The sequence below is a fragment of the Saccharopolyspora sp. NPDC045941 genome, from assembly GCF_056431445.1.
In genome coordinates this window covers 1-46384 of sequence record NZ_JBWKKU010000071.1, presented here as the reverse complement: position 1 = coordinate 46384, position 46384 = coordinate 1, and the positions used below count along the sequence as shown (strand labels likewise).

Sequence of the window (46384 nt, the reverse complement as noted above, 5' to 3'; positions counted from 1 at the left end):
CCACGGCGGCTGCTCACCCTTCCTCACCCAACCATGATCCACGATCAAGGAAACCCAGACACAACCAGTGGTCCTTTTGCTAGGAACTCTAAGGATCGATTCGGCAGCCGACAGGTTACCCAGCGACGCCCACTGGACGACGGTGCCCATTGCAATCAGGCCAAGGATAAGCCAAGGAAGCAGGGCAACCACGCTGATGATGCTCGAGACCAGCTTGAGCTTCGGGCTGTTGTAACGCAGCGCGAGCAGATCGGACTGCGTACGCAGGTCGAACTGCTTGCCCCACTTCCATACCGGTCGAGCGATGAAGTACATCGCCAGTACGCCGAGCACGGAGTACACGAGGAAGTACAGTCCGATGATGCCGCTCGCGACAGCCAGGCCGAACACTGCGGTGAAGGTCGAACCGGGCCACCACGAGTTGGTGTAGGCCATCGAGACGAACCAGCTCGAGAACGAGCGGTCGCCGACGGCGTAGTTGCTGAAGGTAGAAACGTCCTGCCGACTCTTGGCGACGTGCAGCACCACGACGACGAGGGCGAAGAACAAGGCGAGTGCGCCAAACGTGATGAGCATCAGTCCATCGCCCCCTGCCGGCGCTCGACGACCCAGAGGGCGTACGTCAAGGCGATCGCTGCCGCTGACACCAGGAGCATGTACCAGATCGACGCCGGGATCCCGGCGATTGGGTCGTGATTCTGCGTGGCGCCGATGTACACGGTGGGCACGAGGGCCACCGCATAGACCAGAGCGAACAGTATCCCCAGGACCCGCTGTGCTGTGTGCTTTCGATTGTCGTGATTGTCTTGGATGCTCGCCATGGACCTTCACCTCGCCTTCTTCTTCGTAAACGTCGACAGAATGTCGCTCACCGAGAGTAGGAAGCGCCGCAGGACTCGAGATATCCGTCAGCTGACGTATTTCTCCTCGATGATGCGAGGAGGGGTGCCGCAGGATCCGGCCGACTGAGTACAGTCGCCGCGTCGCGTGCCACGTACGCGCGCATCGAAGGAGCTAACGTGCCGTCATCCTTGGGAGTCGAACCGAGCCCGCACCTCCCCGGGTATTTCGCTGAGGCTGATCTTGCTGGCCTCGCCGCCGCGTTGCGGTCCGGACGTCTTTCCGCAGTCGACCTCACGGAAACCGCGATCGGCGAAGCGACGCGTTGGCAGCCGGCGATTAATGCCTTCGTTGCACTCGACGAATCGGGTGCGCGCGCCGCAGCGGTCGTCGCGTCCCGGGAGCTGGCTAACGGCGTGGACCGTGGCCCGCTACACGGCATCCCGATCGCGGTGAAGGACATGATTCACGTGCAGGGTTTGCCGACGACCGCAGGATCCCGGCATCTGACTGCTCACGTCGCTCAGCGCGATGCAGAGTGTGTCCGGCGGTTACGCGCCGCGGGCGCCGTGGTGATCGGCAAGACCACGACGCACGAGTTCGCGAACGGTCCGACAGGCGATCGCTCCGCCACCGGAGCCACCCGCAATCCACACGCCCTGGAACGCATGGCAGGCGGATCGAGTAGCGGCTCCGCCGCCGCGGTGGCGGCCGGCATCGTGCCCCTGGCGCTCGGCACGGATACCGGCGGCTCAGCGCGGATCCCGGCGGCGTTTTGCGGAATTGTCGGGCTAAGGCCGACTTACGGCGCTCTCAGCACCGACGGTGTCCTGCCACTGGCTCCGTCCCTCGACACCGTCGGCCTGCTCGCTAGATTTCCCGAGGCCGTGAGCGCGCTCTGGACAGCGCTGACCGGTGAGGCGCGAACGCCCACACGACGGCCGCACGTCGGCTGGATCCCGCCCGACTCCGTGCATCCGACCGCGCCCGAGATCGCACACGCGGCACGCGAATTCGCTGACGTCCTTGTTGCCGAGGAGGTCGTCGTGCCCGAGGCAGACGAGCTTCGGTCCGCCTACCGTGTCATCCAGGGACGCGAAGCCTTTGCCGAGCACGCGGAGCGGCTAAGTCGCGCGCCCAAGTTGTACCATCCAGAAGTGCACGACCGCCTCCATGCCGGCGGAGCTGTGACCGCGACCGAATACGACGTCGCCCTCTCAATACGCGATCGCGTGCGCGAGCGAGCGCTCGCTCTGCTCCGACGCTTCGATCTGCTCGCTTTGCCGACCGTGCCCCTTCTCCCGCCGCTCATCGACCAGCGTGTAGGCGAGGTGCACGGCGCGCCGGTTGACGTGCGAACGGCGCTTCTCGCACTTACGAGCCCGTGGAGTGTGCTGGGTCTGCCGGCGATCTCAGTTCCCGTGCGCCGCAGCGACGGGATCCCGATGGCGCTACAGCTCGTCGGGCCGCCGGGGGCCGAAGTCGAGTTGATCGGGGCTGCTGCCCGGCTAGTCCCAAGGCCGTAGGCCTTCACCCGGCGGTCACGGGCGATGGCGGTGATCCGGCCCAACCTCGACCCCGCAACAGTCGACGCGGCCGGAGTGTTCCTCCGCTACAAAGGCCAAGAGGTCGTGGAACGCCGTTACAGCACGGTTAAGGCCCACTGGCGGTGGCGCCGATGTTCCTCAAAACCAACCGGCGCATCGCCGCCCTGATCACCGTGACCTGCCTGGCCCTGTTGATCTTCTGCCTGGTCGAACGCACCGTCCGCCGGACTATTGCCCCCGACACGACAATGACCGGCCTGTATACCGGCCAGAAAGCCAAACCCACCGGCCGCCTGATCTTCCAGGCCCTGGCCGGGCTACGACTGATCCCAGCCATCAACGGGCAACCCGCGACCATCCCGCAACCCACCCCGGTCCAAGCCCGCCTACTCGATCTCCTTGCCGTCGACCCAACCCAACCGCCATGATCAACGATGCCCCGAGATCTCGGGAATCACCTACTCACTCCCATGTGCGAAAGACACGGCTAGTGGGGCGCGGGGTCCGACCAGGACGTCACCTCAGCGCGATGTGAGGGCAGATCACAGGGTTGGCTTGAGGCTCGAAGTCCTTCCGCTTGTGAGCAACTACGCGAACCGGCCCTCGTAGAGCTCGCCGATCAGCAGCAGGTCGGCCTCCACCGCGAGCCGTGCAAGCTGTGTGCGCGACTGGCAGCCGAGCTTGTCGAGGATGTGCTCGATGTGCGTGGACACCGTGCGTGGGCTGATGTAAAGGCGTTCACCGATCTCCGGGTTGGAATACCCTTCCGAAACCCAGTGCAGAATCTGCGCCTCGCGGCTACTCAGCCCGAACGGCCAGGGGATCTGCTGTTCGCCGATGATCACCGAACCGCCGCCGCCGGGGATGAGCTCGACGCGATGACATGTGCCTTCAGGTGCGATCCACAGATAGCGTCGACGGCGCAAGGCGGCGGCGTGGCGTGCAACCGCGACCGGGAAAGCCTCGTTCAACAGGTGCGGGCCGGCGACGTGACCAGGCATCTCGGTAATTGCTCCCGCGCGCGAGAGGAGCACAGCGTGCGCGTCTGCACCCAAGCGGTTCACGCGCCGCTGGGCGCTGTCGAGTAGGTCACAGGCGCTCGCCAACACCGGTTGGAATCCCTCGATGAGGCCCCGCGCCGCAGAACTTACAGTCCCCCCCAAATTGGCGGCGGTGGATGGCCAGGGTGTAGTCGAGCATGACGACGATAGCTCGCGGGCGGCGGCGGCGATGAGGGTGCTACGCGAGCTAATCCCGTGGGATGGCTACGCTCTGTCGGCATGGGATGCCGAGTCGGGAACTCATCGTCACGTGACCCTGACGAGTGAGGGCTACTCGGTAGAACTTCAAGAGCATATGAACGACGCCTTCGTGGAGCACAACCCAGGCTTTCACCTGTTGCACACGCGGGTGCCCAGGGCGTTGCGGTGGTCGGATCTCGCTCACGACTGGCAGGTGAAGTTTGATCGCACATACTCTGCCGAGGGTTTCTTGATCCCCGCTGGTTTCCACAACCCTCGCCACCGATGGCCACCCCATCGGCCTGGGCACGCTTGACCAGCTCGGCCACCACCTGCCGGTCCACCACCGGCGAGACCTGCAGCGACGCGTCCTTGCTCTGATCACTCATGGTGCACTATCCTCCACTGTGGACAGTTACACCGTCGCGTGCCACGGGCTAGTTCATCCTGCTCGACAAGGTCCTGTCAATCCCCAGGAATCGTGGAGACGTGTTATGCCACTTCGGTCCTGAGCTGGACGGTTGAGGCTGTCCGTGTTCGTGCCGTGTGATGCTCGTGCGTGGTCGGGGCGCGTCGTTGGTGCTGTGTCGTCTGGTGGTGTTGTAGAAGTCCGTGATCCAGGTCGAAATCTTGATACGGGCCTCGACGTGGGTAGCGACTCATCGCTGGCATTCTTTGCCTTCGCCCAGCTGATATGCAGGGCCCCGGTGTACCGACCGTCCGGCAGGCGGAGGCACATCGTTGCGCCTTCCTTGTAACCGCCCGTTGTCCGGGAGATTCGCCGATGCTTCCTGTGGGAACCGTACCGTGGTGCCGTCACGACCGGCCGGGTCATGCTTGCCGTAACCCAGATGGGCGTCCATCTCGCCCTCCAGCGACGACTCCAGCACGATCTTGGTCAGCTGCTGCATCAGCCCAGGCCAAGGACCTCAGGCCCGTCTACACCGCCCCCAGCGAGCAGGCCGCCCTGGACGCCGCAGAGGAGGCGTTCAACTCCACGCTGAAGGTCGAGTTCGTGCACCGGCACCACGAGCAACGCCGATGCTTCCCCCATCTCCAGGCCATGATCACGCCGCCACGCCGCACACCCCCACACAAAACTGCGAAACCTCAGATAACCGGAGACCGAGATCATTAGCCGGATAAGCGCTCGACATTCCCGTCCACCCCGGAGAGCCTGCGTTGCCGCTTACGCACGATCTTCGGCTCGAACGAGGCATCCCGGTCCCTGGGCACGGTGATCTCGACCGGACCGGCCTCGGTCAGCACCGTCTTCGACCGCGTCCCGTTCCGCGAGTTCCCCGAGTACCCCGTGCGTAACCGACAGATCGACCACAGCAGCGCCGTTCAAAGGACCCGACATGCACATCACAGCCGTGCTCCCCAAATGGGGCTGTCCAGTTTTGGGTGTAATTGGGTTTGATGATCTGGGTTAGTTGCGTGCGGCGGACAGGCGTCCGTCGAAGGCGAGGTCGAAAGCGTTGAGGGCGGCTTTCCAGCGCATGGTCCAGCGTCCGCGGCCTCGTCCGGTGGGGTCCAGGCCCATGAGGGCGAGGTAAAGGCATTTGAGGGCGGCTTGTTCGGTGGGGAAATGCCCTCGGGCGTTGATCGCACGGCGTAGCCGGGAGTTGATGCTCTCGATCGCGTTGGTGGTGCAGATGATCTTGCGGATCTCGACGTCAAACTGCAAGAACGGCACGAACTCCGCCCACGCGGCGGTCCACAACCGCACGATCGCGGGATACTTCTTCTCCCATTTCTCGCAGAACTCGGCGAATCGGTGTTTGCTGTCTGTGCTGGAGGGGTGCGTTCGGTGTTCACCGCGCCGACGTTCGCCAGGTTCGCCTCGTTGGTGACCGGTCTGCTGGCGGCCACGGGTTCCCGAACGGTAACGGGGATGTGGAGCGCGGCGGGTCTGGCGGGACGGTTCCATCACGCTCGGGCGCACCGGTTTTTCTCCCATGCTCGCTGGGATCTGGATTCGCTGGGATTGCTGCTGGCCCGGCTGGTGGTGGCCCGTTTCGTCCCGGCCGCGCAAGCGTTGACGGTGGTGGTCGACGACACGTTGTTTCACCGCTACGGTGCCAAGACCCACGCGGTGTTCTGGCAGCACGACGGCTCAGCGCGGGGCCGCGATGGGATCGGGCGGGGTAACTGCTTCGTGGTCGTCGGACTCATCGTGGCCGTGCCGGTTTTGGCGCGCCCGGTCTGCCTGCCGGTCCTGTTCCGTCTGCATATCCCCAAATCCGGTGTCTCCAAACCGGACGCGGCCCGTGTCCTGGTCGGGTTGCTCGCCCGTGCGTTTCCCGAACGCACCCTCCACGTGGTCGCCGATGCCGCCTACCGGGGACCGGCCTGGCGCACGCTGCCCGGCAACACCACGTTCACCACCCGCCTGGCGGCCAACGCCGTGCTCTACGCTCTGCCGCCGGCACCCACGGGTAAGCGCGGGCATCCGCGGTGGAAGGGCGAGAAACTGGGCACCTGCACCGACCTCGCGGCCACCGCCACGTGGCGGAGCACGAACGTGACTCGTTACGGCACGACCGCGACGGTGGAGGTGGCCGTGATCTGTTGTCTGTGGTGGGGCTCGCTGCACCGCCGGCCGGTCACCGTGGTGCTGGTGCGGGAGACAGACTCGACCCGACCGTATGACATCGCCCTGTTGTCCACCGACACCAGCACAACGGTGGAGACAGTCATCGCCCGTTACGCCGACCGGTGGTCGGTGGAGCAAACGATCAAGGACTCGAAAAACTTGATCGGAGCCGGGGACGCCGCGAACCGGCTTTGCCTCGCGGTCGAGCGCAGCGTGCCCTTTGCGATGCTGGGCCTGACCATCCTCATCCTGTGGTACGCCGCGCACGGCACTACCGAGGCGGACCTGGCCACCGCCCGCGCCCGAGCGCCCTGGAACCGCAAGAAGACCCACGTCAGCATCGACGACATGCTCATCGCCTTCCGCCGAGCCCGAATTACGACCATCACCGCAGGCCAGAACACAACAGATCAATATCCCGACAGGCCCACGACCAGCACCGCAACCGCCGCATAACCGCGAAACCTCAGAACTGCTCCCGACATGCTGGAACCAGCCTTTGCCGGGACCCTGGCTGCTACGAACACAACCCACCGCCCAAGAGTCCTCAATTATTGGGGGTCCCTCACCGAAATCCCTATGCGCAAGAAGTTGGCAACTGTACCCGAAACGTCCACTGGCCCCCTGTGAACAGTGCCCAAAAGTACACAGAGAATGCACTTCCTCACCTTTCTTGAACCGTTGATCGACAGCTATGGACTCGCACACTCCCATCCCGTAATGTTCGGCACAATCACCCAAAACGCGAAAGAGTTGCTCCAGGGCGATCAACCGGGCGTTGACATCGGCGAGCACCAGGGCGCTATTCCCGTACCGCCCGCGAAATTCGATCAATGTGGCAGCGACGCACGGACCAGTTGGTTCGCGCGCGCGGGATAGATTTGAGCGAAGAGCACCCCCCATCTCCCGCTAATCCCGTTCGCAGCACCATGGAGGGCACCGTTGACGCTCCAAATGATCCCGGTTTCGGCGGTCCCAAGTCATACGCTGCTCGTGTTTCTGCTGCAAGTGGGACTTTTGCTGTTGCTGGCTTTGGTATTCGGCAGAGTGGCGATCCGCTGCGGATTGCCCGCTGTAGTGGGCGAATTGGTCGCTGGGTTGCTGTTCGGCCCCTCGCTGCTCGCTCACCTCGTGCCCGGCTTGTCCGCGTGGTTGCTGCCGCAGCAACCTGAACAGTTCCATCTCCTGGACGTGGTAGGGCTTATCGGTGCTCTGTTGCTGGTAGGTCTGACAGGGTGCCGACTAGACTTCGGACTGATGCGGAACCGCAGGAACGCTGCCCTGCAAGTCAGCATCGCCGGACTCGTCATCCCGCTCGCACTCGGTATCGCGGTCGGCTTCGTGCTTCCAGAATCGTTGATCTCGGAGTCGCAAGACCGAACGGTTATCGCGCTGTTCTTCGGAGTGGCCATGGCGGTCAGCGCCATCCCGGTGATGGCGAAAACACTGACCGACATGGGTTTGCTGCATCGCGATATCGGTCAACTGACCCTAGCCGCTGGGACTGTCGATGATGTGGTCGGATGGCTGCTGCTGTCGGTCGTATCCGCGATGGCCACCACCGGCGTTCGGGCGGACGGCGTGCTGCTGTCACTCGCCGGCGTGGCCGCAGTTGTCGTGGTTGCTGTGATCCTGGTTAGGCCACTGGCACGGGTTGCTCTCCGCGTCACCAATCGGTCAGCACACGACACGCCTACGGTCGCCACTGTGGTCGTCATCGTCGTACTGGCTTCCGCAGGCACGCAGGCGATGGGCCTGGAGGCGGTATTCGGCGCGCTGGTAGCCGGAATCACGATCAGTACGACCGGCCAGCTCGACCACGCACGGCTCGCGTCATTGCACACCTCCGTGCTCGCCGTGTTCGCTCCATTGTTCTTCGCCACGGCTGGACTGCGCATGGATCTCACGCTTCTGGCGGTTCCCACGGTTCTGGGCGTGGCAATGCTGGTGCTGACGATAGCGATCGTAGGAAAGTTCGCCGGAGCGTACCTCGGAGCCAGGCTGGCCCGACTTGGGCATTGGGAGGGCATTGCCCTGGGTGCCGGGATGAACGCCCGCGGCGCCATCGAAGTCATCGTCGCGATGACCGGGCTTCGGCTTGGGGTGCTGAACACCGCTACTTACACGGTCGTGATCCTCGTCGCGATCGCGACCTCGGTGATGGCTCCGCCGGTTCTGCGCATCGCCATGCGGCGAGTCGATCAGACCGCGGAGGAGCGGGTTCGCTGGCAGCTGTATGCGCCAACGCCCGGTCCGTCGGCCGATCCCGACAGCCCCAAGGCCCGATAAGCCGGATATACCAACGCCGGAGCCAAACGATGAGGTGACCGATGAGCGTTTCGAGCCAAACACCGTCCACCGTCGACGTACTCACCCAGTTCGCATCGCAGTCGTTCCAGGAAGATCCCTTCCCGCTACTGCGTTGGTTGCGAGAAAACGATCCGGTGCACCGGACGAGGACGGGGATCTACCTGGTAAGCAGACACGCGGACGCGCAACGGGTGTTGCAGGGTAGCGCCAGCGATTTTCCTCGCCCGCAACGCGGTGCGGCGGCAGCGTCTCCGTTGCAGCAGCGACACCGGTCGGCCAACCTGCTGTCCAACACGCTGCTGATGAGAAACCCACCCGAACACACGCGGGTGCGCAAGCAGCTCAACCGGGACTTCACTATGCGACGAGTTGAATCGTTGCGGCCAGGCATCGCCGACTACTGCAATCGTCTTCTGGACGAGCTCGAAGCCCCTCTGCGCGACGGGGAGACCTTGGACATCCACCACGCGATGTCCCTGCCGATGGTCGTTCACGTGCTGTCTGAGCTACTTGGAGTCCCCAAGTCTGATCGCGAATGGCTCCCGGATCTGGTCAACGATGTCCTGGCCGCGCTGATCGGCCAGTCCGAGGAGCTGTTGACTACCGCCGACGCCAACAGCGTGATAATCGAGGACTACTTCCGCCAACTCGTCCGGGAACGACGGCTGCGTCCTCGAGACGACTTGATCTCCGTATTGACCCAGCCACCGGCCAATGATCCTGACCCTCTCACTGACGACGAAGTTGCCGCGCTTCTCTGGGGAATCTGGGCGGCGGGATTCGAAACGGCAGCGGGCGGAGTCGATTTCGGTATCCGAGCGATGCTGCACCATCCGGACCAACGGGTGTGGCTCAGCGGCGGCGAGCGCGCGGTCAACGCGTTCGTCGGCGAGGTCCTGCGCTATGACGCGCCTGTCTTGTTCAGCCCCGGAGCGCGCATTCCCATCCGGGACATCCAGCTCGAGGGCGGGACGGTCCCAGCAGGCTGCGACGTGCGGCCGGTACTGGCCGCGGCCAACCATGATCCGGCCGTGTTCACGAATCCAGAACGGTTCGACCCGAGCCGGGACACCAAAAAGATCCTGACCTTCGGACATGGGATCCACCGCTGCATAGGCGCATACCTCGCCCGTGTCGAGATGGCCGTTTCCCTGCCTCTCATCCACAGACGGTTCCCCACTCTCTGCTCCGCGGGCGAACCCGAATGGAACTGCAACGTTTTCGTCCGCACCGTGAGCACTCTGCCGGTTGCCCTGCAACAGCTTCCAACCCCGCGCACAGCCAGGAGATAGCCGTGGACATCGACCGCGACACGCAAGCAGCAGCGGACATGTTCCGACTGGTCAACAGCGACCTCCTGGCACGCGCGATACACGTGCTCGCGATGCTCGGTATCGCCGATCTTCTCGTTAGCGGGCCACGCACCGCTGACGAGCTCGCCGACGTTGTGGGAGTGCATGGTCCGTCACTGCGGCGCCTACTGCGCGCTACAGCGTGTGTCGGCGTATTCGCGGAACGTCCTGACGGAGCCTTTGAGCTGACAACGCGTGCGCAGTATCTGCGCAGTGACACGCCCGGGACCGCCCGGTATCTGGCAATGTTGCAAGGCGAAGTGGGCAAAGCCAGTGATCATCAGCACTTCCTGCATGCCGTACGCACCGGCGAACCCGCTTTTCCGCACGCTTACGACGGTATGGATTACTTCACCTTCCTCGAAGCCAGCCCCGCAGCAGGTGGGGTTTTCGACAAGGCGATGACCGCGATGAGCGCTGGCCAGAGCACAACGATCGCCGCGGCATACGACTTCGGCAGATTCGATGTGGTAGCCGACATCGGTGGGGGCTCGGGGCACCTGCTGGCGACGATCCTCGAGCGGCATCCCGAGGTCCGGGGCGTTCTCTTCGATCGTCCGGCTACGGTGGCCGATGCCGCGAATCTGCTGGACCAGCACGGGGTCGCCGAACGAACAAATGTCATTAGCGGCGACTTTTTCTACGCGGTGCCGCCGGGGGCGCAGGCGTATGTGCTCAAATCCGTGCTACATGACTGGAATGACGAGGACTGCGTTAGGATTCTGCGCAGCGTCCACGCGGCAATGCGATCGCGGCCGGATTCCCGGCTCATGCTGTGGGAATTCATCGTGCCGCCACTGAACGCACCAGATCCCAGCAAGCTGCTCGATCTGCAGATGATGCTCAAGACCGGTGGCAGGGAACGAACGGAGGACGAGTGGCGGTCGTTGCTGCGATCCGCGGGGTTCGGTGACATCGTCACCTCACAACTCGCCGCACCCTTGTGGCTGATCGAGGCCGCGCCGCTGACATCGGGCCTTCCCGATGCCACCTCGGCGTCTACTGTGGCTGGTGACGCTCGTGGCTGACAGCAACCCCGCTGGCGGAGACTGTGGCTGCGACGTTGATCGAGACCTGGATGTGTGGTTGGCCGAGTGCGAGCAGTTGCTTGGTGTCGAGCGAGTAGAGCGGTGCACTCAGCGGTCACTCGCGGAACGCCAACGTCCGAGCAATATTGGTTTCTTCCGTGCCCGGCACATCCCCGCCGTGATGCGTCCCCGGGACGTAAGCGATGTCCAGTCACTCGTTCGCTCACTGCATCACCGGGAGACCAAGGCGGCGCTCTATCCCGTTAGCCAGGGTCGCAACTGGGGCTTCGGCTCGAAAGACCCAGTCCGGGACGACAACGTCGTGCTTGATCTGGGCGACCTGCGGCGGATACGAGAGCTGGACCTCGACAGCGGTAGTGCGATCGTCGAAACGGGAGTGACGCAAGGTGAGTTGGCACGGTGCGTGGCGGGAACCCCGTTCATGCTCAACGTGACCAGTTCGTCCCAGCACAGCAGCGTGATCGGCAATGCTCTCGAACGAGGCGTGGGAACACGCCGGCAGCGGTGCGACGACATCGCCGGTCTGGAAATCGTCCTCGCTTCTGGCCAGGCGTTGAGAATCGGGAGTTGGCCGCGTGATGGCCAGGACATCACAGCGTATCGGCACGAACTGGGCCCGGGTCTGATGCCGCTGTTCTTCCAATCCAACTTCGGAATCGTCACCGCCGCCGTCGTTCGGCTGCTCCCGCGACCGGACTCGATCCGCGTGCTGCGCCTAGGTTTCGGATACCGGAGTCTCCCCGAAGTGGTAGGCGTACTCCGGGGTTACCACCACCAGGGATTGATCCCGCAGTATCTGAAGATCTTCCTCGACTCGGCCGACGGGCCAGCCGCGGAGCCCAAGTGCCATGCGTTCACCTGTATCGACGGCGACAGCGAACTGGTAAGCGCGGTGACTGAGATCCTGGCGCGGCGGGTCCATGCCAGCGGCCTGTTCACCGCGATCGACGAGCTGGATCACGCCCACGCGGATCGCAGCGCCGTGATGGACGCGCTGGTAGGCGACCCTGAGCGCAACGACCAGACGTTGCTGAGAGAATTCGGGACCACCGCCGACGGCATCGACGAGGACGGAGCCGTCGGCTGGTTGTTCTACGCACCGATGATTCGCTTCGAGCCAGACTCGGTGATGCGGGCGCAGAGTTTGCTCCGACAAATAGCGAATGAGACCGGGATCACCTGGCAGGCCCACGCCACAGTGGTGTCAACCGACTTGATCGACTTCGTAGTGGCAATCAAATTCCCCAGAACAGATCCGTGGCCCGAGCGGGCCCACCACGCCCTGGACCTGATGCACGAGCGCTTTCCGCAGTTGGGCTTCCAGCCCTATCGACTCGACATCGACCATATGCACCGTTCGAGCGAACTGCATCCAGATCCGGCGATCGGAGGTTTTCTGAGCCAGTTGAAAGGCGTCTTCGACCCACGCGGCCTAATCGCGCCAGGACGCTACCTAGAATAGTCAGGAGTTACCGTTGACGACCATTCACGAGCCCAGATCCGAAACGACACTTTCGGCAAGCACATTCCCTGAGCTGTTCGAGTCCCAAGTCGCGCGCACACCGAACGCGACCGCGCTGTTGTACCAGGGTGAGTCCACGACGTATGCAGACCTGAACCGCCGGGTCAACCGGCTTGCGAAGATGCTGATCTCCAGGAAGTTGGGGACCGAGCAACTCGTCGCCCTGGCAATTCCCCGCTCCCCGGCGTTGATCACAGCGGCACTGGCAGTGCTCAAGGCCGGGGCGGCATACCTGCCCATCGATCCCAAACATCCTGCTGACCACATCTCCTACGTGCTGGGCGATGCCAGACCGGTTCTCACCCTCACCACTCGCGACACGATGTTCGCGATCCCGGCCGGTAGGACGCCCCGACTCGTGCTGGACGGCCAGGGTGTGCTCAATGCGCTCGCCCAGCAGCCCGACACTGACCCGACCGACGAGGCTCGAATCCGTCCTCTCTCGCCCTCGAACCTGGCTTACGTGATCTACACGTCAGGGTCGACCGGTAGGCCGAAGGGCGTGATGATCGAACACTGCGGCGTGGAAAACCTCGTTGCTAGCCAGATCGAACGGTTCGGGGTCGACCGCCACAGCCGTGTTCTGCAGTTCGCACCGTTCAGCTTCGATGCGGCGTTCTCCGAGTTGGGTATGGCGTTGCTCTCCGGTGCGACACTCGTGCTTGCGCCGGACGAGCGTCTGCTACCCGGCGCCCCGTTGACCGATCTCGCGGACGAATGCGCGATCACGCACCTCACCCTGCCGCCAACAGTGCTCGGATCGTTGCCGACGGGAAGCCTGCCACCCGCGACTACCTTGATCGTCGCCGGGGAGGACTGCCCGGCGTCCCTCGTCGACCAGTGGGCACCGGGGCGGAAGATGTTCAATGCCTACGGCCCCACTGAGGCGACCGTGTGCGCGACGATGAGCGAACCGCTGACCGGTGGCATGAAGCCGCCCATTGGCCGCCCGATCCGCGATACTCGGGTGTACGCTCTCGACGACCAGCTTCAACCTGTCTCGCCAGGTGCTATAGGCGAGTTATGCGTCGCCGGCCCCGGAGTCGCGCGCGGCTATCTCAACCACGATGAGTTGACTGCCGAACGTTTCGTCCGGGACCCTGATGGACCGCCTGGTAGCCGCATGTATCGCACAGGCGACCTTGTATGCCAGCGAGTGGACGGCGCTCTGGAGTACGTCGGCCGTGCGGACGAGCAGGTGAAGATCCGCGGCTTCCGCATTGAGCCCGGGGAGATCCGCGCGGTGCTTGCCGAGCATGCGGGCGTGTCCGCCTCCGCAGTCGTCGCCCGTACGCATCCCAGCGGATCCGAATGCCTGGTCGCCTACGTTGTGCCCGCGCAAGAACCCAACGATGCTCCGGCCCCGGACGAGACGGCTCTTCGCCAGCACCTCCAGGAGCGTCTGCCCGCGCATATGGTTCCGGCGGCGTTCGTCCTGCTCAATCGGCTGCCGACGACACGCCACGGCAAACTGGACCACACTGCTCTACCCGAGCCCGAGTTCGGATCACACACGCCGAGCACGCCGTTTCTCAGTCCACGCGAAGAGTTGCTATGCGGACTGTTCGCCGAAGTGCTGGGGCTTCCGGCGGTCTCGGAGAAGGACAACTTCTTCGACTGCGGGGGAAACTCGCTCCTGGCGGTCAAGCTGACCATCCGGATCCGTGCCGAGCTGGGGGAAGAACTCTCCATCCGCACACTCCTGGACGCACCTACGCCACATGAACTGATCGCACGACTCGACGGTGAGACCGGCTCATGTGCTCTGGACGTCGTCCTGCCGCTCCGGACAGGAGACCATCACCCTCCGCTCTTCTGCATCCATCCCGGCATCGGGATCGGGTGGTCCTATGTGCGGCTGCTCCGGCATCTGCCGCCGAACCTGCCGATCTACAGTATCCAGGCACGCGGCCTATCCGGTACGGAACCGATCCACCGCTCCATCGCGGACATGGCCAACGACTACCTGCAACAGATCCGCGCGATCCAACCCGAGGGGAGTTACCGATTTCTCGGCTGGTCGTTCGGCGGCCTCCTCGCGCACGACATCGCCGCGCGGCTGCAACAGGAGGGCGAGGACGTCGAGCTGCTGACCATCCTCGACGCCTACCCCGCCAGTATGAACCTGCCGAAGGAACCCTCGGCGCTAGACCCGGAAACCCTCCTCGCGCTCCTCGAGATCGTTGGCCAGGACACCTCTCGCGTCGACCGCGAGACTCTTCAGCTCCCTGATGTCATCAACGCGCTTCGCACCGCCGACGGCGGGCTTTCCGATTTGACCCCGGAATCGATGGAAGCCCTGATCGAGATCTTCACCGTCAATCTCCGTTTGCAGAACGAATTCACCCCAGGGAAGTTCCGCGGCGATCTGATTCTCTTCAGCGCCTGCCAACATCAGGGCGATGGATGGCCCTCCCCGGATACCTGGAAACCCTATGTGGACGGTCGGATCGAGCACCACCCGCTCAACAGCACGCACAGCCGAATGCTCGAAGAGGACGCGGTAATGCACATCGCACCGGTACTGGCAGCTCGACTGTCCCGGACCGAGGTTTCCTGACACTCCGCCACCGACTTCAACACGGTACCAACCACGGAAGGCTCGCGAACATGAACGAATCACTGGCAAGCGCGGAAACGGTCGACGTCGTCGTCGTTGGCGGCGGTCCCGGCGGATCTACAGTCGCTACGCTCGTTGCCAAGCAGGGGCACCGTGTTCTCCTCCTGGAGAAGGAGCGCTTCCCCCGGTACCGCATCGGGGAGTCCTTGCTCCCGTCGACCGTGCACGGCGTCTGCCGGATGCTCGGCGTGTCCGACGCCCTCCACGACGCAGGATTTGTGGTCAAGCTCGGCGGCACGCTGCGGTGGGGATCAAACCCGGAGCCCTGGCGGTTCAATTTCGCCGTCTCATCCAGGCTAGCCGGTCCCACCGCATATGCCTACCAGGTCGAACGCATGAAGTTCGACCAGATCCTGCTCAACAACGCCAAGGCGTGCGGAGTGGACGTCCGGGAGCAGTGCTCGGTCGTCGACGTTCTGGACGACGGCGAGCGGGTTTCCGGAGTCCGCTACGAGGACGAAAACGGACGCACGCACGAGGTAACCGCGACTTTCGTCGTGGATGCTTCCGGGAACGAAAGCCGTATCTCCCAGAAGATCGGGGGGAAGCGGCAGTACTCGGACTTCTTCCGCAACCTCGCGATGTTCGGGTATTTCGAAGGCGGCAAACGGATGGAGGAGCCCTATGCCGGCAATGTCCTGTCGGCCGCGTTCAAGGACGGCTGGTTCTGGTACATTCCGTTGGGTGACAACCTGACCAGCGTCGGGGCGGTGGTCAGTCGCGACACTCCCGAACTCCTGCGAGGTGACCGGGAGCACGCCTTCCGCAAGCTGATCGATGGTTGCCCGATGGTCCGCGACCTTCTCTCTGACGCGACCAGAATCACCAGCGGGCCCTACGGCGAGATCCGCATCCGCAAGGACTACTCTTACGTGCACAGCCGGTTCTGGCGCCCGGGCATGATGTTGGTCGGTGACGCGGCTTGCTTCGTCGACCCGGTGTTCTCCACGGGTGTCCACCTCTCCACCTATGGCGGGTTGCTCGCCGCTCGGTCCATCAACAGTTGCCTCGCCGGACTTGTCGACGAGCAGCGCAGCTTCGAGGAATTCGAAGCGCGCTATCGCAAGGAGTACGGGCTGTTCTACGAGTTCCTCATCGGGTTCTACGACATGAACCAGAACGAGGACTCCTACTTCTGGCAGGCGAAGAAGGTGACCAACTGCCCCGTATCGGAGTTCGAGGCGTTCGTCGAGCTGGTCGGAGGTGTCGCGTCCGGCGAAGCGGCGATCCCCAACGGCGAAACCTTGCGTTCGGAGTTGTCCGCCGTTTCGACTCAGCTGTCCAGCGCGATCCAGGGCAGCATCACGCACGCGAGCAACGAGGACAACCTCAACCCGCTCCTTGACTCCAGGGGGCTGGAACGGTTCCTGGAAGAAGGAGCCGCCTTGCAGGTCGACGCCGCTCTCGGGAACGCCGCGCACGAGCCGCCGAGAATTCCGGGCGGGCTCCTCACCGCCGCCGATGGCATGCATTGGATGGAGCCCGACACGCTCACGGCTCATGCGCACGAGTGATCCGGCGTCGCGCCTGCTGGTGGCGTCGGCGCAGTCACCACATGTCCAGTACCCGTCGGCGGATTTCTTCCGGATAGGCCGCGGTGAAGGAACTGCGCTGCGGCAGGACATCCATCGGCTGCCCGAAAAGACAGTTGTGCACCACCTTGGTCATCCGGCACCGGCTGCGGTCGGCGTCATCGAGTGAGCCGATCAGTGGAACGGCCGGCTGGTCGGGGAAGAACACGTCCCCGCTGGCCGGCCGCCACCGGGTGGCAAAGGCCCACACCGTCTCGGCGGTGTTGGTGGGGTCGATGTCATCATGCATGACCAGAATTTGCGGAACGCAAATACCGACCTTCGTCGAGAAGATGACCTCTCCGATGCGGCGCACCAATTCTTCTTCTGCCACGCCAAGGCGTTTACGCGCATCGACAGGAACGGTCACGATCAACCAGTGGCACGCGCTCTCGACGGGCATCCAGGCGGAGGTCACTGGAATCCCGGCCTCACGTAACGCAACCATCGCTTCAGCAGCGACGCCGATACCAGTGATCGTGTGGTTCTCGTCGGCGGGTTCACCTCCCGCGACCACCGGCAGAATCGGGTCATCCCGATAAGTGACCGCGGTAGCCTGGTATACCGGTTGCGGCGCGGACACCGATCCGAGGTATCCAGCGTACTCCCCCATCGGTCCCTCGGCGGCCGTCTCCACCGGATCGACAAATCCTTCCACCACGATTTCCGCGGTAGCCGGCACCTCGAGATCCACCGTCTCGCAGCGAACCACCTCGGCGGGTTCACCGAAGTATCCGCCCACGTGGTCGGCCTCGTCGACGCCAGCGGGAAAGGCCATTCCGGACAGGACGGGGATCGCCGGCTCACACCCCTGGGCTATGGCGAACGGCATTGGCTCTCCCCGGTCGCGCCACATCCGGTGAATCATGCCCAGGTGCTGGGAGGGAAAGACCGTGCCGGTCAGGCGAGTGCTATCCAGCGCCATCACCCTAGCCACCGACCAGTTCGTCCAGGAACCATCAGGCGTGCGCACGATCACCGTCCCCCAAGTGTTGAAGTATTTGCCACCGTCGCCTTGGTGGATCAACGGGCTGGGGAACCGAGTGAGATCAAGGTCAGCGCCGACCATCCGATTTTCCTTGCACGGCCCGCTGGATACGATACGTGGTTTGATGGGGTCACTGGAACGGGCGGCGACAAGTGCATCCAAGATCTTCAAAGGCATGGTGTCCGCGGGCAGCCCCAGCGAGACGGCCAAACGCGCCAGGCGTTGCTCCGGGTTGGTGCTCAGCCCAACCGGAGCACCGAGGATTCGGAACCCGGGCGGGCAATCGGCCACATTTGTGAACAACGGAGCGGGGCTGAACGTCTCGTAAGACCGGCGGATTATCGCACCAACTTCCAAGATCGGGTCGACCTGACGATCTACGATGCGCAACTCTCCGATCTTGTCCAAAGCATCCAAGTAGGAGCGGAAGCTGGTACAACGGTCCACGATACTCTCCTCCATTGGTTCGAAACGAGACCTATACGTTGCGGCCAGGACCTCCGGCCACAGCCGACGCGCAACCTTGGTCAAGTTTCCCAGGTTCGCCCCAACAGGGGAAGACGGCGACGGAGGATCCTCACCGGACACAACAGTTAAAGATCTTTTGGTATGCCGTGGTCGGTTCCGCGTCGGCGATCTTCGGTTCGATTCCCGTGGCGCGCAACTCGTCCCGGTGTTTGTCGGATGCGCGCCCCGGTGCTGGCCGTTGGTGACGGGCGCTGGGAGGTGGAAAGCGCCCGCTAGAGGCGTCAGGTGGGGACGCGTTGACATCCCGGGATCGGGCGGAGTTGGCGGAGCGACTGCACTGCCATTCTTCGCCGTGGCGAGCCCGGTCGGTGAAACGGATATACGTACCGAACAGCGATGGGAAACGCAGGCCGTTAGGCATTCTCCGCCATCGCCGATCGTGCTCAGCAGAATCGGGTGCGTAACGCGTTGGAGCCTCAGTGGGAGGCTCGCTTTAAGTCGCGATCCTACGGATTTCGGCCAGGGCGTGGCTGCCACGACGCGATCGGGGCCGTCTACCAGGTCGCCAAGGGGAAGAATCCCCAGCGGCCGTGGTTTGCGGCTGCTAGGTGGAAGGGGAGAAGGCGTGCCCCGATACTGCCGCCCTGGGTTGATGGGGTGGCGAGAGGGAGCTTGGTGAGCGGCTGAACCGCAAGTCAGGTACGCGGCCCCGGCTGTGTGCCCCAGAGCCGAGATTCGGCCGGGCCTGGCGGTTGGAAGGTCGTCACTTGCGATAGATGGCGTTTTTGCGGAAGGGCCATTGGTGTACGGCGCGCAGCAGCAGCTCGTCGGGCGGGTCCGGCATGCGGGGCACGGTGCCGGTGGTGTGAGCGATGACCACGACCCGGTCCTCGCCCCCCAGGTAGGTACTGGCGTCGAGGCAGCCGGGTTCGGCGAGCAGAGCGAGCACCGCGGTCTGTTCCACCCAGGCGAGCAGTTCATCCCGGCGTCCGGGCTGAGTTCGGGCCTCCCACATCAGGGTGTCGTGTGGTTCAGGTGTCATCTCGCAGCCTCCAAGGAAATGATTCTCGGGAATTCGGTTCCCGCGGAAGGTGACGGGTCTGGCGTCAGGACGCGGAGCGCAACGTAGCAATGGTGGGGACTTCGGGGGCTGCCTTGGTGTCCTCGAGCGTCATCTTGAAGCTGTCGGGGTAGGCGTCGCGACTGGTGCGACGGGCAGGTTCGCTGGTGCGCCAGGTTTATAGGCCCTGCTGGCATTGCAGCACGTCCCAGACGCCGGGGCCCGGCGAGCTGTAGAGATTGTCGACGGTCTCGGGCGGCGGCGATGTCGGGTTCGGGCACCACCTCGTCGGCGATGCGCAGCAGTTGGCCCTCTTTGTCAAGAGTTTGCAGGAAGCTGCGCAGGTCGTCATATGGCATGGGATTCTCCTTGTGCGTCCAAAGCGCGCGGCACGGGCAGCTTCTGCGGGCAACGCTGCTCGCGTGCCGCGCGGATGCCGACCCACCGCCGGGCGTTCGGCGTCGGCAGGTCGAACTGATCCAGCACCCGCGCGGTGATGTGGTCGACGATGTCGTCCACGGTTTCCGGGTGGTTGTAGAAGGCGGGCATGGGCGGCACCATCTGCGCTCCAAGGCGCGTGAGCGCCAGCATGTTCTCCAGGTGAATCTCGCTCAGCGGGGTCTCACGCGGCACCAGCACCAGCTTGCGGCGTTCCTTGAGGACCACGTCCGCGGCGCGGCCGATCAGCCCGTCGGCGTAGCCGGCCCGTATGCCGGCCAGGGTCTTCATCGAGCATGGCGCGATGATCATTCCGTCAGTGCGGAACGAGCCGGAGGAGATGCTCGCCCCCTGGTCTCCGGGGCTGTGGGCGGCATCGGCGAGGTCGGTGACTTCGCGCACCGACAGGCCAGTCTCCAGTTCTAGAGTGGTCCGCGCCCACGCCGAAAGCACCAAGTGGGTCTCCACATCGGGCAGCTCGCGCAGGGCCTCCAGCAGGCGGACGCCGAACACCGCACCCGTTGCCCCTGTCATGCCCACAATCAGTCGCATAGTGTACGGCTCCTCTGCTGCTCATCAGCCAGTCAGGCTAGGAATGTTTCGGTCATCGCGGTAGGCCGCCGCTTAGTTCCGGGTTCTTACCGCCCCGTCGCGTTCCACGGTAGGTGCGGCTCGGACACGTCCGGCGGCCTGCTACCTGGCGTCCCGGCCGCTTTCGCCGGCATCGACGGCGCGGCGGAGTTCCTCGACGAACGGAATCAGAGCGTCGACCAGCGTCTTGTCGCCGAGCTCGGCTCGACCGAGCCGCTGCACCGCCGCGAGCGCCGCCGAAGCGCCTGCCGTCAAGTCGTTGGCCATTGCCGCGCGGTGGTCGGGCAGCAGGGCGCCGAACGACCGCAGCGCCGCGCCCCACAGCACGCCCGAGGTGCCCCGGCCTTCGCCGCCCACGCATCACCCGCGGCGACCAGCACCGCCGCCGGACCGACGCCCTGCGCCACGGCTTCGTCGGCGGCCGCCACCGCGGCCGCGCTACCGCGCGTCATGCCGCGGCCGTGATCGCCGTCGCCCGCGATCGCGTCGAGGCGACCGAGTTCTTCTTCCTTGCCGTGCAGCAGCTCCGCCACCGCGTGCAGGGCCTTCGCCACGACCGCGGCGGTCGCTTGGCCTTCCGGCGGGGTCGCCGGCGTAGTTGCCGAACGAGAACAGCACCCCGGCACCCCGGTCGGCTGCGCGGCCCACCGAATAGGCGTCGTCGGCCGACGGCGAAGTGAAGATGTTGCCGATGACCGAGCCGTCGGCGAAGCCCGGCCCGACCACCCCGCAGAACGCCGGGTAGTGCCCGGACCCGCCGCCGGTGACCACGGCGACCTTGCCCTCGCGCGCGCGTTTCGCCCGCACCACGCCGCCCGGCACCTGCCGGACGTAATCGGGGTGCGCCGCCACGAAACCGGTCACCATGTCCTCGGTGAACGACGCGGGATCGTCGTACAAGCGCGTCATCTGCTGCTCCTCAGCGCCAGGTCTTGAAGGTCAGGAGGTCGCGCCCCGCAGCGGGCGGGCGCGATCGATCGTTAAAGGGTATTCGCGGTAGCCGCGCTCGTGGAACTCCACGGCGCTGGGATGCGGCACCACGATGCGCCGCGCCGCAGCCCACTTCTCGCGGTCCACCGGCTCGCCGAGCGAGTCCCATGCGGTCATCGCCGCACCTCGTGCGCCGACGCCCTCCTCGTAGGGCACGTGCAGTGGCCGGCCCAGCACGTCGGCGAAGATCTGGCTCCACGCCGCCGATCGCGCACCGCCGCCGCACGCCGAGACCTCACCGGTCAGGCCCGCGGTTTCCAGGTTGTGCCGCGCCGCGTAGGCCACCGCCTCGCATATCGCCCGCATCAGATCGGCCTGCGTGGTGTCCAGCGACAGGCCACACGAGAGATCGAGGCCAGCGATGCTTCCGTGCGGCGTCGCATCCGGGATATGGGCGATTCCAGTGGCCTACGGGCGTTCGGCAGTCTGTCGACGATCGGGGCATCGTCCGTGGTGCCGCGTTGCGACAGTTGGAGATAAACGATCTCGTCGACGGCCGCGACCAGCTCGTCGGCGGTCGTGACCGTCGCCGCCACGCGCAATTCCTGTCGGCCGTTGGCGTCGACCGTTGAGACGCGGGTGATGTCATGAGTGTGCCGCCGCATCCCGTGGCGGCTTAGAATCCTACCGAGCGCAACCTTCTTGGACTCCAGCGATTGTCGGGCGTCCGGGTGCAGCCGGTCCTCGACCACGACGGCTCGTAACATGGCCACCCGCTGCCGAAAGCCGGCCGATTCCGATTCGAGATATCCGCGTCGATATAACGCCTTGCTGACTGCCGAAACATCCAATGCCGCAGCGTGTTCGGGCGTGAGGAGGCAGTACTCGTGGCTCAGCGAGATGTAATCAACCCGGCTGTTCAGCCAGCGGACAACGGTTTCGGTGAAACTGTCCGTATCGCGAAGCCAGGTACTGAGAGTCTGCATCCGCTCCGTTAGGTCGCCTTGCATTGAACGAAACCCTCTTTTCCTTTGCGCGGAGCGAATTTTGCGGTGTTGACGAGCGAAGTAGTGGTGGCCGGATTACTTTGCAAGGTCGTGTCGAGCCAGTCCTGGATCAACGAACACGCTGGCTAGCAGCCGCAGTCTTGCCTCCTTGGCACAGGCAGCGCTACTCAAATGGGGCGAACATGCAAACTGTGTGGTTCAGAAGGGCACGTAAGAACAGGAAGGCTCAGTGCTTCGAACCGCTTTCTCCGGTCGCGCCGCCACCGTAAAGCCGGCGCACCTTGGACGTCCGGTGAGCCGGGTCCAGATCGTCGGTGCGCAACGAGCACAACTTTTGGCGTACTCGGGTGGCGAGGGCGTCGAGTGCGGTGCGGAGGGTGGTGATCTCGTCGGTGAGGCCGGTCAGGGTGCCGCTGGTGGTGAAGCGGTGCCGGTGTTCCTCGATGACGGCGCGCAGCGTGGGGTTGCGGTAGAGAGTGGTGCGGCCCAGGCCGGTGCGGGTGGTCACGGCGGTGAAGGTGACGGCGTGGCCGTCGTGGTGGAGTTGGGTGCAGGCGCGTTCGACGCGGTTGAGTGTGTTGGTGGTGGTCATCCTGTATGGGCCTTGTTGATGAGGGTGTCGAGTCGGTTGATGAGTCGTTGGTGGCGTTCGGCTTCGGTGATCCAGCCGCGTTGTTCGGCGTCGCGGGCGAGTGCTTCGGCATCGACGCGTGGGGCGGCCGGGATGGGTAGTGAGTGGCGGCTCGGGTGTTCTTCCAGCGCGGGAGAAGCGGACCTGCAAGGACCGCGAGCAGCGGCAAAGGCTGTGACCAGCGCCGCCACTCGGTCAGCCACTTCGATCGGAACCCGCCTCGCTTGGTGAACTTCTCCATGTGACCGCCCATCCGCTGCATGCCGAGGTATCGGGGAGTCGATCAGCGCGTCACCCGAGGAACAACCGCCGGGCGCAAACGCCGATGAGCGGGACTTTCCCTCGGTCACCCCGGGGAAAAGTCCCGCTCGGCCATCACCGCGTCCAGGTGACCAGCGCGTCCAGGGCTTCGACGCGGTCGCCGTCGACCAGCAGCGGATTGACCTCCAGGGATTCCAGGCCGTCGCCGAGCGCTTGGGCGAGACGTCCGATGCGCACCACGACATCGGCCACCGCGTCCAGATCGGCCGGGGTCGAGCCGCGGGCGCCCTGGAGCAGCGCGGCGCCGCGCAGTTCGCCGAGGGCCTGTTGGACCTGGGCATGGTCGACCGGGAGCAGGCGCAGCGCCGAATCGCGCAGCACCTCGACCCACACCCCGCCGAGGCCGATGGCCATCGTCAGCCCCCACGACGGGTCGCGGACGACGCCGACCAGCAGCTCCACGCCGCCGCTGCGCTGCGGCTGCACGAGCGCGCCGATCCCGCTCGCACCGGATTCCCGCAGCGTCGCGCACACTTCCTCGTGCGCGCGGCGCACGTCCTCGGGGCCGGACAGGCCGAGCCGGACGCCGCCGATGTCGCTCTTGTGCCCCAAACCGTCGGCGACCGCCTTGAGCACCACCGGGTAGCCGAACCGCTCGGCGGCCGCGACCGCGGCATCCACGTCCGCCGCCGGCTCCGAGGGAACCACCGGGATCCCGTTGGCGGACAACAGGGCCGCCGCCTGGTGCTCGGTCCAGATCCCGGAACCCCGCACGTCCAGCGGCTCCGGATCGTCCACATGGGACATATCGACTTCGGACCAGCGCGCCGCGGCGCCCAGCGCGGTCATGCCGTGCTCGATTCCGCCCGCCACGTAGGGGAAGCCCGACTTCTCCTGGATCATCCGGCCGAACTCGCTGACGTCGGCGCACACGTTGCCGATCACGGCCACCGGCCGCGGCGACTCGCGGATCCGGCGCGCGTTCTCCAGGAACGCCGCGATGCTCAGCTCCGGGTTCGGCGGCGGCACCCGCGGCAGGTCGGCGAGCAGCAGGACCGCGTCGATGCCCGGGTCCTCGGCCACCACCTCCAGCGCCCGGCCCAGCAGCGTCCGGTCGACCACCACGTACCCGGTCACGTCCAGCGGGTTCTGCACGGTGGCGAACTCCGGCACGATCTCCTTCAGCCGCGCCACGGTCTCCGGGGCGTACTCGGGGAGTTCGAGCCCTTCCTCCGCCGCGCGGTCGGCGATGATCTCCGACGCGCCGCCCGACGGCGTGACCACGCCGATGCGGCGCCCCGGCAACCGCCCGACCTCGGCCAGCAGCCCAGCGGTGATGAGCAGGTCCTCCAGCGAGCGCACGCGGATCACGCCGAGCTGCCGGAACGCCGCGTCGACCACCGCGTCGTCGCCGACCAGCGCGCCGGTGTGCGCCTGCGCGGTGTGCGAGGCGATCTCGCTGGACCCGATCTTCAGCGCCACGATGGGCTTACCCGCCTGCGCGGCCCGGCGGGCGACCCTCGCGAACTCGGCCGGGTGGCGCACCTGCTCCAGGAACAGCGCGATGACCTTGGTCGCCGGGTCGTCGACGAGGTAGTCGATCACGTCGGTCACCGACAGCACCGTCTCGTTGCCCATCGCGGTGAGCAGGCTGATGCCGACGTTGCGGGCCTGCGCGAAGTTCAGCACCGCGCTGGCCAGCGCCCCGCTCTGCAGCACCACCCCGATCGGGCCGCTGACCAGCGGCGCCGGGATCGGCAGGCCGTACGGGGTGATGCCGGCGGCCGCGTTGATGTAGCCGTTCCCGTTGGGCCCCAGCAGGATCAGGCCGTGCTCGCGGGCGAACTCGGCCACCTCGCGTTCCAGCCGGCGGCCCTCGGCGCCGGTCTCGCCGAAGCCGGCGGTGAGCACCACGTAGCTGCGGATGCCCAGTCCCGCGCCCTCCCGCAGCACGTCCAGCAGCGCGTGCGTCGGAACCATCACGTACGCCAGGTCGACCTTCTCCGGAATCGCCGACAGGCTCGGGTGGGCACGCTCGCCGTGCACGACCTCGGTGCGCGGGTTGACCAGGTGCACCGGGCCGGGGAAACCGTTGTTGCGCAGGTTGTCGAAGGTCGCCAGCGACCAGCCGGACTTGTCGGTGGCGCCGACCAGGGCGATGGACCGCGGGTTGAACAGCGCCCGCACGGCTTCCGCGCTCATCGCGCCACCACCCGGAAGCACGGCAGCTCGGGCCCGTCCGCGCCGAGGCGGGTGATCACCAGCTCCACCCGGTCCCCGATGCGCACCCGCCCCTCATCCGCACCCGGCTCGTGGGCCCCCAGTTTCAATTGAAACTGCGGGCCGACGATCCGGGTGAGCATCCGCGGGCCCTCGTCCAGGTCGACGAGCGCGACGGTGAACGGCGCCTGGTCGGCGAACTCGCCGAACGCCTTGTGCGCGACCGTCCAGGAGTAGACCGTGCCGCGGCCGCTCGCGGTGAACCAGTCGAGCCGGTCGCCGAAGCAGCCCGGGCACACCGAGCGCGGGTAGAAGACGGCGGCTTCGCAGTCCGCGCACCGCTGGATGCGGAGTTCGCCCGCGGCGATGCCGTCCCAGAACGGACGCGTCTCGGCGTCCGGGATGATCTGCACCATCGGTCAGCCCCTTCCCAGCACGATGGTCGACGTCGACGACAGCACCCCGCCGGTGCCGTGGGCCAGCGCCAGCTCGGCGCCGTCCACCTGCCGCGGCGTGCCGGCGAAGTCGTGGCGCAGCTGCCGGGTCGCCTCGATCAGCAGGAAGATCCCGTACATCCCGGGATGCGTGCAGGACAGGCCGCCGCCGTTGGTGTTCATCGGCGCCTCGCCGCCGGGCGCGGTGCGGCCGCCCGCGACGAACGCGCCCGCCTCGCCGGGCTTGCAGAACCCGAGCGATTCCAGCGTCAGCAGCACGGTGATGGTGAACGAGTCGTAAATCTCCAGCACGTCGATGTCGTCGTGCCCGACCCCGGCCATCTCCAGCGCCGCCGGGCCGGACCGGGCGGCGCCGGTGACGGTCAGGTCCGGCATGTTGGCGATGGTGTTGTGCGTGGTCGCTTCGCCGTGCCCGAGCACGATCACCGGCCGCGTGGCCAGGTCCGGCCACCGGTCCTCGGCCGCGACGACCAGCGCGCCGCCGCCGTCGGTGACCAGGCAGCAGTCCAGCTTGCGCAGCGGCTCGCAGATCATCGGTGACGCCAGCACCTCGTCCACCGTGAGCGGATCCCGGTGGTACGCCGAGGGATTCAACCGCGCCCACTCCCTCGTGGACACCGCGACCTCGGCGAGCTGCTCGCTGGTCACCCCGTGCTCGTGCATGTACCGGTTGGCCGCCAGCGCGTAGGCGCCGACCGGCGTGGGCAGCCCGTACGGCCGCTCGAACTGCTCGGTCAGCGTCGCCGGGCGCGGCTGGTTGCGCGACCGGTCGCTGCGCTGCGTGCTGCCGTAGGCGATCACCGCGACGTCGATGACGCCCGCCTCGATCGCCGCGGTGGCGTGGCCGAGGTGCGCCTCGAACGACGAGCCGCCGATGTTGGTGCCGTCCAGGTACCGCGGGCGCATGCCGAGGTATTCGGCCAGGGCCAGCGCCGGCGCCCAGGACCAGCCGCCTGCGACGAACAGCGCGTCGACGTCGTCGCGCCGCAGGCCGGCCTCGGTCAGCGCGGCCTTCGTCGCCTGCGCCTGCTGGGACAGCACGGTCAGGTGCGGGGTCTTGCCCAACTCGGATTCGGCCACCCCGACGATGGCCGCGCGACGGCGTGTCACTCCGCGATCCCTCCCAGCTTGACGTGGCCCTTGAGCAGGTTGCGGGCGATGGTGCGGCGCTGGATCTCGTCGGTGCCCTCGTAGATCCGCAGCAGCCGCAGCTCCCGGTACCAGCGTTCGATCGGCAGCTCGCGGGTGTAGCCCATGCCGCCGTGGATCTGCAGCACCCGGTCGACGACCTGGTTGGCCATCCCCGCGCCGTGCAGCTTGGCGATCGACGACCAGTGCCGCGCGTCCATGCCCTGCTGCACGCGCCACGCGGCGTGCAGCGTGAGCCACTTGGTGGACTCGATCTCGACCTGGGAGTCCGCGATCTGCCACTGGATCGCCTGGTACTCGGCGATCGGGCGGCCCATCGATTCGCGGATCTTGGCGTGGTCGATGGCCATCTGCAGCATCCGCTCCGCCGCGCCGATCGCCCGCGCCGGGATCATGTAGCGGCCCTGGCCGATCCAGCGCAGCGCCAGCGGGAAGCCCCGGCCGACCTCGCCGAGCACGTTCTCGGCCGGCACCCGCACGTCCTCGAACACCAGCGACGCCGGGCCCCACTGGCCCATGGTCGGGATGGGTTCGGACTTCCAGCCCATGTCCCGGTCGACCAGGAAGCAGGTCACGCCGTTGTCGGCGCTCGCGTCGGGGTCGGTGACGGCAAAGACCATCACGAAGTCGGCCTCGTTGCCGCCGGTGATGAAGGTCTTCTCGCCGTTGATCACCCAGTCGCCGCCGTCGCGGACCGCGCGGGTGCGGATGTTGCGGGCGTCGGAGCCCGCGCCGGGTTCGGTGATGGCGAAGCAGGACCTCCGCTCACCCTCGATGGTCGGCACGAGGTAGCGCTTGCGCTGCTCGTCGTCGCCGGCGTAGAGGATGTTGTCGGCGCTGCCGCCGAAGGTGAACGGCACGAACGTCCGGCCGGCTTCCATCGCCAGGATCGCGGACATGATCGCGCCGAGGTTCATCCCGCCGTACTCCTCGGGGGTGTTGACGCCCCAGAAACCGGCCTTCTTCGCCTTCTGCTGGAGCTCGCGCAGCACGTCCGGGTCCACCGACGGCTTGCCGGCGCGCTCGTTGCGCAGCACCTCTTCCTCCAGCGGCCGCACTTCCCTGGTGATGAAGCTACGGACGGTGTCGCGGATCTGCCGTTCCTCTTCGCCGAGTGCGAAGTCGACCATCGCGAAGTCCTTTCGACTCGGGCCCCGTTGCCCGGCGGTGCGAAGACTTTCTAGAACCGCACTCTAAATACTTGGACGGCCCGCGCCTAGCGTCCGTCCGAGGTAGCCACGCCGACGGCGGACACGTTCTAGAATGTGATCCCACTACTCGGACACCGGTGGGGCGGACGTTTCCCCAGGCCGGGCCCGTGAGTACTTTGTGCTGCCATAGCGACAGGAAGTACGCACGGCCCCGACCAGGGCCGATCAGCACGACGGGAAGGTGGTCATGACACGGAAGACGAGCCGCTCCAACGCCTGGCAGTGGAGCCGAACCGCGGAGACCCGCCGCGTCCTGCTGCAGGCCGCGCGCGAGGTGTTCACGGAGAAGGGGTTCGCCGAGGCCAGCGTCGCGGAGGTCGTCGAACGCGCCGGATCCAGCGTCGGCAGCCTCTACCACCACTTCGGCGGCAAGACCGAGCTGTTCCTGGCGCTGTGGGAGGACCACCAGGCCACCCACGAGCAGAACGCGATCAGCGCCGTCGCCAAGGCCCGCGCCGACGGCGAGGAGGACCCGCTGACGCTGTTCAACGTCGGCGCGCGGGCGTTCCTGGAAGGCTCGTGGGCGCGCCGCGACCTGGTGCGGCTGTTCATGGATGGCGACGGGCCGCCCGGGTTCGAGCTGATCCGCCGGACCCGCGGCCGCGAGTGGGTGCGGCAGAACGCGGTGCTGCTCGGCGCCGGCACCGACCCGGTGGACCGGGTGACCGTCGCCGTGCTGACCACGATCATCGGCGAGGCGGGCCGCGAGATCGCGACGTGCTCCAGCAAGCGGGAGGCGAACAAGGTCCTGGAGGCGACGCTGCGGCTGATCCGCCGCCTGGACCCGCTCCGCGACGAAGACGAGGAGGATTGATGGCCGAGACCAACGGCGCGGAACCGTTCTTCACCATCGACGGGGATGGGCTGGTGCCCGGCCCGCACGCGGGCAGCCCGTGGGCGCCGGACATGATGCACGGCCGGCTGTTCGGCGGGCTGCTCGCCCGCGCGCTGGAGCAGGAGCACGCCGAACCGGACTTCCACTTCACCCGGCTGACCGTCGACCTGTTCCGCAACACCAAGCTGGTGCCGGTGCGGGTGGAGACCCAGCGGGTCCGCGACGGCCGCCGCATCCGCATCGCGGACGCGACGGTGTACGCCGGGGACACCCCGGTGGCGCGGGCGAGCGCGGTGCTGCTGCGCCGCGGCGAGCAGCCGACCGAGACAGTGGCGCAGACACCGGTCTGGGACGTCCCGAGCCCGGCGGAGATCGGTACGCCGCGCACCCAGCCGTCGGGGTGGCCGCCGCCGTTCGACATCTGGATGCTCGACGCCGACGGCGAGCCCACCGACTCCTGGACCGCCGACAGCCGGCGCCGCGCCTGGCTGCGGGACAACAACGAGCTGGTGGCGGGCGAATCCCCGTCGCCGTTCGTGCGGGTCGCGCTGGCGGGCGACTTCGCCAGCCCGCTGGCGAACTTCGGCACCCACGGCAAGCTGGAGTTCATCAACGCGGACTACACGCTGACGCTCAGCCGCCTCCCGCTGAGCGAGGCGATCGGCATCGAGGCCACGGGCCACCTCAGCGAGGACGGAATCGCGGCGGCGAACTGCACGTTCCACGACACCAGCGGCCCGATCGGCTACTGCACGGTGACGGCAGTGGCCAACCCGGCGGCGAAGTGACCCGTCCGGGCTGCTTCGGCAACACGATCGCACGATCCACGCCGAAGCAGCCCGGAAAACTGTCAGCCCACCCCGAAACGATCTCCAACGCCCTGCACGCAGCAGCGAAGGAGACCCGAAATGTCGGCAGCCAGCGATCTGGACCAGCTCCTCGGTCACATCATCGCCAAGCTGACAACAGCGCTAGAAACCGTCATCACGGCACAAAACGCGTTGGACGAGAGCGAACGAGCGCTTTCAGTTCTCGACGGCACGAACGATCCCGAAGCGCTGGAGATCCTGTCCACGCCCAAAACCCTCAGTGATCAGTTGTTCGACCAGTGGGACCTCGTCAGCCGGGTCAAAGCCACGATCGAGGCCTACCGCCGAAACCTGGGCGTCTCGTTCTGCAGCAACGCTCCACCAAACATCCCGCACCCGTCGAATTTTCCCCGAGCATTCGATGGAGCCGTCCGAAGCGTCGAATGGGTGAACCAGCAACGCTCCCGACTACCCCAGCGAAGCCGACCACGAGACCAAACCACGGGTTTCATCTACGACGCAGACGGCATCGAATCGCGCCTGGTCAGCGGCAAGGACTCGGAGTCGGAGCGAGCTAGACTCACGCTGCACAACTCAGGCCGTTTCACCGACCACCCGACGTCAGGCGCACCGGCAGTCGTAACCCACGTCGAAACGAAGTACGCACAACGGATGCGCGATACTGGGCAGATCTATGGCGTGATCGTCATCAACAACACGATCTGCGACGGTACCTTCAACTGCAAGGCCGCAGTGCAAGCGATCTTGCCGAGTGGATCTGCAATGGTGATTTGGGAACAAGGCGAGTCCACGCCCGTCACGGTGAGAGGAGAGGCTACACCATGACCGCAGCGACACAAACCGTGGTGACCGCGATAGTTGACAAGCGGTTTCGCTACTCCCCGCCTGCGACTCTGGATGACTTGGTTCGCGCAGTGGTGGACGATCCGCATCCTTTGAACGCTTCGCAGGTCTACGTATGGGATCGGCCTTGCCGCTCATGGCGAGCTGATGACGGGCCGGCATTCCCCAAGGTCCGTCTAGTGGTGTACACGCTGCCGGACACTGGGTGGGGAGCCCTCAACTACGTGGACGCGATCAACGACGAAGTCGTTGATTCGTACAATCCCGACACCCCGCCGAACACCCCCGAGCTCTGGTTCGATCCGGATGGCCAGCTCCAGTACCCATCCACAGCAGCCATTCCACTCGATCAACTCCGCGACGCCGTTGCAGAATTCTGCCGGACCGGGCGACGACCGACCTGCGTGCAATGGCAGGACGGTCAGTGGTTCTAGAGACACGAGACGCCGGGTCGCCATGCCTGTAGTCACTGCGATCATCGACAACCAGCATCGCTATGCGCGTACGGGCGCGGAGACTGATTCGCTGATCCTGGCCGCCTTGGCAGAGTCACACGATTGGGCGACTTTGTTCTACGTATGGGATCGGCCGTGCCGTGAGTCCGATGACGGCTCGCTGCGCGAGTACCCGAGTAACCAGCTTCGGTTGGACGCCGATCCCGACTCGGGTTGGGGCGCGCTCAACTACGTCAACGCAGCCGAAGAATCCGAGCCGCCAGGCGTTTGGAACAGCCTCAACCCCGAGCCGCCGCAGGATGCACCGACGATCTGGTTTGACCCCGGGACACCGACGGCGTTTCCCACATCCGCAGTCCTGCCAATCAAGCACGTCCACAACGCCGTAGCGGAGTTCTGCCGGACCGGGCGGCGACCGACTTGTGTTCAATGGCAGGGCGCTCGGTGGTTCTGAGGTCGTGAGTGGCTGTGCCGGTAAGAACCGGATTTTCACTCACGAACTCCGTCCCGGCTGCCAGCCGACGTGGTCTCGGTACTCTCCCCAGATCCGGGCTTCCGGGAGCTTTTCCAGGAAGTCGGCCGGGCCGTCGAAGTCGGGCATGTGGAGGTAGGCCGCTCCGATTCCCGGTGGGTCGTGGGCGTCCGATCCCGCCGCGGCCGGGATTCCGCAGCGGGCCGCGAAGTTCGCCGCCGCCGCGTTGTGCTCCGGGTCGCTGATCTTGGCGTTGCAGACCTCCACCACGTCGAGCGCGCCGTGTTCGTGGAGCTCTCGCAGGCCTTCGGCGCCGAGGCTGGTTCGGTTCGGGTCGAGGGGGTGGGGCGCGTAGATCACGCCCCGCTGGTCCCGGATTCGGCGAACCACCTCGGGCAGCGACAGGACGTACGGGATGCGCTCGGTCAGGAACAGGCCGATCACCTCGCCCGCTCGGGTCCGGATCTCCTCCCCGACCACGACCCGTGCGCCGATGTCGCGTTCCACGGCTTCCCACGCGCCGTCGAGGCTGTGGTGGTCAGTCACGCACAGCACGTCGATCCGCTCTTCCGCCACCCGCTTCGCGATCTGCTCCACTGTGGACACCGCGTCGCCGGAGTGCACCGTGTGGACGTGGCAGTCGACCCGGACCCAGCCCGGCGGGACGGGTCCGGGGTCGGTCAGCCGCCAGGTCACTCCGCGTCCGGGACCTTGCCGTTGGTCAGCGCGTTCTCCCGCGCCTCCGCCACCAGGCCCGGGATCACGTCGTCGAGTTCCGCCGGGTCCCAGCGCTCGCCCTTGTCGATGCCCGGCCCGGCGATCCAGCCCTCCGCGACGCTGATCGAGCCGCCGCGCACGTTGAACACCCGGCCGGCGATGCCCTTGGCCTTCTCGCCCGCCAGCCACACCACCAGCGGCGCGATGTTCTCCGCGTTCGAGACGTCGAACCGGCCTTCCGCCGCCCGGACCTGGCGCCCCAGGCCGTCGGTCATGCGGGTCAGCGCAGCCGGGGCGACGGCGTTGACCGCGATGCCGTAGCACTCCATCTCGCGGGCCGCGATGACGGTGAGCCCGGCGATGCCCGCCTTCGCCGCGCCGTAGTTGCCCTGACCCGGGTTGCCGTAGATGCCGGAGGACGAGGTCGTGTTGATCACCCGGGCGTCGACCTCCTCGCCCGCCTTGGCCTTCGCGCGCCAGTACGCCGCGGCGTGCCGCAGCGGGGCGAACGTGCCCTTCAGGTGCACGCGGATCACCGCGTCCCACTCCTGCTCGGTCATGTTGAACAGCATCCGGTCGCGGAGGATGCCCGCGTTGTTGACCAGCACGTGCAGGTCGCCGTAGCGCTCGACGGCCGACTCGACGAGCCGCTTGGCGCCCTCGAAGTCGGCGACGTCGTCACCGTTGGCGATGGCTTCGCCACCGGCCGCTCGGATCTCGTCGACGACCTCACCCGCCGGCCCGGTGGAGGAGCCGGTGCCGTCGACCTCCGCACCGATGTCGTTCACCACGACCTTCGCGCCCTGCCTGGCGAACTCCAGGGCGTGGCCGCGGCCGATGCCGCGCGCCGCGCCGGTCACGATGACGATCCGCCCGTCGACGATGCCGCCCATGCGGTCCTCCCGGAAGCCGGTTTTAGAGCCACCTTCTAGAAACACTGACGAGTGATTCCTGCCACTGTCAATGCTTTTTGCACAGATGGACGCTTCCTCGGCGGACCCGGATGAGAATACCGTTCTAGTATTGTCCGTTCGAGGAGGAGGCCCGGCCGTGGACGATCAGCTGCGCTACGCGTGGCGCGTGTTGTCCGTGGTCAGCATCGCCAGCGTGCTGACCGGCCTGGGCACCAGCTCGCTCAACGTGGCACTGCCCGAGGTTTCCCGGCACTTCCAGGCCAGTTCGACCGCGGCGAGCTGGATGCTGCTGTCGTTCATGCTCGCCACGACCACGCTGATGGTCTTCTTCGGCCGGCTGGCCGACCTGTTCGGCCGGCGCACGATGTACCTGACCGGCCTGGCCGTCTACACCGCCGCGAGCCTCGCGCTGGGCTTCGCGCCGACCGCCTGGACCCTGGTCGGCCTGCGCGTCGTGCAGGCCGCCGGCGGCACGATGCTGCTCGCCAACAGCGCCGCGCTGCTGACCACCGCCTTCCCGCGCCAGCACCTCGGCCGCGGCATGGGCATCTACATCGCTTCGTTCTCCGTGGCGCAGCTGCTCGGCCCGACGCTGGGCGGCTTCCTCAGCCACCGGTTCGGCTGGGAGTGGGTGTTCTGGAGCAACGTCCCGATGGGCCTGGTGTGCCTGCTCTGGGGCGCGGTGGTGCTGCGCCCCGACAAGGGCCGGACCGGCGAACGCGGCGTCGACGCGCCTGGCAACATCCTGATCCTGCTCTGCCTGGGCAGCTTCCTGCTCGGGCTCTCGCAGATCGGCGAGCGCGGCCTCGTCGATCCGCTGGTGATCGGCTCGTTCGCGCTGTCCGTCGTGCTCGCGCCGGTGTTCCTGGCCGTCGAGCGGCGCCGCCGCAATCCCGCCGTGGACATCGGCCTGTTCCGCGATCCCGGCTACTCGTTCGGGCTCGCCGCGGGTCTGCTCAACACCATCGCGCGGATGGCCGTGCTGCTGCTGATCGCGCTGTTCTACCAGGCGGTGCAGGGCGACGACCCGGTGGCGGCCGGGCTGAAGGTCCTGCTGCTGCCGTTGACCACCATGATCGCCTCGACGGGCTCGGGACTGTTGCAGGGGCGGATGTCAACGCGCTCGATCGCGATCATCGGCGGCGTGCTGACCGCCGTCGGCCTGGTGGTGCTGGCGGTCTCGGTCTCCCCGACCGTCCCCTATGGACCGATCGCCGTCGGGCTCGTGCTGCTCGGTACCGGGTCGGGGCTGTTCATGCCCGCCAACGCCACCGCGGTGATGAACGGCCTGCCCCGCAACCGGGTCGGCATCGGCAACGCGATGCGGCTGACCGCGCAGAACATCGGGGTGATGGTCAGCACCGCGCTGGCGCTGGCGCTGATCACCGGCCCGCTGCCGGTGGAGCTGCGGGCCGACGTGTTCGCCGGGACGATCTCCGGGGTGTCCGGGCAGGCCGTCGACCAGCTCGTGCTCGGCTACCGGATGGCACTGCTGACCATGACCGCGATCGCGGCGCTCGGAGTCGTCGCGGCGGCGGTCCGCAGCCGTGCCCCCGAGCGGCAGGCGCCGGCTCCGGAACCCGCGCGCACCGACGAGCCCGCACAGCGGTCGGGGTGACCGGATCGTTCCGGCATGCGGCGCGATCGTGCCTCCCGCCCGGGCGCGCGGACGACCAGACTCCTCAAGCGTGAACAAAGCACTTCTCGTCGTCGACGTCCAAGAATCCTTCCGCCAGCGCCCGTTGTGGCGGGCCATCTCCAATCCCGGCATCGTCGAGCAGGTCAACCGGCTGGTGGCGCTGGCCCGCGCCGAAGGCGACCTGGTCGTCTGGGTCCTGCACAGCGAACCGGGCACCGGCAACGTGTTCGACCCGGTCAACGGCCACGTCCGGTTGCAGGACGGGCTCGCCCCGGCGGACGGCGAACCGCAGTTGACCAAGACCTCGCACAACGCGTTCACCACCACGAACCTGCACCAGACCCTCACGCAGCGCGGAATCCGGGAGCTGTCGGTGTCCGGGATCCGCACGGAGCAGTGCTGCGAGACGACTACGCGGGTCGCCTCCGACCTCGGCTACGACGTCACGTTCGTCACCGACGCGACGGCGACGAACCCGATCGCGCACCGGGACGCCCCGGCGGACCAGACGATCGAGGAGCTCCTGGCGGACCCGCGGACCCTGCACTCCGAGGACATCATCGCCCGCACCGAGTACGCCCTGTCGGGCCGCTTCGCGACCATCCGCACCGTCGCGGAACTCACCGGGAGCTGAGGTGAACGGCCTGTTCGCCACGCAAGACGAGGCGAACGGGCCGTTCGCTCCACCCCACCCGCGAGCGAGCCCGTGAAGTGAACGGACCGTTCGCCTCGATAGGCGGCGCGAGGAGGCCGTTCGCTCGTCCCCGGGGACCTGGGCGTAGGGTGACCAGATCGTGAGCCAGGTCGTGTTCTTGCTGCTGCCGGGACTGCACCTGCTGGACCTGGCCGGTCCCGCGCAGGTGTTCTCCACCGCCGCGGGCCTCGGGCACCGCTACCAGCTGTCGTACGTCGCGCAGGGCGGCGAGGTGGTGAGCGCGCAGGGCTTGCCGCTGCACGCCGACACCAGCTGGCCCGCGCTGACCGGGGACGACCTCGTCCTCGTACCCGGTTCGCACGTTTCCGATCCGCCGCGTTGGCCGAAGCTGCACGCCGCGTCCGCCGAGCGGCTGCGCGAGCATCACGCCGCCGGTGGAACGGTGGCCAGCGTGTGCTCGGGCGCGGACGCCTTGGGGCAGGCCGGGCTGCTGCGGGGGCGTCGCTGCACGACGCACCACGACCTGCAGGACGAGCTCGCCCGCCGGCATCCGGCCGCGAGCGTGGTGCGCGACGTGCTGTTCGTCGAGGACGACCGGATCATCACCTCCGCCGGGATCGCCAGCGGCATCGACCTGGCGCTGCACCTGGTCGCGACCAGGCACGGCCCCGGTGCGGCGGCGCGGGTCGCGCGCGGCATGGTCGTCTACGCCCGCCGCAACGGCGACGACCAGCAGGCCAGCGCGATGCTGCGGCACCGCTCGCACCTCAACGACGCGGTGCACCGCGTCCAGGACCTCATCGACGCCCGCTTCACCGAGCCGCTCCCGCTCGCCGCGCTCGCCGCCGCCGCGGGCTGCAGCGAGCGCACCCTCACCCGCTCCTTCGCGCGCGCAACGGGGCTGACGCCCCTGCGCTACCAGCAGGTGCTCCGCGCGGAGCGCGCCGAGCACCTGCTCAGCCAGGGTGCGACGGTGGAGGCCGCGGCGCACGCGGTCGGCTTCGCCGACGCGCGCATGCTCCGCCGCCTGCGTTCCCGCACCTAGCGGCCAGACAGCAGAAAGCAGACACCCGGCCGTTGCAGCACCGCCGGCTGAGCGGACGGGCCGTTCACCTCACCCGGCGGGCGCCGCCTCCGGCGGCATCGAGGCGGGGATCCGGCCGATCGCGGCGATGGACTCCACCACGAAGTAGATGCCGCGGAAGAACAGCAGGACGTCGCCGTGCACCAGCCGCATCCGGCGGTACATCAGCAGCCGTCCGGCGTCTTCGCCGGTGATGATGTCCCGCCAGGCGGCGGCGTCGGCGGTCAGCACATAGTCCGTGTCCGGCTCCTCGCGGATCGACGCCTCGACGCAGTCGCCGTCGGCCCACCGCAACCGCAGGTACTGGCCCGTTTCCGCGAGACCGAGCGCCCAGGACGACGAGTACGACCCGCGCGCCCGGTCGATCCACTCCCAGTAGCTCTCGAGCTTCGTCGCCCGGATCGCCTCGTCGGGCCCGCGGTCGACCACCTCGCGCGCCACCTCCGCCCACTGTGGACTGAACAGCCGCATGCTCATCCTCCCGCCAGTTCGGGCTCGATGTTGTCGATCATCCGCTCGATGTCCGGCGCCAGGCCGATGCCGACGTCGGAGAGCTTCATGTTCAGCTGGCGGATCATCAGCCGCCGCACGTCCTCCGGCGACCAGCCCAGCGACTCCAGCGCCACCCGGCGGCTCGTCGCGCCGTTGATCGCCAGGATGGTGCGCAGCGTTTCGTGGATCTCCAGCAGCAGGCGGGGATCCTCGCGCACCGAGTCGCGCAGGAACCGCATCCCGGCCTGCACGTGGCGGGCCTCGTCGCGGCAGGTGGCGGTGAACCCCGCGTAGTAGCCGGGCAGGAAACCCCTGTTGCGGCAGTAGGTCAGGGTGATCTTCATGACCGACAGCGCCAGCACGCCCTCGATCCACAGGAAGTAGTTGGTGCCGTAGCGCACCCGTAGCGCCGGGTTCTCCGGGTCCGCGCGCAGCTCGTCGGCCTGGTAGGCGAGCAGCCCGAACGGTCCGACGAACGTTTCGGCCACGTGGTGGAAGGACGCGTCCAGCACGTCCTGGATCGACTCGCCGGGCAGCCCGACCACCTCGCGGTAGAAGCGGTCGAAGAACACCGTGTGGCGGGCCTCGTCCTCGATCTGGCTGGACATGTAGATCTTCGATTCCTCGCTGCCGCCCAGCATGAACACCGGCAGCTCCACCTCGACCTGCCGCTCGCCGTGGTGGAATCCCGACGAGATCGCGACGAACGCCTCCCGCTCGACCTCGGTCATCCGCTCGGCCCAGTCCACCGCGTCGCGGGTGAAGTCCAGCTCGTAGACGTCCCAGCGCTGCCGCAGGTAGCGGCGGTAGAGGTCCAGGTAGCCGGGTAGTCGTTTCAGGTCGCGGTGCAGGTAGGCCAGCACGTCGTCGATGTCGACGCGGCCGAGGCCGGCCAGGTCGACCCGGTCCACCGCGTCCTGGGAAAGGTCGGCCATCTGCTCACCTCTCGGCTTTCTCGACGCCGGGCGCGACGTCCTCGCGGACCCGCGAACGCCGCCACGGCCCACGGAACAGCAACATCACCGGCAGGAACAGCACCATGCAGACCAATGCGATCGACAGCCACGCCGACCAGCTGGTGGCGGCCACGACGCGCGGCATCAGGAACAGCACCAGCACCGCCATCACCCTGGTCAGGAACGAGAACACGCCCCACGCGCTGCCCTGCAGCCGCGGATCGATGTCCTCGGTGTTCTCCGAGTAGTTCGCCATCCACGGCGCGTACGCGGCGCCCATGCCCGCGCCCAGCAGCGCCCCGGTGATCAGCAGCTGCACGATCGAGATCGTCTCGCCGCCCATCAGCACCACCAGGTAGCCGGTCATCACCACCGCGACGACGGTGCCCGCGGCGGTGATCGGCTTGCGCAGCTGCAGCCGGTCGGAGAGCCGGCCGACGGCGATCAGCGTGCCGAGGTTGAGCACCCAGAACCCGCTCATCACGGCCGATGCCGAGGCCGCGCTGAGCCCGAAGCTCTGCGCCAGCATCGTCTGCCCGAACAGCGACAGCGTCAGGTAGAGCACCAGCCACACCGAGATGCCGACGACGTGCGCCCACATCGTGGTGTGGCCGAACAGGTCCCGCATCCGCACCGGCCGGTCGGTGTCGGCCGCGGCCAGCGCGCGCTTCTCGGTCTGCTGGATCTGCGCCCGCAGCCGCGGCGACAGGTCGGCGATGTTGAACGCGATCACCAGCGAGATGACCAGCGAGACCATACCCATGATGACGAACTGCGAGCGCCACGAGTTGTCGAACAGCGGCAGCGTGAATCCGGCGATCACGGCGGCCAGGAAGTTCGCGCCCACCGGCCCCCAGGTCCAGAAACCGAAGGCCTGCGCCCGGCCCATCCGCGGCGAGAAGTCCCGCACCAGCGGCGCGGTCGCGGCCATCACCACGCCGTCGAGCATGGACAGGAACGCGCGGGCGACGAGCAGTTCGCCGGGCGTGCTGACGAGCGTCATCGCGAAGCACATCAGCGCGGTCAGCAGCATCAGCGGGACCAGCACCCGCACCCGGCCGAACTGGTCGGTCAGCCGCCCGCCGACCATCGCCGCGATCGCCCCGGCGATCAGCGCCAGGGCCGACACCGAGCCGTAGGTGATCAGGCTCATGTGCAGGTCTTCCAGTAGCAACGGCACCACGGGGGCGATCTGCCCCTCGTAGGAACCGATGAGGCTGGCCAGCACCGCCATGGACAGGATGCGCATCCGGCGGGATCCGGTCGGATACTCCGAGAGTTCACGAACGTACGAGAGCCCCATTGCTCCGCCCTTCCGCGACCGGCTGTCGGCCTACCCCCACATCCGGCTCGGCCCGAGCCGCAACCCTAGAATTTCGCTCTAAAATTCGTCGACCGACCAACAGGGTCGGAGCGATCTTCCCCCAGTGTCAAGGGTTTCGGGCACATTCCCCCCGAACGTCGAGGAGGAACGCGGCGAAACGACCGCCCGTCAGCCGCCGTCGCGGATGGTGGCGATCAGGTGGTCGACGAAGAGCCGGACCGGGGCCGGGAGGCGGCGCTGGGCCATCGTCTGGATCTGGAGGTTGCGCTCCAGCAGCTCCGGATTCGTCAGCGGGATCGCCACCAGGCCCTCCGCGTCGAGGCGGCGGCGGACGCTCAGCCGCCCGGTGAGGGTCACGCTGCCGGAGAGCCGCGCGAAGCTGTGCAGGGCGATCGTGTGGTTGCTGACGAAGACCGGGTCGAACTCCAGGCCCTCCATGCTGCAGCAGATGTCGAACAGCTGCCGCAGCGTGGTGCCCTCCTCCATCAGCGCCAGCGGGTACGGCAGCAGGTCGGCCAGGGCGGCTTCCGCGCGCTCGGCCAGCGGGTGGTCGGCGCGGACCAGGGCCCGGATGTCGTGGCGCTCGGAGTGCTCGACGCGCACGCCCTTCTCCGGCGCCGTGCTGAAGGTGACCGCGATGTCCGCGGTGCCCTCGCCGACCTCCCGGGTCGCCGCGGCCGGGGTGGTGACGCGCAGCCGGAACCGGACGCCGGGGTGCTCCGCGCGGAAGGAGGCCATCGCCTCCGGCAGGAAGTCCTGGGCGAAGCCCTCCGAGCTGACGACCTTCACCGTGCTCCGGTGCGACTGGTGCAGCTCGCGCATCTCGGCGAGGACCTGCTCCTCCTCGCGCATCCGCCGCCGCGCGTAGGCGGCCAGCATCTCGCCGGCCTCGGTCAGCACCATGCCGCGCGGCTGCCGCTCGAACAGCGGCATGCCCGCCTCGTTCTCCAGCTTCGCCACCTGGCGGCTGATCGCCGAGGTCGCCACGTGCAGCCGCTCGGAAGCCTCCCGGATCGATCCGGTCCGAGCCACCTCCAGGAAGTACCGGAGCTGGTTCATCGGGCGAAATCCGGGCGGCCGCAGGACATGGCGGGGACGCTACCGCACTCCGCCGCGCGGGACCGGGACGCGGTGGACTGTTGACATGCGGCCGGTTCGGCACGACGCTGAGCAGCGTCGACCGACTAGTCGGTATGTTTCGGGCGAGTGGCGGGAGCCGAGATGGACGTGGTCAGCTACCTGGCGGATCTCCGCGCTCGACAGCAGCGCAGCTGGCCGCGGGACGTCCCCCGCGACGTGACCTACCCGCTCGGCGAAGTACCGGTGACCGACCACCTGCGGCACTGGGCCCGGCACGAGCCGCAGCGCCCCGCGATCGTCTTCTACGGCCGCGAGATCACCTACGCCGAGCTGGACGAGGCGTCCGACCGGTTCGCGGGCTGGCTGGACGGTGCGGGCGTGCGCGCCGGCGACCGGGTAGGCGTGCTGCTGCCGAACTGCCCGCAGTTCGTGATCGCGATGATGGGCATCCTCAAGCTCGGCGCCGTGCACGTGCCCGTGAACCCGATGTTCCAGCAGCACGAACTCCGCTACGAGCTCACCGACGCCGGCGTCGAGGTGCTCGTCGTGAGCACCGAGCTCGTGCCGTTGGTGGAGCAGGTCCGGGCGGAGACGCCGCTGCGCGAGGTGCTGGCGACCTCGCCCGCCGACCTGCTGCCCGCCGAGCCCGTGCTGCCGCTCCCGGACACGCTGCGCACCGGCACGACGGGCAGCCAGTGGTCCCGGGTGGGTGCCAGTCCGCGCGCCGAGCGCCGCGAGGTGGACCTGGACGCGCTGGCCGCGCTGAACTACACCGGCGGCACGACCGGTCTGCCGAAGGGTTGCGAGCACACGCAGCGGCACATGCTCTACACCGCGGTGACCGCGGGTGCCGCGCGCCCGCCGCGACGGAGCACCGAACCCGACGTCTACCTCTGCTACGTGCCGATCTTCTGGATCGCCGGGGAGGACATGGGAATCCTGGTCCCGCTCGTGCACGGCGGGACGGTCGTGCTGCTCGCCCGGTGGGACGCCACCGCCGTGCTCGACGCCGTCGAGCGCTACCGCGTGACCGACATGATCGGCACCGTGGACAACTACGTCGAGCTGATGGAGCACCCCGGCTTCGCCGCCCACGATCTGTCCAGTTTGGACAACGCGCGGTCGATGTCGTTCGTGCGCAAGCTGACGCCCGACCTGCGGCGGCGCTGGGCGGCGGCGGTCGGCGAGCACAGCGTCCTGCGCGAGGCGTCCTACGGCATGACCGAGACGCACACCGCCGACACCATCACCTACGGCTTCTCCGACGACGACCGGGACCTGCGCTCGGAGCCGGTGTTCTGCGGGCTTCCGGTGCCCGGCACCGAATTCATGGTCGCCGACCCCGAAACCGGCGAGCCGGTGCCGATCGGCGAGCGCGGCGCGATCGCGATCCGGACGCCCTCCCTGCTCACCGGCTACTGGAACCGCCCGGAGGCCAGCGCCGAGGCGCTGCGCGACGGCTGGCTGCGCACCGGCGACGTCGGGATGGTGAACGAGGACGGCTGCCTGCACTTCCTCGGCCGCAACAAGGAGATGATCAAGGTCAGCGGCATGAGCGTCTTCCCGTCGGAGGTCGAGGCGCTGCTGGCCCGCCACCCGGAGGTGCTGGGCGTGGCGGTGGTGCCGATGCCGCACCGCGCCAGGGGCCAGCTGCCGCTGGCCTACGTGCAACCGGCCCCGGGGACCGCGCTGACCGCGGAGGCGCTGACCGGGTGGGCGCGGGAGAACATGGCTTCGTACAAGGTGCCGCGCTTCGTGCTGGTGCCGGAGCTGCCGATGACCGCGACCGGGAAGATCAAGAAGGGCGACCTGCTGGAGCGGGCGCAGCGCCTCGCGGAGAGCTCCTGACCGTCAGCCGTCCAGCCCTTCGATCTGCGGCGGGGTCCAGCCGCTGACCCGCATGAACGTCTTGATCGCCGCGCTGCTCGGGGCGAGCCGCGCGGCGGTGTCGCGCAGCGCGACCGCGACCGGATTGGCCAGGAACGGGCCGAAACGCCCGGCCCAGTAGGAGGCCCGCGCGATCTGCTGGGTGCGGGGGCGTCGCTCGGCGTCGTAGTACGTCAGGGCCTCGGTCACGTCGTCGAACCGCGCGCAGGCGGCGACCAGCACGACGGCGTCTTCGAGCGCCTGGCAGCCGCCTTGGCCGAGGTGCGGGGTCATGGCGTGCGCGGCGTCGCCGAGCAGCGCCACGTTCCCGTTCGCGTACGACTTCAGCCGGCCGCCCAGGTGCCGGATGTCGTTGCGCAGCACCGCTTCCGCCGGGGTGCCGTCGATCAGCTCCGGGATCGGCGGGTGCCAGGACGCGAACTGCTCGCGGAGGTACGCGCGCTCGTCGGGGTTGCGGGCGCCTTCGGGTGCGGGCATCGCGACGTACCAGTACATCCGGCCGTCCACCAACGGCACGATGCCGAACTCCCGGCCCCTCCCCCAGCTCACGCCGATCTCGGTCAGGTCCCGGCGCTCGCAGATGGCGCGCCACGCGGCGAAGCCGGTGTAGCGGGGGCGCGGCGCGTCCGGCCAGTACCGCGCCCGGACCTGGCTGTTGATGCCGTCGGCGCCGACGACGAGATCGGCGGGCGGCAGGTCCAGTCCCGGCACCGCGCCGTCCCGGCCGACGGCGGTCACGTGGACGCCGGTGTGCAGGCACTCCGCCGGGAGCTCGTCCAGCAGCATCCGGTGCAGCTGGGCCCGGTGCACTCCGAGCATCGGCCTGCCGAGCTCCCGCTCGATCTCCGCACCGTCCAGCCGGCTGAGCCACCGGCCGTCGCTGGAGCGCATCCCGGCGGACTCCTGCGGCTTCCCCAGCTCCCGGACCCGCTCGCCGAACCCGAGCGCCTCCAACGCGCGCAATGCGTTGGGCCACAGCGTGATCCCCGCCCCGATCGCGCCGATCTCGGCGGCCTGCTCGACCACCGCCACCCGCCAGCCGGTCCGGTGCAGTCCGACCGCCGCGGCCAGCCCGCCGATCCCCGCACCGATCACAGTCGCGCTTCGCACCACCTCACGCTACGCCACGCACCCGCGCGGCCGTTGCCGATCCGGCAACGCTGCCTTGTCTTTTCGCTGCTGGTCATGCGGCGTTCCGCGTGGTTGAGTTTGCGAATCCAGGTAGCGCATGCGGCGCGGAAAACCCTTGGTGCGCAAGCAGATTCGGGGAGGACATCGCGGTGAGCCGGGAAGTGGCGGTCGAGCGGGCGACGCAGTACTACGACTCCGGCGCGTTCCGCGCGGACCTCGCGCGCCGGGTCGCCTTCCGCACCGAGAGCCAGGCCCCGCAGCGCGCCGACGTGCTGAGGCAGTACCTCGCCGACGAGATCATGCCCGCCGTCGAACGGCTCGGCTGCACCGCGCGCATCGTCGACAACCCGGTGCCCGGCGGCGGTCCGTTCCTGATCGCCCACCGGCACGAGGACGACGCCCTGCCCACGCTGCTCACCTACGGTCACGGCGACGTCGTGCTGGGGCACGACGCGCAGTGGCGCGACGGGCTGGACCCGTGGCGGATCACCGTCGAGGGCGACCGCTGGTACGGCCGCGGCACCGCCGACAACAAGGGCCAGCACACCATCAACCTCGCCGCGCTGGAGCAGGTGCTCGAAACCCGCGGCGGCAGGCTCGGCTTCAACCTCAAGATCCTGCTCGACATGGGCGAGGAGACCGGATCGCCGGGCCTGAGCGAGGTCTGCGCGGACCTCGCCGACGATCTCGCCGCCGACCTGCTCATCGCCTCGGACGGCTGCCGGCTCTCGGCGCAGCGGCCGACGCTGTTCCTCGGTTCGCGCGGCGCCGTCAACTTCTCGCTGCGCGTGAACCTGCGCGACAGCGCCTACCACTCCGGCAACTGGGGCGGCCTGCTGAGCAACCCCGCCAGCATCCTGGCCAACGCGCTGGCCAGCATGATCGACCCCCGGGGGGCCGTGCGGGTGGAGGGCCTGCGGCCCGCTCCGATCCCGGAATCGGTGCGGGCCGCACTGGCCGACATCACCGTCGACGGCGGCCCGGGCTCCCCCGAGATCGACGCCGACTGGGGCGAGCCGGGGCTGACGCCGAGCGAACGCGTCTTCGGCTGGAACACCCTGGAGGTGCTGGCGTTCACCGCGGGCACCCCGCAGGCGCCGGTCAACGCCATCCCCGGCAGCGCCGAGGCGCACTGCCAGCTCCGCTTCGTCGTCGGCACCGACTGGCAGGACGTCGAGCGGATCGTGCGCGCGCACCTCGACGACCACGGCTTCCCGATGATCGACGTCGAGGTCACCAGCAGCGTCGCCGCCACCCGGCTGGACCCGGCGGACGAATGGGTCCGCTGGGCGTTGGAGTCGCTGCGGCGCACCACCGACGTCAAACCGGCGCTGTTGCCGAACCTGGGCGGCACCCTGCCCAACGACGCCTTCGCCGACGTGCTCGGGCTCCCCACGATCTGGATCCCGCACTCCTATCCCGCCTGCGCCCAGCACGCCCCGAACGAGCACCTGCTGGGCACCGTCGCACGCGAAGCGCTGGCGATCATGGCCGGCCTGTTCTGGGACCTCGGCGAGCTCGACCGCTGATCCTCCCGAGGCATGCGGCGATTTCGCGCGAAGTCGCGCTCCTACTTGAAGACCTGGAGACCGTGATGGCCACTTCCACCGCCTCGGCGAAATCGCACAAACCGTTCCGGGTGATCGCGGCCGCCTCGATCGGCAACGCGCTCGAGTGGTACGACATCGCGGTCTACGCGATCTTCGCGACGGTCCTGTCGAAGGTGTTCTTCCCGGCGCAGGACGAGACGGTGTCGCTGCTGCTGACGCTGGGCACCTTCGGTGTCTCGTTCCTGATCCGGCCGATCGGCGCGGTGGTGCTCGGCGCCTACGCCGACCGCGCCGGGCGCAAAGCATCGCTGACGCTGTCGATCCGGCTGATGGTGCTGGGCACCGCGATCATCTGCCTGATGCCCTCGTACGAGACGGTCGGCCTGGTCGCGCCGATCGGCATCCTGCTGGCGCGGCTGATCCAGGGCTTCTCGGCGGGCGGCGAGTTCGGCAGCGCCACCGCGTTCATGGTCGAGCACCTGCCGGGCCGGCGCGGCTTCGTGGCCAGCTGGCAGTTCGCCAGCCAGGGCCTGAGCACGCTGGTGTCGGCCGGGATGGGCGTGCTGCTGACCACCATGCTGAGCCCGGAGCAGCTGGAGTCGTGGGGCTGGCGGATCCCGTTCGCGGTCGGCCTGCTGGTCGGCCCGGTGGGCTACTACATCCGGCGGTTCGTCGACGAGGCACCGGAGTTCACCGCGACGCAGACCGCCGAACCGCACTCGCCGGTGCGCACCGTGCTGCGCACCCAGAAGGTCCGGATCCTGCTGGTGGTCGGCGCGCTGCTGGTCTCCACGGTGCTCAACTACACGATCACCTACATGCCGACCTACGCGATCAAGCAGCTCGGCCTGCCCGCGTCGACCAGCTTTACGGCCACCCTGGTCACCGGCGTCGTGCTGACCGTGGTGACGCCGCTGGCCGGGCACCTGTCGGACAAGATCGGCCGGGTGAAGCTGATGGGCGTGTTCGCCGCGCTGATCCTGCTGCTGATCTACCCGATCTTCGCGACGCTGGTGGCTTTCCCCGGATTCGGCGTGATGGTCGGCATGATGCTGCTGATCGGGCTGCTGAAGGCCTGCTACTTCGGGGCGCTGCCGGCGCTGATGTCCGAGCTGTTCCCCACCGAGACCCGGGCGACCGGCATGTCGATCGGCTACAACATCGGGGTGAGCGTGTTCGGCGGGTTCACGCCGTTCATCAGCACGTATCTGATCGGCTTCACCGGCACCAGCCTGGCCCCGAGCTTCTACCTGATGTTCGCGGCGGCAGCGAGCCTCCTCAGCCTGCTGGTGATCCGCCGCCGCCTCGGCCTCCGCTGAGTCGTGAGTGGCTATGGTCGCCGAGCCGTGCGCACTTTGCGTCGCAATAGCCCGGATCCGCCGGTGGTGGGTTGGGTTTTGTGGTGGTGGGGGTCGTGTCGTGGTGGGGCAGATGCCCTCTGGCCTGGGATGATTGTTCTT

43 protein-coding genes and 4 pseudogenes are annotated in these 46384 nt (G+C 67.4%); 21 read left to right on the top strand and 26 right to left on the bottom strand.

Features of this window, described 5'->3' with window-relative positions:
* The coding region (locus AC07FN_RS38125) for a hypothetical protein (protein WP_478400020.1) at window positions 1-576 on the bottom strand (576 nt) is incomplete at its 3' end.
* Window positions 576-821 carry a hypothetical protein gene (locus tag AC07FN_RS38120; RefSeq protein ID WP_478400019.1) on the bottom strand — a complete coding sequence of 82 codons (246 nt, stop codon included), beginning with the start codon at window positions 819-821 and terminating at the stop codon, window positions 576-578. The genes AC07FN_RS38120 and AC07FN_RS38125, both read right to left, overlap by 1 nt.
* Window positions 822-1019: 198 nt before the next feature.
* Between AC07FN_RS38120 and AC07FN_RS38115 the strand changes: the two genes are divergently transcribed.
* Both AC07FN_RS38115 and AC07FN_RS38110 read left to right on the top strand, forming a co-directional pair.
* Window positions 1020-2366 carry an amidase gene (locus tag AC07FN_RS38115; protein WP_478400018.1) on the top strand — a complete coding sequence of 449 codons (1347 nt, stop codon included), beginning with the start codon at window positions 1020-1022 and terminating at the stop codon, window positions 2364-2366.
* 152 nt (window positions 2367-2518) lie between these two features.
* The gene (locus AC07FN_RS38110) at window positions 2519-2815 is read left to right on the top strand and encodes a hypothetical protein (RefSeq protein ID WP_478400017.1); all 297 of its coding nucleotides are present in this window, start codon (window positions 2519-2521) and stop codon (window positions 2813-2815) included.
* A 159-nt stretch (window positions 2816-2974) separates the two neighbouring features.
* On the opposite strand, the gene AC07FN_RS38105 is transcribed toward AC07FN_RS38110, so the two are convergent.
* From AC07FN_RS38105 to AC07FN_RS38090, 4 genes and pseudogenes are all read right to left on the bottom strand, one after another.
* Complete coding sequence (locus tag AC07FN_RS38105) at window positions 2975-3496, bottom strand: response regulator transcription factor (protein ID WP_478400016.1); 522 nt, start codon at window positions 3494-3496, stop codon at window positions 2975-2977.
* 791 nt (window positions 3497-4287) lie between these two features.
* Window positions 4288-4539: a hypothetical protein gene (locus tag AC07FN_RS38100; protein ID WP_478400021.1), complete on the bottom strand. Its 252-nt coding sequence runs from the start codon at window positions 4537-4539 to the stop codon at window positions 4288-4290.
* A gap of 250 nt (window positions 4540-4789) precedes the next feature.
* A pseudogene (locus AC07FN_RS38095) lies at window positions 4790-4933 on the bottom strand (transposase); the annotation flags it as partial.
* A gap of 127 nt (window positions 4934-5060) precedes the next feature.
* Window positions 5061-5408 (bottom strand): annotated as a pseudogene (locus tag AC07FN_RS38090) (transposase); the annotation flags it as partial.
* A 33-nt stretch (window positions 5409-5441) separates the two neighbouring features.
* Between AC07FN_RS38090 and AC07FN_RS38085 the strand changes: the two are divergent.
* The 7 genes from AC07FN_RS38085 (at window position 5442) to AC07FN_RS38055 (ending at window position 16594) form a co-directional block, all read left to right on the top strand.
* Window positions 5442-6683 (top strand): IS701 family transposase, encoded by a 1242-nt coding sequence (locus AC07FN_RS38085; protein WP_478400015.1) that lies wholly within the window; start codon window positions 5442-5444, stop codon window positions 6681-6683.
* 486 nt (window positions 6684-7169) lie between these two features.
* Complete coding sequence (locus tag AC07FN_RS38080) at window positions 7170-8516, top strand: cation:proton antiporter (RefSeq protein ID WP_478400014.1); 1347 nt, start codon at window positions 7170-7172, stop codon at window positions 8514-8516.
* A 41-nt stretch (window positions 8517-8557) separates the two neighbouring features.
* Window positions 8558-9829, top strand: coding sequence for a cytochrome P450 (locus AC07FN_RS38075; RefSeq protein WP_478400013.1), 1272 nt, complete (start codon window positions 8558-8560; stop codon window positions 9827-9829).
* A gap of 2 nt (window positions 9830-9831) precedes the next feature.
* Window positions 9832-10917 (top strand): methyltransferase, encoded by a 1086-nt coding sequence (locus AC07FN_RS38070; protein ID WP_478400012.1) that lies wholly within the window; start codon window positions 9832-9834, stop codon window positions 10915-10917.
* A complete protein-coding gene (locus AC07FN_RS38065; RefSeq protein WP_478400011.1) occupies window positions 10910-12400 on the top strand; it encodes an FAD-binding oxidoreductase in 1491 nt (496 codons plus the stop codon). The genes AC07FN_RS38070 and AC07FN_RS38065 overlap by 8 nt, the downstream gene beginning before the upstream one ends.
* Before the next feature lie 13 nt (window positions 12401-12413).
* The gene (locus AC07FN_RS38060) at window positions 12414-15020 is read left to right on the top strand and encodes an amino acid adenylation domain-containing protein (RefSeq protein ID WP_478400010.1); all 2607 of its coding nucleotides are present in this window, start codon (window positions 12414-12416) and stop codon (window positions 15018-15020) included.
* A 50-nt stretch (window positions 15021-15070) separates the two neighbouring features.
* Complete coding sequence (locus AC07FN_RS38055) at window positions 15071-16594, top strand: tryptophan 7-halogenase (RefSeq protein WP_478400009.1); 1524 nt, start codon at window positions 15071-15073, stop codon at window positions 16592-16594.
* 34 nt (window positions 16595-16628) lie between these two features.
* Here AC07FN_RS38055 and AC07FN_RS38050 read toward each other — a convergent pair whose 3' ends face one another.
* The 9 genes and pseudogenes from AC07FN_RS38050 to AC07FN_RS38010 all read right to left on the bottom strand — a co-directional run bounded on the left by AC07FN_RS38050 (window position 16629) and on the right by AC07FN_RS38010 (window position 22725).
* Entirely contained in the window at window positions 16629-18170 is a 1542-nt protein-coding gene (locus AC07FN_RS38050; RefSeq protein WP_478400008.1) for a UbiD family decarboxylase, read from the bottom strand.
* A gap of 700 nt (window positions 18171-18870) precedes the next feature.
* The gene (locus tag AC07FN_RS38045; protein ID WP_478400007.1) at window positions 18871-19149 is read right to left on the bottom strand and encodes a hypothetical protein; all 279 of its coding nucleotides are present in this window, start codon (window positions 19147-19149) and stop codon (window positions 18871-18873) included.
* 64 nt (window positions 19150-19213) lie between these two features.
* Window positions 19214-19333: pseudogene (locus AC07FN_RS38040) on the bottom strand (non-oxidative hydroxyarylic acid decarboxylases subunit D); the annotation flags it as partial.
* A gap of 182 nt (window positions 19334-19515) precedes the next feature.
* A complete protein-coding gene (locus tag AC07FN_RS38035; RefSeq protein ID WP_478400006.1) occupies window positions 19516-20157 on the bottom strand; it encodes a non-oxidative hydroxyarylic acid decarboxylases subunit B in 642 nt (213 codons plus the stop codon).
* 141 nt (window positions 20158-20298) lie between these two features.
* Window positions 20299-20648, bottom strand: a pseudogene (locus tag AC07FN_RS38030) (DAK2 domain-containing protein).
* Complete coding sequence (locus AC07FN_RS38025) at window positions 20635-21105, bottom strand: dihydroxyacetone kinase subunit DhaK (RefSeq protein WP_478400005.1); 471 nt, start codon at window positions 21103-21105, stop codon at window positions 20635-20637. Before AC07FN_RS38025 ends, AC07FN_RS38030 begins: the two are co-directional and overlap by 14 nt.
* 30 nt (window positions 21106-21135) lie before the next feature.
* Entirely contained in the window at window positions 21136-21492 is a 357-nt protein-coding gene (locus tag AC07FN_RS38020; protein WP_478400004.1) for an FGGY-family carbohydrate kinase, read from the bottom strand.
* Window positions 21492-22112, bottom strand: coding sequence for a hypothetical protein (locus AC07FN_RS38015; protein WP_478400003.1), 621 nt, complete (start codon window positions 22110-22112; stop codon window positions 21492-21494). Before AC07FN_RS38015 ends, AC07FN_RS38020 begins: the two co-directional genes overlap by 1 nt.
* A gap of 247 nt (window positions 22113-22359) precedes the next feature.
* Complete coding sequence (locus AC07FN_RS38010) at window positions 22360-22725, bottom strand: DUF6262 family protein (protein ID WP_478400002.1); 366 nt, start codon at window positions 22723-22725, stop codon at window positions 22360-22362.
* A 5-nt stretch (window positions 22726-22730) separates the two neighbouring features.
* Here AC07FN_RS38010 and AC07FN_RS38005 point away from each other — a divergent pair, with 5 nt between their 5' ends.
* Window positions 22731-22865 carry a hypothetical protein gene (locus tag AC07FN_RS38005; RefSeq protein WP_478400001.1) on the top strand — a complete coding sequence of 45 codons (135 nt, stop codon included), beginning with the start codon at window positions 22731-22733 and terminating at the stop codon, window positions 22863-22865.
* 274 nt (window positions 22866-23139) lie between these two features.
* On the opposite strand, the gene AC07FN_RS38000 is transcribed toward AC07FN_RS38005, so the two are convergent.
* From AC07FN_RS38000 to AC07FN_RS37985, 4 genes are read right to left on the bottom strand one after another with little or no spacing between them, the layout of a single operon-like run.
* Window positions 23140-25227: an acetate--CoA ligase family protein gene (locus AC07FN_RS38000; protein WP_478400000.1), complete on the bottom strand. Its 2088-nt coding sequence runs from the start codon at window positions 25225-25227 to the stop codon at window positions 23140-23142.
* Window positions 25224-25661 carry a Zn-ribbon domain-containing OB-fold protein gene (locus AC07FN_RS37995; RefSeq protein WP_363900818.1) on the bottom strand — a complete coding sequence of 146 codons (438 nt, stop codon included), beginning with the start codon at window positions 25659-25661 and terminating at the stop codon, window positions 25224-25226. The genes AC07FN_RS38000 and AC07FN_RS37995 overlap by 4 nt, the downstream gene beginning before the upstream one ends.
* A 3-nt stretch (window positions 25662-25664) precedes the next feature.
* The gene (locus tag AC07FN_RS37990) at window positions 25665-26810 is read right to left on the bottom strand and encodes an acetyl-CoA acetyltransferase (RefSeq protein WP_478399999.1); all 1146 of its coding nucleotides are present in this window, start codon (window positions 26808-26810) and stop codon (window positions 25665-25667) included.
* A complete protein-coding gene (locus AC07FN_RS37985) occupies window positions 26807-27979 on the bottom strand; it encodes an acyl-CoA dehydrogenase family protein (protein WP_478399998.1) in 1173 nt (390 codons plus the stop codon). The genes AC07FN_RS37990 and AC07FN_RS37985 overlap by 4 nt, the downstream gene beginning before the upstream one ends.
* Before the next feature lie 268 nt (window positions 27980-28247).
* Here AC07FN_RS37985 and AC07FN_RS37980 point away from each other — a divergent pair, with 268 nt between their 5' ends.
* From AC07FN_RS37980 to AC07FN_RS37960, 5 genes are all read left to right on the top strand, one after another.
* Window positions 28248-28874 (top strand): TetR/AcrR family transcriptional regulator, encoded by a 627-nt coding sequence (locus AC07FN_RS37980; RefSeq protein WP_478399997.1) that lies wholly within the window; start codon window positions 28248-28250, stop codon window positions 28872-28874.
* Window positions 28874-29683, top strand: coding sequence for a thioesterase family protein (locus tag AC07FN_RS37975; RefSeq protein ID WP_478399996.1), 810 nt, complete (start codon window positions 28874-28876; stop codon window positions 29681-29683). Before AC07FN_RS37980 ends, AC07FN_RS37975 begins: the two co-directional genes overlap by 1 nt.
* A 120-nt stretch (window positions 29684-29803) precedes the next feature.
* A complete protein-coding gene (locus tag AC07FN_RS37970; RefSeq protein ID WP_478399995.1) occupies window positions 29804-30550 on the top strand; it encodes a DddA-like double-stranded DNA deaminase toxin in 747 nt (248 codons plus the stop codon).
* A complete protein-coding gene (locus AC07FN_RS37965; RefSeq protein ID WP_478399994.1) occupies window positions 30547-31002 on the top strand; it encodes an Imm1 family immunity protein in 456 nt (151 codons plus the stop codon). Before AC07FN_RS37970 ends, AC07FN_RS37965 begins: the two co-directional genes overlap by 4 nt.
* A gap of 22 nt (window positions 31003-31024) precedes the next feature.
* Window positions 31025-31477 carry an Imm1 family immunity protein gene (locus AC07FN_RS37960; protein WP_478399993.1) on the top strand — a complete coding sequence of 151 codons (453 nt, stop codon included), beginning with the start codon at window positions 31025-31027 and terminating at the stop codon, window positions 31475-31477.
* Window positions 31478-31516: 39 nt separating this feature from the next.
* On the opposite strand, the gene AC07FN_RS37955 is transcribed toward AC07FN_RS37960, so the two are convergent.
* Both AC07FN_RS37955 and AC07FN_RS37950 read right to left on the bottom strand, forming a co-directional pair.
* Window positions 31517-32191, bottom strand: coding sequence for a PHP-associated domain-containing protein (locus tag AC07FN_RS37955; protein ID WP_478399992.1), 675 nt, complete (start codon window positions 32189-32191; stop codon window positions 31517-31519).
* Complete coding sequence (locus tag AC07FN_RS37950; RefSeq protein ID WP_478399991.1) at window positions 32188-33105, bottom strand: SDR family oxidoreductase; 918 nt, start codon at window positions 33103-33105, stop codon at window positions 32188-32190. The genes AC07FN_RS37955 and AC07FN_RS37950 overlap by 4 nt, the downstream gene beginning before the upstream one ends.
* A 157-nt stretch (window positions 33106-33262) precedes the next feature.
* Here AC07FN_RS37950 and AC07FN_RS37945 point away from each other — a divergent pair, with 157 nt between their 5' ends.
* From AC07FN_RS37945 to AC07FN_RS37935, 3 genes are all read left to right on the top strand, one after another.
* On the top strand, window positions 33263-34744 hold the full coding sequence (locus AC07FN_RS37945) for a DHA2 family efflux MFS transporter permease subunit (protein ID WP_478399990.1): 1482 nt from the start codon (window positions 33263-33265) through the stop codon (window positions 34742-34744).
* A gap of 70 nt (window positions 34745-34814) precedes the next feature.
* Window positions 34815-35399, top strand: a complete 585-nt coding sequence (locus AC07FN_RS37940) for a cysteine hydrolase family protein (protein WP_358573311.1) — start codon at window positions 34815-34817, stop codon at window positions 35397-35399.
* A gap of 160 nt (window positions 35400-35559) precedes the next feature.
* Window positions 35560-36465, top strand: a complete 906-nt coding sequence (locus AC07FN_RS37935; RefSeq protein ID WP_478399989.1) for a GlxA family transcriptional regulator — start codon at window positions 35560-35562, stop codon at window positions 36463-36465.
* A gap of 69 nt (window positions 36466-36534) precedes the next feature.
* Here AC07FN_RS37935 and AC07FN_RS37930 read toward each other — a convergent pair whose 3' ends face one another.
* From AC07FN_RS37930 to AC07FN_RS37915, 4 genes are all read right to left on the bottom strand, one after another.
* Complete coding sequence (locus AC07FN_RS37930) at window positions 36535-36975, bottom strand: hypothetical protein (protein ID WP_478399988.1); 441 nt, start codon at window positions 36973-36975, stop codon at window positions 36535-36537.
* A gap of 2 nt (window positions 36976-36977) precedes the next feature.
* Window positions 36978-37931, bottom strand: coding sequence for a ribonucleotide-diphosphate reductase subunit beta (locus AC07FN_RS37925; RefSeq protein WP_478399987.1), 954 nt, complete (start codon window positions 37929-37931; stop codon window positions 36978-36980).
* A 4-nt stretch (window positions 37932-37935) separates the two neighbouring features.
* Complete coding sequence (locus AC07FN_RS37920; RefSeq protein WP_478399986.1) at window positions 37936-39201, bottom strand: MFS transporter; 1266 nt, start codon at window positions 39199-39201, stop codon at window positions 37936-37938.
* Between the two features lie 243 nt (window positions 39202-39444).
* Window positions 39445-40335, bottom strand: coding sequence for a LysR family transcriptional regulator (locus AC07FN_RS37915; RefSeq protein WP_478399985.1), 891 nt, complete (start codon window positions 40333-40335; stop codon window positions 39445-39447).
* A gap of 147 nt (window positions 40336-40482) precedes the next feature.
* On the opposite strand from AC07FN_RS37915, the gene AC07FN_RS37910 reads away from it, so the two are divergent.
* Complete coding sequence (locus AC07FN_RS37910; protein ID WP_478399984.1) at window positions 40483-42204, top strand: AMP-binding protein; 1722 nt, start codon at window positions 40483-40485, stop codon at window positions 42202-42204.
* 3 nt (window positions 42205-42207) lie between these two features.
* Here the strand turns inward: AC07FN_RS37910 and AC07FN_RS37905 are convergent, their stop codons facing one another.
* The gene (locus AC07FN_RS37905) at window positions 42208-43353 is read right to left on the bottom strand and encodes an FAD-dependent monooxygenase (protein ID WP_478399983.1); all 1146 of its coding nucleotides are present in this window, start codon (window positions 43351-43353) and stop codon (window positions 42208-42210) included.
* Between the two features lie 170 nt (window positions 43354-43523).
* Between AC07FN_RS37905 and AC07FN_RS37900 the strand changes: the two genes are divergently transcribed.
* Window positions 43524-44903, top strand: a complete 1380-nt coding sequence (locus tag AC07FN_RS37900; protein ID WP_478399982.1) for a M20 family metallopeptidase — start codon at window positions 43524-43526, stop codon at window positions 44901-44903.
* Window positions 44904-44968: 65 nt separating this feature from the next.
* Window positions 44969-46243, top strand: a complete 1275-nt coding sequence (locus AC07FN_RS37895) for an MFS transporter (RefSeq protein ID WP_478399981.1) — start codon at window positions 44969-44971, stop codon at window positions 46241-46243.
* Window positions 46244-46384: the final 141 nt, after the last annotated feature.

What these genes read in the sequence shown, in the direction of transcription:
- AC07FN_RS38120 (WP_478400019.1), bottom strand. Translation starts at nt 821, where the DNA reads ATGGCGAGCATCCAAGACAATCACGACAATCGAAAGCACACAGCACAG.
- AC07FN_RS38110 (WP_478400017.1), top strand. Translation starts at nt 2,519, where the DNA reads ATGTTCCTCAAAACCAACCGGCGCATCGCCGCCCTGATCACCGTGACC.
- AC07FN_RS38100 (WP_478400021.1), bottom strand. Translation starts at nt 4,539, where the DNA reads ATGCAGCAGCTGACCAAGATCGTGCTGGAGTCGTCGCTGGAGGGCGAG.
- AC07FN_RS38075 (WP_478400013.1), top strand. Translation starts at nt 8,558, where the DNA reads ATGAGCGTTTCGAGCCAAACACCGTCCACCGTCGACGTACTCACCCAG.
- AC07FN_RS38055 (WP_478400009.1), top strand. Translation starts at nt 15,071, where the DNA reads ATGAACGAATCACTGGCAAGCGCGGAAACGGTCGACGTCGTCGTCGTT.
- AC07FN_RS38045 (WP_478400007.1), bottom strand. Translation starts at nt 19,149, where the DNA reads ATGACACCTGAACCACACGACACCCTGATGTGGGAGGCCCGAACTCAG.
- AC07FN_RS38035 (WP_478400006.1), bottom strand. Translation starts at nt 20,157, where the DNA reads ATGCGACTGATTGTGGGCATGACAGGGGCAACGGGTGCGGTGTTCGGC.
- AC07FN_RS38025 (WP_478400005.1), bottom strand. Translation starts at nt 21,105, where the DNA reads ATGACGCGCTTGTACGACGATCCCGCGTCGTTCACCGAGGACATGGTG.
- AC07FN_RS38020 (WP_478400004.1), bottom strand. Translation starts at nt 21,492, where the DNA reads ATGCGGGCGATATGCGAGGCGGTGGCCTACGCGGCGCGGCACAACCTG.
- AC07FN_RS38015 (WP_478400003.1), bottom strand. Translation starts at nt 22,112, where the DNA reads ATGCAGACTCTCAGTACCTGGCTTCGCGATACGGACAGTTTCACCGAA.
- AC07FN_RS38010 (WP_478400002.1), bottom strand. Translation starts at nt 22,725, where the DNA reads ATGACCACCACCAACACACTCAACCGCGTCGAACGCGCCTGCACCCAA.
- AC07FN_RS38005 (WP_478400001.1), top strand. Translation starts at nt 22,731, where the DNA reads ATGGGCCTTGTTGATGAGGGTGTCGAGTCGGTTGATGAGTCGTTGGTG.
- AC07FN_RS38000 (WP_478400000.1), bottom strand. Translation starts at nt 25,227, where the DNA reads ATGAGCGCGGAAGCCGTGCGGGCGCTGTTCAACCCGCGGTCCATCGCC.
- AC07FN_RS37995 (WP_363900818.1), bottom strand. Translation starts at nt 25,661, where the DNA reads ATGGTGCAGATCATCCCGGACGCCGAGACGCGTCCGTTCTGGGACGGC.
- AC07FN_RS37985 (WP_478399998.1), bottom strand. Translation starts at nt 27,979, where the DNA reads ATGGTCGACTTCGCACTCGGCGAAGAGGAACGGCAGATCCGCGACACC.
- AC07FN_RS37980 (WP_478399997.1), top strand. Translation starts at nt 28,248, where the DNA reads ATGACACGGAAGACGAGCCGCTCCAACGCCTGGCAGTGGAGCCGAACC.
- AC07FN_RS37975 (WP_478399996.1), top strand. Translation starts at nt 28,874, where the DNA reads ATGGCCGAGACCAACGGCGCGGAACCGTTCTTCACCATCGACGGGGAT.
- AC07FN_RS37970 (WP_478399995.1), top strand. Translation starts at nt 29,804, where the DNA reads ATGTCGGCAGCCAGCGATCTGGACCAGCTCCTCGGTCACATCATCGCC.
- AC07FN_RS37965 (WP_478399994.1), top strand. Translation starts at nt 30,547, where the DNA reads ATGACCGCAGCGACACAAACCGTGGTGACCGCGATAGTTGACAAGCGG.
- AC07FN_RS37960 (WP_478399993.1), top strand. Translation starts at nt 31,025, where the DNA reads ATGCCTGTAGTCACTGCGATCATCGACAACCAGCATCGCTATGCGCGT.
- AC07FN_RS37950 (WP_478399991.1), bottom strand. Translation starts at nt 33,105, where the DNA reads ATGGGCGGCATCGTCGACGGGCGGATCGTCATCGTGACCGGCGCGGCG.
- AC07FN_RS37930 (WP_478399988.1), bottom strand. Translation starts at nt 36,975, where the DNA reads ATGCGGCTGTTCAGTCCACAGTGGGCGGAGGTGGCGCGCGAGGTGGTC.
- AC07FN_RS37925 (WP_478399987.1), bottom strand. Translation starts at nt 37,931, where the DNA reads ATGGCCGACCTTTCCCAGGACGCGGTGGACCGGGTCGACCTGGCCGGC.
- AC07FN_RS37920 (WP_478399986.1), bottom strand. Translation starts at nt 39,201, where the DNA reads ATGCGCATCCTGTCCATGGCGGTGCTGGCCAGCCTCATCGGTTCCTAC.
- AC07FN_RS37915 (WP_478399985.1), bottom strand. Translation starts at nt 40,335, where the DNA reads ATGAACCAGCTCCGGTACTTCCTGGAGGTGGCTCGGACCGGATCGATC.
- AC07FN_RS37895 (WP_478399981.1), top strand. Translation starts at nt 44,969, where the DNA reads ATGGCCACTTCCACCGCCTCGGCGAAATCGCACAAACCGTTCCGGGTG.